Below are 57,671 nucleotides of genomic sequence, written 5' to 3'. Positions count from 1 at the left end.
CGGCCTTACTCAAAGAATTTGCTTCGGCTATACATGTAAAGGGTTAGTGCTGTCATCCTGAGCGAAGTCGAAGGATTTCATGTTTTTTCTCTTTGTCACCCCGGCTGTAATGCCGGGGTCGCCTTTTTATGTAACGATTCAAAAGAATCTTGTTCTTATAAAAAGGCCTTGATCTATAAAAAATAATTATGAATCTAATCGAAAGAAAGTATTAGTCAAAACGGCTAATTCCATCTACATTTGTGCCCGAAAAAAAGAGCTCTTGAAAAAGTCAAAAAAACAATCTTAAGGAGATTGAACATATGAAGTTCAAGTTCGTTGCCGTATTGGCTCTTTTTGTAACCGCAATTGCATTTACTGCATGCGAAAAAGTCGAAAACTGCCATTACGATGAATCCGCCAAGACGCTCAAATGCCAAGGCCAGACCTATTCCACCGTCGAAACGGGTGGCCGCGTGTGGATGGCTGAAAACGCCAACCTTCTGAATTTTGATTCCAGTTACTGCTACGGCAATAACCTCGACAACTGCAAAAAGTATGGCCGCCTCTATGACTGGAAATCCGCCAATGACGCATGCCCCACAGGCTGGGAACTCCCGAAACAGGCAGACTTTGAAAAGGCTGACCTCAAGGCGCTCAACATTGGCAAGGATGGCTTCCGCTATTACGATGGCAAGTTTGCCGACGAAAACGTGAGTGCAAGCTTCTGGACTGCTGATGCATTCGACGAATCCCGCGCCGTGATGGTCCGCGTACAGGACAAAGTAACGTACGAACATTACAACAAGACCATCGCCGCCTCCGTCCGTTGCGTCAAGGCGAAATAACTACAGCGCCCGCAATGCGCTAAAACACAATCCTCTTAGCTGAATCATAACAAGAAGGTCCTGTGGCATCCCGCCGCAAGGCCTTTTTTGCGTGTATTTCGCTTAAAATCGCACGATATTCGCGATTTAGCTCGCCTTTTTCATCTATAAATACATATATTCAAAATGTGAATGCCGTGCGGGTTGTACGGCGTTGTTTAGAGGTTTGCAATGCAAAAAATAGTGATTGTCACTCATGTGCTTAGGGCGCTCGGTTTTATCTTGGTGCTGCTTTCGCTTTTTGGTCACGAGATTATTTTGAACATTTTCCCCGGTCTTGAGGGCAGATCTATCAACCCGATTTTCTATTCGGGCATTGTCGTGTATTTGGTCGGTGCCGTCATTTACTTTTTCATCAACAAGAAAGAGAAGGCGGACCGTCGCCGTCGAGAAATAGAAGAATCCTACAAGGCGGCTGGTCTCGGTGATTCCGATGATGATGCGTCTAGCGAAGATGCAACTAGCGATTCCGACGAAAATTCTAACAAGTGATTGCGTGTATGAGTGATTTGATGATTGAAATTGAACACCTGCACAAGACGTACCGCAGTGGCTTTACGATGAAGCCGAAGCTTGCGCTCAAGGACGTGAGCTTCAAAGTCGAAGCGGGCAAGGTGTATGGATTTATTGGGCCTAACGGCGCTGGCAAGTCTACAACGATTAAGGTTTTGACGGGGCTTTTGAATTTTGATTCGGGCAAGGTGCTTGTGAACGGCATCAGCCCGCGTGATGTGAAGAGCCGTCAGTATATTGGTTATTCTCCGGAACAGCCGTATTTTTACGATTACCTCTCGGGTCGTGAACTTTTGCGTTTTTACGGAAAGCTCGTGGGCCTCAAGGGTGCGGAACTCGAATCCCGCATTGGCTGGGCGCTTGAACTTTTGCACGCGAACAAGGACTGGATCGACCGCCGCTTGCGTTCGTATTCCAAAGGCATGATGCAGCGCGTCGGCATTGCACAGGCGATTCTTGGAAAGCCGAAGCTTTTGATTCTCGACGAACCGATGAGCGGTCTTGACCCGATGGGGCGCCGTGACGTGCGCGAGGCTATCCAGCAGCTCAACCGCGATGGTGTGACGATTTTCTATTCGAGCCATTTATTGAGCGACGTGGAAAGCATCAGCCACCGCGTGGCGATGATTGTCGATGGCAAGATTGTCCGCGAAGGAACTGTCGATGAAATCACGGAATCCTGCGGTGTGGAATATCATGTGCGGACGCGCCAGGCTATTTTGGAAGCGGACTTGCCTCGCGGTGTTTCTGCAACGGGTCACCCGCAAGAATACATCTGCGCCGACGATGTCGCCCGCGACCGTTTGCTCGGCTTCTGCCTCTCGAACGGGATTGCCGTAGAAAAGATGGACCACAAGCGTCCGAGTCTCGAAGATATTTTGACGGAGGAAATTGCCCGTGCAGACGCTTAAGCATATCGGCATTATTGCCCTCAATACGTTCCGCGAATCCATTCGCGACAAGATTCTTTATAACATTGGCTTTTTGGCGATTGCACTTACGCTTTTTAGCATTGTGCTTGGCGAGTGGTCGGTGTTTGACCGCGCTTACGTCATCAAGTCCACGACGCTTTCGGTGATGAGCCTTTCGGGCCTTTTGATTTCCATCTTCGTGGGCATTAGCCTTGTGCAAAAGGAAATCCAGCGGCGCACGGTGCTCACGCTTTTGTCAAAGCCCATCAGCCGTGCCGCTTTTATCGTGGGCAAGTACTTTGGGCTTTTGGCGGTTGTCGCTGTGCATCTCGTGCTCCTCACGGGAATCTATTATGCGATTCTGTGGATTACAAATTCTAGCCCGACGGTGAGCCTCCTGACGGCAATCTATCTCATCTTCTGCGAGATGGCGGTCGTAATTGCGGTCGCACTCCTATTCAGCAGCTTCAGTAGCACGGTGCTCTCGGCTCTCTTTACGCTTGGCGTCTATTTTGCGGGTCACTTGAGCGACCAACTCTTGGAACAGGTCAGGTTTGCAAGCCGCATGGGCGAATTGCAGGGCGCCTCTTCTGCCATTCTTGAAAAGGCGGCGGTCGTGATTCACGCTGTTTTCCCTGGACTTTATCGCTTTAACGTGACGAACTATGTGGTGCATGGTGTGGCACTCCCGGACATGTATGTGTTCTGGAACAGTGTGTATGCACTCGGTTATATCGGTGTGTTTTTGGCCATCGCAAGTTGGTGGTTTAGTCGGAGGGATTTCTTATGAGGAATCAGTACATGGCAAAGGTTCTTGTGCACAACAAGGTTGTGTCCGAGGACCAGGTCAAGGCTCACTGGGGCGAAATCTCCGACTCGATGGATATCGGTCAGGTTCTTGTTCGTGCGGGAATCTTGAAACAGTCCATGTACGATAAGGTTCTCGCATTTGTGAAGAACCTCGAAGCGAAAAGCGCGAAGCCTGCTGAAAAGCCTGTTGAAAAGCCCGCGGCACCTGCGTCTGCCGCAGCTCCCGCGCATTCCGCATCTGCGCCAGCGCAACCTTCGTCTCCGACGCATTCTGCGCCTCCTGTGCAGCCCGCTCCAGCAGTTTCTGCCGCGCCTGCTCCGCAGCCGGCGGAAGAACCAGCCATAAAGATTGAAGGCAACAGCAGCCTTTACGGTGAAGCCTCTTCTTCGACGGTCGTTATCGAAAAGGTCGAAGGTCTCGAAACGACGAGCATGGCAAGCGTGCAGGTTCCGGTCGAAAGCGAAACGCCCGCCGAAGAAACTGCGACCGAAGAACTTCCGTCGCAGTTCGCCGTTGCTACCGGCGAAGGCGAAGCTGTCGAATCTCCTGATGTTTTGCACCCGATTACACCGCTTGCAAAAATTATTGCTTACGCTCGCAAGTTTAACGTCACGGACGTTTACCTTTACGCCGACCGCCAGATTACCATGCGCCAGTCCGGCAAGCTCTTTATTGCGTCTGAGAAAGTGCTTGAAAAAACGCACTTGATGGACCGCCTGACCGAAGCCGCTGAAGGCTTTGCAGACGGCTACAAGATTGTGGTCGGTCGCAATTTCAGTAAGACAATGGGCCTCCCCGGTGCCGGTCGTGCCCGCATTTCTGTGACGTGGAACGATGTCACGCCGAGCATTTCTATCCGCATCATTCCGATGGAATCGGCTGCACTTGAAAATCTTTACTTGCCCGAATTCAGCATGCAGTTTGCGACGCTCAATAGCGGGCTTGTGCTCATTGCGGGCCCGTCGTCGAGCGGCCGCTCCACGACGATGACCGCCTTTGCCGAGTGCATTGCTGCGAATCGTCAGGTGTTCATCCAGACTGTCGAAAAGCCGATTGAACGCTTGCTCCAGAATCCGAACGGCTCCATTGCCCAACGCGAAGTGGGTTTGCATGTGCGCTCCGGTGCCGCAGGCATCGAACTCGCCATCCGCACCGGCGCCGATGTGATTCTCTTTGACCATCTCGAAACGATGGAAGAACTTTCCCTGCTCATGCAGGCTTCGAACGCGGGTGCTCTCGTGTTTGCTGTCGCAAGCGGCAATAATATCAACGCGCTTCTTTCGCGCCTCCTCATGTCCGTGCCGAGCGAGAACCGAGCCGCCTTTGCGTGCTCTCTTGCTGAACAGCTCAAGGGCGTTATCGTGCAGCACTTGATTCCTGCAGTGCAAAATCAGGGACTTGTGCTGGCGACTGAAGCAATGAAGGTCACGTCGACGATTGCGGGCATGATCCGCAAGTGCGATGTGTCGCAGATTCTGTCTGCGATTAGCAACCAGAAAGATCAAGGCATTACGCTCGACGATTCTTTGCAGATGTGCGTAGAATCCGGTTACATCGAAGGCAATGAAGCCTGGAAACGTGCAAACGACAGCCGCCGTTTTGCGTCTTACCGCAAGGTTTAGCGAGGTTCATCATGGCATCAGAAATTGAATCTCTTTTGGAATACGCCTTGAATATCGGGGCGAGCGAATTGATTGTGACCGAGGGAGCTCCTTCGGCGGTCCGCTTTGCAGGCCGCGTCTGTGCGGTCCCCGAATCTACAGCACTCCCGTTTGGTTCTCTGCTTGAGTTTTTAGGCGCGCTCGATGGCGAGTCGGGTACGTTTGTCGGTGGCCCTTGGGTGAACTCCAAGTGGCGCGTAAAGTACTTCCGCGAAGCGCTTGGCAATGCGGCAATTTTCCGCCCGCTCATGGCCGAATGCCCGGAATTTACAGCGCTTGGCGCACCCGCCTCGCTTGATAGCTTGCTCGGTCTCAGTTCCGGTCTCGTGATTTTTGCAGGGCCAGCGTGCTCTGGAAAAACGGTCTCGGCGACGTCTTATGTTTCGGCTTTGTGTAGTTCTGGCATTTTGCGGTTCTGCGATTTGGATGAAAGCCGTGAACTGCCTGTGAAAACGGGTGAAAGCTTAAAGCTTGTGAATACGGTCGGCTCGACCTCCGAAAAGCTGGAACAGGGCCTCCGTAGCGGAACGGACCTTTTCTGGCTTGGCGATTTTGACGGCTCGTCGTTGATTTCCATTTTGCGTGCCGCAGAATCGGGCGCCTTGGTGGTCATGAACGTGACGGCGGGTAACGCCGTTGGCGTTGTCGATGCTCTCCTTTCCGCTGCCACTCCCGAAAATCGAGACCTTGTCCGTACGATGCTTGCGGCCGCTCTCAAGGCGGTTGTCGTGCAGAGACTCTTGCCCGCAGCTGCAGAAGGTGGTGGAGCCGTTTCTGCTTGGGAAATCCTTTTTAACACGCAAAACGTGGCTGCTTACATTCGCAGCGGTGAACAGTTCAAACTTCCGTCCGTGATGGCGTCCTCTGCTTCCGAAGGCATGCTTTTGATGGATGATTGCTTGGCGGAACTGGTTCGCTCTAACTATGTGACAGCCGCAGAGGCAGGTCGGTATGTTTCCAACCCCGCTCGGCTGGCTTAAAAAAACGCTCCTTTTGACGGCGGCGATCGCCTCTGTTTACGTGGCGCCTGTAGAGGCGGCACATTCCGCTGATGAAACGCTTTTGAGCGCTATGCAGCTTGTTCCCGATTCGCTGCAGGCCAAGAAGACCAAGTCTGTGCTTTATCTCGGCGGTGGCGAGCGTTCGCCATGGTTCCATTTGGGCGCTTTGTACGCTTTGGAAGAATACAAGATTCCCGTGGATTCCATTGTCGCCACTTCGTGGGGCGCCTGGATGGGTGCACTTTGGTCGCTCGGTGTCTCGATTGACGATATCCAGCGCTTGATGATGGATTCTACGATCGCCGAATTTGTTGGCGTGAATACGATTCATGATAAAACGGAACACGATGCTTTTAGCCTCCCAATTTCTGTGGAGGGGATTCCGTCGCTTCGTCAAAGGTTCTCGTTCTATGCGGATACGGCAGGGAATGTCTATCGCAGCATGCATGCGCTTGTGCCCGATACCGCCTCTATTGAGCGCTCTCTTTCGCGCCTTCGCTTTGAAGAATCATTATACCGCCAGCGTGGTACTTACCGTATTCCCTTTACGCTTTCCACTTGCGATAGCCTCATTGAAAATCCGTCATACGCTGATATCGTAGCATCGCTTCCGATTGCAGGGAACGAAAAGTCTGGTGAACTTTGTCCGTACCTTGCACTTCCGTTGTCCAAGAATCCGCAAGAGGCATCGCTGATTGTTGTTTCCGACCCGGTGCGTTTTGAACTTGATGGAAACGTGGAAACGCGAACGCTTAAGAAGAACATCTTGTCGAAGTTGGTCGATCAGGGCATTTTTGTGAGGCCGCATTCTATTCGGGATACATCCCGCAAGTCCATGATTCAGGCTGGCTTCACGGCGGTGGAACATGGTCTGCGTGAAATCATCCCTGTGGTCGATGGGCGTCGCGAATATTCCGAAAAGCAAAAGTCCGATGCGTGGTTTGAATTTAACCCGGTTTTTGATAGTCTTTCGGCGGAGCTCCATTCGTCTGTGGCGTCTTATTGGAATCCCAAAGATACGGGTTTTGTGGCTCCGAAAAATTTTGCCTATGCCATTGCCTCTAAAGTGCCGTATGACACCGTTTCGTTCAATATGCAGCCCGATGGGGACTTGCTGATTGATGTGGGCGTGCATCCGACTGTCGATGTGGCGGCTGGCGGCTTTGGCTCTAACGTGATTGGTGCAAATGCCTATGGTGAGATTTCTCTGAATTACGTGAACCAGATGGAAATAAATTTGAAGTTGGCAGGCTTTTACGGCATGTCTTCTTATGGATTCCGTCCGCGTTTGGAATTGTCGAATTTGATCAGTCACCGTTGGAAGTTCAGCTTTGGTTATGACTTGATGGATTTGCGCTTTTTGAAGACTTTCGAAAAAGACAATATCCCTGAAGAAAATCGCATTGAATACGAAAAGCGCAATGACCTTTTTTTGTCGGCAAGGTATGCATTCGACGATATGCAATCCGTTGAGGTCAAGTTCCTGTTTGGCAATCGCGAATTCGAACTTGCCCCAAGTGCTGTGCCAGAAGTCGATTTCTTTGATGATGAATATGTCAACACAAGCAGCAATTATGAGACGACTCCTGTAACGCAGAGCGTTCACTATTCCTTGTTGAGTGGCGTCGATGACGACTGGTTTGCGTCTAAGGGCTTTGCTGCAAATGCTTATTTGGGCTTGAACTTGATTGGTGTCGGGTTCCACCAGAGAGGTCCGATTTACGGCACTTATTCTTTTGACGGTCGGTATTCCTATTCTCCGACATCGAATACTTCTGTAACGGTTGGTGCGGCGATGGGCTTTGATGCTTACCGCGATGGACATTTTAAGTTCCCGAAGAACTTTGATAATACGGCTATGGAAGACCGTTATCGCCTGCATGTGGCGGCAACGCCGTGGTCCGAGGATTGGCAGGACCCTGAGCTTGCAACGCATGGCTATGCGATGCTTCGTCTAAATGGTGGCGTACACCGTTACGGTTTTGGAGCTTGGCTTTCGTTCGCCTATATCCATGATTTCGAAGACAAGGCGACTGCAAAGCTGAATTCTAATAAGTTTGTTTTTGAACCGGCGCTCCGCTATAAGTATCGTTCATTTACGGTTTATGCTGGGTTAAACCGTATTGTGGATACGGACAATTTTAGCGATGTCAAACGCTTTAAAGAATACCGATACTTTATACGAATCGGTGATTACAATCTTTTTTAGACGAAAGAACGTCCGCTAAAGCGGACGGCAGACGAGAGACTAGAGAGGGATGATTTATGATTTCTTTATTCTCTCGTCTTTCGTCTCTCGTCTAATTATTTTTTCTCGCCGCGGTTCTTAGCGGCGACATCTTTATACTTGTTGTGGTCGGCGAGGTTCGTGCTAAAGAAATGCGTGTGCGAACCGTCGTCTTTTGCAACAAAGTAAAGTGCTTCGGTCTTGTCGGGGAAGAGCGTTGCTTCGATTGCCTTGCGTCCCGGATTGGAAATCGGTCCCGGCATGAGTCCCGGGAATTTGCGGGTGTTGTAGGGGCTGTCGCTATTCAACTGGCTCTTGTAGATAGGTCCGGTCAAGTTTTTGAAGATGAACCGCACGGTCGGGTCTGCTCCGAGAGGCATGCCGATGCGGAGCCTGTTATGGAAAACTCCAGCGATGAGCGGACGTTCATCCGGGATGCCCGTTTCTTCTTCGACCACGCTGGCGAGCGTCAACACGCGGTGCCAGTTGCCAAGCGTTTCCCACTTGGAGCCTTTACGCTGTTTCATTTCGTCGCGGACTTTGAAGTTGGCGGCGACCATCTGTCGCAGTATGGACTCTTCGTCGGAGTTGATGGCAAACGGGTAGGTGTCCGGCAAGAGGTAGCCTTCAAGCGAGTTCCCTTCGATGCCGAGCGAGTGGGCGAACTTCGGGTCCTGGACTAGTTTGTTCCAACGGGAGGTGTCGAGGTTCGGGAAGCTCTTTTTGATGTAGGCGGGGATCTCCCAGGAGGCTCTACCTTCGGGGATGGTCACCTTGCGGACGGCGCTTTTGCCACTTTGAAACAGTTCGGCGAGTTCATCGAGCGTCTGGTGGGCGGGGACCTCGTACCAGCCTGCTTTGAGGGACGGTTTGTTAATTTTGCACCACAAAGTGTACGCCAGGTCGTCTGTCCAGACCCCTTTTTCTTGTAAAATTTGTAAAACTTTTGTTGGGGAACTGCCCTTTGGAATCTCCAAAATGACGGTATTTTCGTTGAGTGAAACGGCGCTCAACCGTTGATTTACGTGGAAATACGCGAAACCGGCGGTTAGAACGAGGATAATAGCGATAATTGAAAAAATCTTCTTCATTGCGTAAAAATTTAAAAGAAAATGCAACGGATTGGCAAAATAAAAGGTATATTCGTATTGCATTGTTGAATATTTCCCTTGTTTTGAGGATTCGCTATGAAAATGATGAAAAAAATTATGTTTGTCGCCTTCGCTTTGTTGGTTGCCTCTTCCTTTGCAGCCAAGAAGGTTAAGTCCAAGCTGGGCGATGTGGAACTCACCAAAGAAAAAGATGGTGGCTCCGTTGTTTGCACGGCTAGCTTCAATGACGAAATGACCGTGTTGAAAGAAGGTGATACCGAAGTCCTCGTGAAGGGCGCCTGCGGTCAGGGCTGGGTTCCGAAGTCCAAGGTTGAATACGTTGCCCAGAAGGCTGGCGACAAGTCCATGAAGTTGGAAGACGTGGACATTGTGGGCTGGCTCGATAACCCGAGCGCCGTGTTCGTGTTGGAAAACGACGACATCGACTTCGACGGTGTGAACATCGATCGTGACTTCAAGGAATACTTGCAGCACACGATGGACCGTGAACAGACTGAAATGCGCAACGGCGAAAACTAGTTGTTGAACGTTCAAGAATGTTGGACCCGCGGCTTAACGCTGCGGGCTTTTTTATGCTTTGGGTTTCTTCCTACTAAAATTGCATGTATTTAAATATTTGCATAAATTACCCCAAAGTCTCTTAAAAATGCTATCTTTGCGCCCATGAGTTATTTGAAGGGCTTAAAAGACGGTTCCCCGATTGGGCTTGGTTACTTTGCCGTTTCGTTCTCTTTTGGTATCGCAGGCTCGAAGATCTTTTCGTGGCCGCTTGTGACACTTATATCCATGACGAACTTGACCTCGGCTGGTCAGTTTGCTGGGCTCCAGATCATGGCGGATGCTGCCGGCACGTTTATTGAGATGGCGCTTGCAACGTTTTTTATCAACCTCCGCTATTCGCTGATGGCAATTTCACTTTCCCAGAAGGTTTCGCCGGATTTTGGTACGGTGAAGCGCCTTTTGCTCGCGACGGGCATCACGGACGAGATTTTTGCGGTGGCGATGTCGCAGAAGCGTGTGACGCCGATATACTTCCTTGGGCTTTCGACGCTCCCTTACATTGGCTGGTCGCTTGGAACGTTGGTCGGTGCGATTTGCGGTGAAATTCTCCCGGCAATGGTGACTAATGCCCTTGGCGTTGCGCTTTATGGCATGTTTGTCGCGATTGTTGTACCGCAGATGAAGGTGCATGGCCCAACGGTTTTTGCGGTCGTGATTGCTGTGGCGCTCAGTTGCGCATTCAAGTTCTTCCCGCCGCTGAGCGGCGTGTCAGTCGGTTTTGCAATTATCATTTGCGCACTTGTGGCGTCCTTTATTGCGGCATGGCTCTTCCCGATGCAAAACGTCAATGCAGATGACGAGGTTGCCAAATGAATATCGACATGCAGACCTACCTGATTTACTTGCTCGTGATGGCTGGCGTGACGCTATTCTTGCGTGCGGTACCGTTCATTTTGCTCCGTAAAAAGCTCAAGAGCGTGTTCTGGAGCTCGTTCCTCGCTTACGTGCCCTATACCGTGCTCAGCGCTATGACCGTGCCTGCAATCTTCTTTGCGACGGATAGCCGCTTGACGGGCGCCTGTGCGCTCCTTGCTGCAGTGGTCGCTTCGCTCTTCGGTGGTGGACTCGTGACTGTTGCTGCTGTCTCTTGCCTCACTGTGCTCGGCGTCGACGGACTCATGCTGGTGCTGTAGTTTGACCAATGGCTATTGACCATTGACTAATGACCAGTAACCACACGCCTTTTATTATTTAAAAAATCTCCAAAACACAAGTTTCTACAGCCACTAAATTGTATATTCTTGCGTGTAATTTACCGTTTTTCGTTATTTTGGAGCTGAAATGGATATTGGAGCCCTTCATTTTCAAAATCCCGAAGCCTTTTGGCTGTTGTTGTTTGTTCCGCTGTTGATTGCGCTTTATGTTTACCGCCAGCAGCGTCGCAAGAGTACAATCAAGTTCCCGGCACTAGCGCTTGCAAAGAAGGCTGTGCCGAGCCGTCGTGTGAAGTTTAGGCATATCGTCCCTGCGCTCCGTTTGGCAGCCCTCATTTGCTTTGTGGTGGCACTTGCTCGCCCGCAGAACGCGATGGAAGTCGAATACACTTCGACGGATGGTGTCGATATCATGCTTGCGCTTGACGTCTCGGGGTCTATGGGGACGCTCGACATGCTTACCCGTACCGAACAGGCAAAGCTTGGTGTGATGAACGCCGAACGCATCTTGAAAAAAGGTGAATATTGGAAATACAGCCGCCTTGGTTACGCGCAGGACGTGATTGCCGAATTCATTGGCAAACGCCATAGCGACCGAATAGGGCTTTCGGCTTTTGGCGCTCGTTCGTTTACGCAGTGCCCGCTTACAATGGATTACGGTTCCCTGCTCGAAATCTTGAAGGCTAGTGATGACCTCGCTCGCGATACGCTTGTGAATAACAGGACCGCTATTGGCGATGGCTTGATGAACGCCCTCGCAAGGCTCAAGATGTCCGATGCCAAGTCCCGTGTCGTGATTCTTTTGACCGATGGTCGTGATAACGCTAGTGTCGTCCCGCCGTTGCGTGCCGCCGAAGTGGCGAAGTCCCTGGGTGTGAAGGTCTATACTGTCGGTGTCGGCAAAAAGTCCGGCAAGATCCTTTCGTTCCAGCAGAACCCGTGGACGGGTGAAATCTCCTGGGGCGAACGCGACATTACGCCCGAAGAAGGCATCGACGAAGACGTGCTCAAGGCGATTGCTTCAAAGACGGGTGGTCGTTTCTACCGAGCCGAAAACAAGGCTGAGCTCGAAAAGATTTACTCTGAAATCGATGAACTCGAAAAGACGGAAATCGAAACGATTGCTTACGCCCGCTATGCCGAAAAATTCTACCCGTGGCTTTTGGTCGGGGCGCTCCTTATTCTGCTTGAACTCGTCCTCGCGAACACCAGATTCGTGAGAATCCCGTAGTTTGACATTCACCGCTTCACTCGTCATGGGGCTTGCCCCCATCCAGTAAAGTCTAGTTTCAAGAAATGACTGGATTCTGCTCCTTCGAACCTAAGAATTGTAAAGCAACAAGTTGCTAACAATTCTATATCGTCCTAACGGACTCGGAATGACGTGCTTGTTTTAATCCTTCGGTGCCGGAGTTTCGGGCTTGTAGCAGTTCTTCTTGGCTTCGGCGAAAATCTGAGAAATATTGCTTGTGGAAATGTTTGAAATTTCAGCGTAATGCAGGCTGAACGAAATTTTCCACGTGGTCATCATGTCGGATTGCATGCTGTCGCGGTCGCATTCGCGCACGAGCTTTTGGCAGAATGATTCGATTTCAGAAACTTCATCGCGTTCCATGACAATTGCGAACTGGTTGTCGCCGGTCCTTGCCAAAAAGGCGTTTTGCCCTCTGCATTGGCGCTTGAAGAACGATGCTAAGTCTGCGATGACGCGGTCGGACATTTCGTAACCGAAGTTGCGGATGATATCCTTGAAAAAGTCTACTTCCATGACGAGGATGAACAGGCGCTTGCTTGAATCCTGGTGCTGTGTGATGTACTGGAGATAGTCGATCAGTCGAATCTTGTTGTTCACGCCCGTGAGCGGGTCCGAGGTGATTCTGTACTTCAGCAATGTGACGTAAACGTGCAGGAGCGTGAGTGCGAAAATTGGGTCGGTTAGCGGGATGTTCGGGACAAAATATTGGATAATGCAGGATCCGCTAGGAACTAGAGCGATAAATGAGAGGTAAAAGGCTTCTTTCCGGTTCGTGGAGTTTCTTTGGGCGATGGCGTGCTGGATGCCGAGAACCATGGTGGCGATGATGTAAATGAAGTTCAGCCCGATGAGGAATGGCAAAAGGCGCCTGAACTGGAGCGACGTCGTATGGCAGTCGTTGGTAAATCCGTAAATGCTGATGCCGATGCAGATGAATATGCCGATAATACTCGGAGTCGAAAACAGCGGGAACAGGTGCTTGTAAGAGTAAACGCTTTTGCGGATGCGGAGGAAGATGAAGGAGAACCACAGCTGGGCAAGCAACAACGAAGAACTCAAGCTCAATGCGTACATGACGGCGTAAATGACGCAAATCTTTTGGTTGCTTGTGTATAGGTCGCTTTGCACGTGAACCGAGTACAGCATTTTGGTTACTGTGCTCAACACGATGTAAATGATGGTGTCGATGATGGTAAAGCCGAGAATGCGTTCTTCGAGATGCCTGAGAATACTATCCTTGAACTGCAGCAGTGTAATGATGAGTACCGCAATACAGATGATGTTGATTTCTATCAAGCCTATGTAAGACATTCTCGCAACCTGAACCTTGACTTGAAATATAATTATTTGAAAGCTTTTCGTATGAAGACATTATGAAAAAGAATTTTGAACTTAGTCAATGGTTGTTGGTCAATGGTCGATCGTTTTTAGAATTGCACCGTAGGCATCTGATTAAAGACTAATAACTAATGACTAATGACCGATATTTAACTTTTTCCCTTGCACTTTTGTATATTCTTGGTGCTTGTTGATACAAGATGTTTTACCGGAGTAGATAATGAGATTTGCCGAACCGAACTTTTTGTGGGGCCTTTTTACTCTGCCTCTATTTGCGCTTCTGTTTGTGTATGCTTACCATCGCCGTAAAAAATTGGCGGCACGCTTTGTGTCGCTCCCTATGCTTTCGAAGCTCTCGACGAGCGTTTCGCCGTGGAGGCGCCTGACTAAAGTTTTGCTGTTGCTCCTTGCCATAGCTTTCTTGTTTGTCGCTCTTGCCCGTCCGCAGTGGGGGCGCAAGATGGAACATGTGGAACGCCGTGGTCAGGATCTTGTGCTGTTGCAGGATATTTCGCTTTCGATGCTTGCCGAAGATGTGAAGCCGAACCGCTTGGTGCGTAGCCGTCACGAAATTTCGGCTTTCTTGGAATCGCTTACGGGAGACCGCGTGGGTCTTGTGGCGTTCAGTGGTGAAGCTCAGGTCATGGTGCCTTTGACGCTTGATTACGGTACGGTGCAGATGGTGCTCCGCGAACTGAATCCGGGTTGGCTCATGCCGGGCACGAACCTCGAAAGTGCTATCCGCAAGGGTATGACTTTGTTCAAAAACTCCGGTGGCGCAAGTCAGCATTCCGTGATGATTCTCATGAGCGATGGTGAAGAACTTGAAGCCGCTGCTGTGAATGCAGCAAAAGAAGCTGCAGAACTCGGCATCAAAATTTATACGATTGGTATTGGTTCCCGCGAAGGCGTTCCTATACCGCTCAAAAGCAAGAATGGCAGTAGTGTCTACAAGAAGGACATGCAAGGCAATATCGTGACCACCCGCCTCGAAGAAGGGACGCTTCAGGAGATTGCTAGTGTGACGGGTGCGCTCTACTTCTACGCAAGCCCGGGCGAGTTCCAGTTGCAAAAAGTCTTGACTGAAATTGCAACGCTTGAAAAGAAGGACCAAAGCAGTGACCGCATGGAAAATTACCAGGACCGTTACCAGATTTTCCTTGGACTTGCTGCCCTCCTGTTCTTGATCGAGGCTGTTATTTCGGAACGCGGCCGTCGCCGCAAACAGCTCAATGGAAGATTTAGCTAGTTGTTGGTCAATGGTCGTTGGTCATTAGTTTTTCACAAAAAAGGCCCGGCGCGCTCGCGTCGGGTCTTTTTCATAGGAGGGATTGAAGAAGCCTTCCTGGTGGGGCTTGTGTCTCGACTGGAGAACTGTGCGGAAGCCGGAGGTGGGCTTGCTACGCTTGTTGTGGCCACTAGGAAGGCTCAAGTATTAATATATGTCTATTTACGGAAAGGGGATAGATAAACCTTAAAATAGTTGGTCTATTTTGGAATGTTCCCGATTAGTTTACTATTTTCTACTTGATGAAAACGAATTATATGATTCCTGCCGCTGCTATTGCGGCTTTAGTGGCGATGACGTCTTGTTCCATGATGCCTAAAAAGACATCTCATGTTAAACATGTGCCGGATATGTATGCCGTTGCTGCGGAAAGTTCCAGTTCTTTTGTGCAACCGAGCAATTTGCCTGAGCATTATAGCAAGATTGAATTCCCGGAATATAAGTACGTGGCACCGTATCCCAAAGATTTCCGTGTGCAAATCGCCGAGGGCATTACGGGCTACATTGTGAGCGACAGTTCGCTCCCGCTGGTGGATTTTACGGTCTATTTTGAAGAAAACAACTTGCCACAGGTCCTCAAGGACGAAGCCGCTTTTGAAATGGTGGGATCCATGATCCGTCGTGGTTCTGGTGGCGGAATTTCTCCGCATGTGCTCGAAGACTCTCTGGAATTTGTAAGCGCCTCGATTTCCACGAGCGTTGGTACGTTCCTCTCGGCTTTTGATATCAATTGCCTTTCGAAAGACTTCCCGTCGATGCTTGAACTGGCAAAGAAAGTACTCACGGACCCGTCTTTTGACAAGAATCAGCTTGAAATCGTGAAGGCGAATTATGTTACGGCTTATGAACGCCGTTTTGAAACGCCTGCCAAGGTGCTTTCTGCCCTCAAGTCCAAGGTAAACTACGCTCCGAACCCGAGACTTTGGGATGCCAATTCTGCAGAATACAAGGCAGTGACCGCTGCCGATGTGAAGCGTCTTGCTAAGGGCGTGTTCTCCTCAAAGCGTATCGTCTTTGCTCTTGCCGGTGACGTGGACAAGGAATCTGCGGTAAAGACTCTCAAGAAGTTCTTTGCCGATTGGAAGGTCGAAGCAGCATCTGCAGAAAAACCGAAGCCGGTTCCGCTTACTTTTGCCCGCAAGCCTGGCGTCTATGTGGTCGACAAGGATATCACGCAGGCGAATATCACTATGAACCAGCCGTTCGTGAAGCGTCCGCATCCGGATTATTACCCGACGGCGGTAGCTAGCTTTATCCTTGGCGGTGGTAGCTTTAGCTCCAGACTCATGAACCGCGTCCGTAGCGACGAAGGCCTTGCCTATAGTGTCTATAGCACGGTGGGTAACGACTACCGCGATACCGCTATGACGACAATTGCCCTCCAGACTAAGGTGGAAACGGTGGACTTTGCGATGAAGCTCATCTTTGAAGAAGTGGAAAAGCTAGCAAAGGACGGCCCGACTCCTGAAGAACTTTCTCAGGCGAAAAAGTCCCTGGTTGAAAGCTTGCCGAGCCTCTTTGATTCGCCTTCCTCAACGGCTTCTATCTTTGCAAAGGGCGAATTACTTGGCAAATCGGATAATCATTATTTAGATTATGTGACAGAAATCAATGCTGTGACGGCTGAACAGGTCCAGGCAATGATTGCTAAGTATTTTGATAAGAGCAAGATGACGATTTCGATTGTCGGTCCTGTTGCCATGTTCGATTCCCTGAAACCGTTCACGGTAATTCCTTTGGACAGTCTTGAGTTCCGTTAAACCTTAAAGGGAGGTACTTATGCAGTGTAAGGGTTTGCGATTCTCTTTATTGAGTATGTGCATTGGCTTAGTGCTCGTTTGGGGCACGTCAATGTCTTACGCAACGAAGAGTGTTTCTTCGTCCGAAGTTTCCCGCCGGCAACTTTTGATGAAAACGAAGAACAATGCCGATAACATGCGCTCGTTCTGCTCGGGAATGTATAAGTGCCTTGATATCAAGTACGAAGCCTGTACGGAAACGGATTTGAAGCCGTGGCCCAAGATTGAGTATGATAACGAGTTCTGCGGACCGTACAAGGAAATTGTCAAGCGCGGCTTTTCGACGGACATCAAGGCTCCGATGATGATGGACGTGTTTATGCGTCTCGGTCGCCAGTATAGAGCTATTTACGAAAGCGAGGGTACACTTCCGCTAGAAGTCAATGAAATTACGTTCCTGTTTGACAATATGCCGTTCACGGCAGATTTGATTAACGCTTATCTGAAATCGGATTATACGCTAGAGTATAATAGCTTGAACCGTCGCTATTTTTCGGGCAGTAACGGTCATGGACTTTCGGGGGATTTTTACTGGGCGTTGCAGGACAGTGCGGGGGCAAAGCCCATGCTTCGCAACATGTTCTTTGGATTTGGCTATGCGCAGATTTTGAAGTGGTCTCTTAAGGGAACTGCAATTGCTTATCTGGATATGGACTTGGTGGCACCGAGAAAACTTAAGTACAAACTTACTGCAGTCGTGTTCCCGAGCAATTCTGTTTTGAATTCCATTATGCAGCTGCGTGTTTTCAAGAGTGTCGTGAATTCCAAGATTGACGACGTTGTAAACGATATCAAGAAAGCGGCGTCGATGTACTATGGCGGGAACAGAAAACCGCTGAAGGAAAATGCCAAGTTGCAGACTCCTGAAAATAAGCGCCATATCGCTGAATTTGACAAAGTGGTTGCGGGTGGATCCTGGAAACTTGGCGATGCTGAACGCATAGACCGCTCGAAGATTGAACTTAGCCAGCCCAAGCCTGTCGTAAGGCCGGCTGAACCTAGAGAAAAAACGACTGAACCTGCTGAATTTAAGGCAAATACTTTTATTAAAAAGGATTTAGAAAATGAGTGAACCTAAGGATTTGGAAACTTTGCTTGCACGTGTGACGGAACGTCGTCGTGAATTGTTGACTTCTGTCGTCAACCGCCGTACGCGTCACTTTTGCATGGTGCTCGAAGACCTGTTTGACCCGCATAACATTTCCGCTGTTATCCGTACTGCAGAAGTCTTTGGCCTCCAGGATGTTCACATCATTGAAGAAGACAACGCCTACAGCGTGAACAAGTCCATTTTGAAGGGATCTTACAAGTGGATGAGCCTTTATCTGTACAAGAAGCGCATGCTCTGCATGGAAAAGCTCCGCGAGAAGGGCTACAAAATTGCAGTGGCGAGCACGAATACGACGAACTCTGTGCTTGATCTCGATTTGAGCCAACCGATGGCTTTTTACCTGGGCAGTGAATTCCACGGGAACCACCCGGACACGCTTGCCCATGCGGACTATGAATTCAAGCTCCCGCAGTACGGCATTACGGAATCGATGAACGTCTCTGTTGCTGGTGGCGTACTGATGACGTACCTCGACGTGTTCATGCAGAAGCAGGGCCGTGAAAAGTTTGCATTGCCGCAGGCGGAACGCGACGCCTTGTTGCTCGACTGGCTGGATCGCCATGTGAACGGCATCGAGACGAATAGCCCCATCGTGAGGGTAGAGGGATAATCCTCTTATTTTTCAAGATGCAGCCAATGCCAATCGCAAAATATGCTAGATTGTTTTTAGAATGAAAAAGAATACCGCTTTATACTTCTCCGTCGGACTTGTCGTTCTTTTAGCCATTTTCATTTTGATATTTGGCATGTTCTTTTTGAACGAGAAGGATCTGCGTGAAACTTTCGACGTGTACCACTTGCGCTTTACGCAGGTGAGTACGCTAGTTTTGGATGACCCGGTCAAAATCAATGGCGTGAAGCTTGGCCGTGTGGAATCCATCGAACTTTCTGGACACCGCGTTGTGGTGACGGTCAGGCTCAAGTCCAATGTGAAAATCCCGAAGGATTCCGAAATTCGTGTGCAGAACATCGGCATCATGGGTGAACGCCAGATTGGCATGATTCTCGGTGATTCCGAAGAATACTATGTGCCGGGCGATACCATCACGGGCCAGTTCGATGCGGGCATTGCCGAAGCGCTTGGCCTTGCCGGTGAAGTTTGCGATTCGACGAAGGTGCTCTTGGAAGCGGTAAAGACTGCCTTGAACGGAACGATTGCAAACCCGGAATTCCAGGACCGTTTCAAGACACTTTTGGTGAAGGCCGAAAATCTTGAAGACCGCTTGATGTCGCTTGTGTCAACGACCGACCCGCAGCTCAAAAAGAGCCTTGCAAACCTGAACAAGGTGACGCTCAAGGTAAACGAACTTGTCGATGGCGTCAAGGAACCGATCAACGGTCTTTTTGCTGGAACGGACAAGGTCATGGGGAATGCAAACCACTTGATCTCCGAACTGGAAGGCGTGACCAAGCATTTGGATGGACTTATTGCCAAGGTGCAGTCCAAGATGGATTCGAAAGACAATACCGTCGGGATTTTGCTGAACGACAGACAGCTTCACGACGACCTTGTCAAAACAGTGCGCTCTGCGGACAGCTTGTTCAAGATTATCTTGCAGGATGGTCTTGATATTAATGTGGATTTCTTCTGAGGAATTGATGATTACAAAGTTACTTACTGTTTCCAACAAACTGGGCATTCACGCCCGTCCGGCCGGAATGATTGTTGATATCACGGGGCAGGCTAAGAGTGATGTGTCCATCGTGTTTGATGGTTCGAAGGCCAATGCGAAGAGCATCCTTAATGTGATGATGCTTGCCATCCCTGCGGGTTCCGAAGTCAAGTTCGAAATCGATGGCGAGGATGAAGAGCTCGTCGTTCAGCAGTTGGAAAAGCTTTTTGATGACCACTTCAACGAAGAACCCTGCTGATTTTGTGGCCAAGACTGCCAATGAGCCGAAGTCCCAGAGGATAGAGCTTGTTGGTGTTCCGTCGTCTCCGGGCTTTGCCATGGGGACGGTGTTCCCTGTTGCAAACCGCGAATTTTCGGTGGTCGATGAGACTCTCCCCGAGAGCAGGCTTGCTACAGAAGAACAGATGTTCTTGAAGGCGATTAGTAAGACCTCCAAGGAAATCGCCCAGATTAAAGAAATTTCAGAATCCAGAGCTGGCATCAAGGACAGCCTGATTTTTGCAACGCACCTGATGATCTTGCAGGATCCGGGACTCGTGAATGGAGTCCTCGACAAAATCAGGAAAAAGCACAAGAACGCGAAGTGGGCGGTGCATGTTGTATTTAGCGCCTACATCGAAAAGTTCGAAAAAATTGATTCGCCTGCCATGCGTGACAAGGCGGCAGACCTCAGGGACTTATACAACCGCCTGATGTCTGCGATGGATGACTCCGGACCGGTATTGGAGGACGTGTCTCATGAAGATGGCGTTGTCCTCGTGGCCCATGAGTTTGTTCCAAGCTTCTTGATGACTTTGAAGCCCGGACAAGTTAACGCTATCGTGATGGATACGGGTGGCCGTACAAGCCATGTCGCTATTTTGTCTAGAGCGTTGCAGATCCCGGCTGTATCTGGCCTTAGGAATGTGGCTGCCCTTGTCAAAAGTGGCGATACGATTATCGTTGACGGTGCTGATGGTAAGGTCATCATCAATCCGAATGAAGACGATATTCGCAAGTTCCATGAACGCCAGGAAATGTTCGAACGCCAGCGCCGTGAACTTTTCACGATGCGCCAGCTGGAACCGATGACTCGCGATGGCAAGTATATTGTGTTGCACGCGAACATTGAAATCCCGACGGAAGCGGACAAGGTCACGGACTTTGGCGCTACCGGTATCGGTCTTTACCGTTCAGAATTCCTGTTCTTTAGAAAAGGCACTCCGACCGAAAAGGAACAGCAAAGCGCCTATAGGCATATCCTTGAAAAGATGGCGCCGCACCCGGTTGTAATCCGTACGCTTGATGCGGGCGGTGACAAGCTTGTTTCTGGGGTTTCTGCGGTGAATGAATCGAACCCGTTTATGGGTTGGCGCTCTATCCGCGTGTGCCTGGATCGCGAAGATGTGTTTATTACGCAGTTGCGCGCTTTGTTGCTTGCAAATACGAAGGGCAATTTGCGCATTTTGCTCCCGATGATTTCGAGCATGACGGAACTCAGGCGTGCAAAGGCGTGCATTGCGAAAGCCCGCAAGCAGCTCGAAGATGAAGGGCATAAGCTCCCGGTCGTTAAAATTGGCTCGATGATTGAAGTCCCTGCCGCTGTGATGATTGTGGACAAACTTGCTAAGGAAGTCGATTTCTTTAGCTTGGGTACTAACGACTTGATCCAGTTTACGCTTGCGGTTGACCGTACGAACGAACTTATTACCGACATGTTCCAGCCGCACCATCCGGCAGTGCTCAGCATGATTTACCAGACTGTGGTGGCTGCGCACCGTGAAGGAATCCCTGTGGCGGTTTGCGGTGAAATGTGTACGGACCCGATGAGTGTGCTTTTGTTGGTTGGACTCGGTGTCGATGAACTTTCGATGACGCCGTGGAGCGTGATGACGACGAAGAAGATTATCCGCTCGATCAACTTTGAAGATGTTCGTGATGCGGCTTTGACTGTCTTGCAAATGGATGATGCCGAGAGTGTAAATGAGTTTTTGCATAAAAAGTATGCACAAACCATTATGGAACTTGGTATATCTGGATTTGTGGGACAAGTCGAAAAATAAAAATTGTTGGTTTGCTGATGAAATTATTTTGTTCTTTATTGTTTGCGTGTACAGCCGCCTTGTATGCTCAGGTGGATGGTTCGGTATATTCCACCTACAAGTCTCCGTTCGCGGATCAGGAAATGATTGCTCCGGACCAGTTCCAGGATGTGGTTATTCGTGCTGCCCGTGCGAAGAAAACAATGAACGATATTTCAGTTCCGCAGAACCATCGCGATTTTGCCCGCGCTGCCTATTACTATTACAGTGGCCAGTGGGACAGTGCCTATGCTGCCTATAATTCCTTGCGTAAGCGTGAACCGGAATTGCTTGGACCTGTTGTGCTCCGCATGGCGAAGGCAAACTTCAAGCAGGAAAAGTATGCCAAGATGCGCGAAACGCTCCGACTCGAAAAGAGCCTGGAAAACGACAGGGCTTGGCGTGATGCGGCGGACCGCTTGAGAATTGAAGCGACAATGGCGGATTATTCGCTGAATGATGTTGCTCGTGCGGACTCCTTGATGGTCTACCTCAATGGAAATCCGGATGGCGACGATGTGGATCCGCTGAAGTACCGTTACGCCCAATATTTGGAAGATTCTTACCAGCTGAAACAGGCAAAGCGCATGTACATGAAGCTCCTCACGAGCCGTACATCGTATAAGGATTCCGCTTACGCTTCTGTGCGCCGCTTGAGGGAAGTGCTGGGGGCGCCTGAATCACTTGCCGAAAAGGTCGCTTATGCCAAGCTTGCCTGCACCAAGGACGAGATGAAGAACTGCATCGACCTGCTCGATTCTATCCAGATTCTGGATGCGCAGCAGGCGCAGAAAAATCCTGCTTCGGTGGTGGTGCTTGATGACCCGGCTTATGCACGTTTGAAAAAGAGCACGCTAGATTTGAACACGCGCATTATGCTGTGGGAAAAGCGTGCGGCGGCACTCCGTTCTCTGAACCGTAATGAAGATGCGATTGAACAGTACCGCAACTTGATTGAAAATGTGGAGGCTCGTCCTTCCTGGATTCAGGCCATTCTTAAGCTTTACCGCAAGGAAGCGGCTGGGCTCTTTGACGAAGAAATCCACACTTACGATTCGCTTTTGCAGGATGTGAGCCAGTTTAGCACTGAAAACGCTAATAACCTCTGGTTACGCGGCTTTGAATTTGAACAGAAGCTGATGTATGACAAGGCGATTGACTGCTACAAGAAACTCATCCACAAGCGATTCAAGAGCAATCTGAAACGCCAGTGGGCGAGATTCCGCATTGGCTACTGCTACTTCAAGCGCGGCATGTGGGTTGAAGCGGCGGCATATTTCCGCGATGCGACGAAGGATCCTTTCCTCTGGAGCGGTAGTGCTTCGAGAATGTTCCTTGGCGATACTTACAAGAAGATGGGCGAGGATTCGCTTGCCCGTGAAGCTTATCTCGACTGCATCAAGGACTTCCCGCTTTCGTATTATGCACACCGCAGCCGCATGAAGCTTTTGGACAATCATTTGTTGCCTGCGGACAAGATTCCGTATGCTCATGGCGTGCCGATGTCCCATACGGCGACGATCGAATGGATCCGCTCGGTGAATAAGCTCGGAAAGCCGGACGCCTCGTACAGCAAGGAACGTTACGAACGCATCAAGAAGCTCTTCTTGTATGGTTTTGAAGAAGAAGCGTTTAGGCTGTATGACGAAGTCAAGAAGAAAAACTTCAAGCGCATGGATTTCTTGTACGAATACGGAAAGCTGTTCTACGAGATGGGCGAAACGGCTGCCGGTTACAGGCTTGCACGCCAGTTCCAGGCGAAGATGGATAGGCGCCTGTTCATGACGCCGCCGATAGATGTTTTGCATTATTTGTTCCCGGTTCCGTATGCTGACCCTGTGGTTTACTATTCGGGCACGAGCATCGATCCGTTCTTTGTGTATAGCGTGATGCGTCAGGAATCCATTTTCGATTTCCAGATTACATCGCCTGCGGGCGCCTGCGGCCTTTTGCAGATTATGCCTGCGACGGGTAAGATGCTTGCCGACAAGGAAGAAATTTCTGGCTTTAATCCGAAACGCTTGTACAATGCCTACATGAACATCCGCTTGGGGATCCGCTATTTGGTGGACCTCAAGGATGAGTACAAGAACGACTACATGTATGTGCTTTGCAACTACAATGCAGGTCCCAAGCCGACGAAGCGCTGGCAGTCTGAAAGCGAAGGCCTCCCGTGGGATTTGCGTGTCGAAGAAATCAGCTACTGGGAAACCCGCGACTACGTCAAGCGCGTCATGGGAAATTACTGGATCTACAAAGAAATCTATGACGGGATTTAGCGAATGCTATTCCTACTCTTAACCATTGGTCCTGCGTTTTTATTTGCTTGTGGAAACATCCTGGAAAAGTCCGGGGTGTCCACTGTTGGCAAGCGCACGGGTGGAACATCGAAGCCCTGGGAATTTTTCAAGGGCGTTATCACGAATAAGTTTTGGTGGCTCGGCATTGCATGTTCCGGGCTTGCAACGCTTGGCTATTACATTGCCATGGCTCAGTATGACTTGAGTCAGGTGCAGCCGATGATGGTCTTGAATCCGGTGCTGACGGCGTTGATGGGATTTTGCATCCTCAAGGAAGTCTTGACCAAGCGTATTGTGGTGGCGATTTGCTTTGTCGTGGCGGGCCTCCTTTATTCCGTTGAAAATCTCGGGGAATCGACGGCGGTACAGAACATCGGGACGCTTTGGCTGTATGCGGGTGGACTTAGCTTCGCGACCCTCATTGCGCACCTCTGGGTGAAAGACCGCGAAATGGTGGACTCGCTTATCATGGGCGTTGGCTTTGGACTTTCTGCTGCTTTTTACAAGAGCTTGGCGATGGACTTTGACCTCGACCATATCGAGTTCTCGTCGGTGGTAAACCTGCTCATGGATTTTAGGACGCTTGGCTATGTGGCGACCTACAGCATTGCGTTCTTGTATTCGCAGGTGTCTTTCTCTCGTGGGCGTGCGTTGTTCATTATCCCGTTCAGTGCTGCGGTCGGTGCCGCAGTACCTACGCTTGCGGGGGCTCTCGTTTTTTACGAAGCATTCCCGATGGGCAAGGTGATTTCTGTGTCGCTCGTGCTGATTGGCGCATGCCTCTTTATTGTCCGTAGACCGAGAAGAAAAAAGGTTGTTCCTTCGGAACCCGAAATTAAGAAGTAGTTTTTTTCTTATATTCCGAGCCTAGCATTCCAAATACTCAAGCATAATATATATTCCACATTATGGTGTGTTGGAATGATTTTTCAGCTCAGGTCTACAGGACCTTTGGGTCTCTTCTTTTTGTAGCGCTGGTTTTGTCGGCATGTACTGACGATAACCCTAGTTCGTTGATTTTAGATATGGAAAGCAGCTCTTCGGCAAGTGGTGATGCGGGTGGCACGAAACTTCCGTTTGTTGGCGGCCCTGTGATGTTCACCGAGGTCGACCCGGTTAACGTTGATTTCAAGGACCACGAAGGCGATGACGCCGGTTGGGTAGAACTTTTTAATACATCCGCAGATACGGTAAACTTATCTGAAATGTACTTGACGGACTCGCAGGAAGAACCCTTCAAGTGGAAATTGGGCGATGTGAAAATGGCGCCGAACTCGTTTTTGGTCATTTTCCTCTCGGGAAAGAACTATCCCGATTACGTAATGCCGCATGATTCTATTGATATGATTGGGTCTGGTTGCTGGACTTGGACGGATGCTGAGAGCGATCCTCCGGGCTGCAGCTATGCCGACCCGTTGCCGGGATACGATGAAAAATGCTTTAGTGAAAATGGACAGAGTCGCATTGGTACGGTGATGAAACTGGGTGAAAACGAGGAACTTGGTTGGTCGTCCATTTCGTTTTTCGTAGGAACGGGGAGTAGTGACCCTTCGGATGTGTTGGATATTTCGGCGGCAAATGAAATTTTGATACAGGCGTACATTACAAAGGGCCGCAATGTTTCGGTTCGCTTGGCACAGCCCGATATTGATGACTGGAAAGGTTACGAGATGGTTCTTGAAGGAACTGGAGATTCTTCGACGGTTTACCGTATGGCGCTCCCTACAGGAACAACATTCCCTGATTTGGCGAATATTTATGGGACGCGATTGAGCCCCGAGGCAAGTGAATCTCAAGAAGTAACCCTTAAGGTTTTCAGCTACATTGCGCGGAACCGCGGCCATGAACCACACGCAGGCTTCAAGCTTTCGAAAAAGGGTGGCTCGCTTTATTTGGTAAATGCCGATGCTTCAATTGTGGATTCTGTGTCGTATCCGGAATTGCCTCTCGGGAAAACATGGAATTATGGGGGAAGTTGGGGATATGCCGACCCTTCACCATATGGTTATAGTAGTTCGCTGACATTTACTCGCGAAGAGAATATCGACACTTTACTGTTTCCGCCTTCGGGATTTTATGCGGAACCATTTATTCTAAATCTTGAAAGCACGAATAATGCCGTTTGCGAAACTGGTGGAAAAATGCCATCAGAAAAGACTCCTTTCCAGAAGAATATTTTAATCGACAAGACGACGGTAATACGCTGTGCAAAAATTGCTCCGCAAAGTCTCCCGAGCGATGTGGTGACACGTACTTATATTTTTGAGGCTGCGTCTACAGTGCCCGCGGTATTTCTCACGACTGACCCGAATTCACTTTTTGATCCGGATACTGGTATTTATATGGAAGGTCCAAATGCTCAGAGCAAGGAACCTCACTACGGAGCTAATTACTGGCTCGATAAGGAAATCCCTGTGACGGTGGAGTTGATGGAGCCGGGAACGAGTTCGCCTGCGTTTGCGAAAAATGCTGGACTCAAAATTTTTGGTAATTACAGCAGGCAAAATGATAAAAAGTCGGTAGCGATTACGTTCCGTGAAAAGTATGGTGATTCTCACCTGAAGTATCCGCTGTTTCCTGAATTCCCGGAGCTAAACAAGTTCAAGGTGTTCTTGCTGCGCAACAACGGGAGCAACTACGGAAATGACTACATACGCGACCGCTTGGCAAGTTCCGTGAGCGAAGGGCTTGGCGTCGATTATCAGCGCGGACGATTTGCCGTTGTGTATTATAACGGAGAATACTTCGGCATCCACAGCATCCGTGAACGCTCAACGGCAGACTATTTTGAAACGCATTACGGACTTGATCCGGATAAAATAGATTTACTCAAGGCGGATAATGCTGTTTCTGCGGGCTCGGCTGTTGATTATGTGGCGTTGATGGATTGGCTGGAATCCAACCATCTAGATAAAGAAGAGAACTATGCTTATATCGCATCGCAAATAGATGTCGACAATTTCATCAATTACATGCATACGGAGCTCTTTGCAAATAACCGCGACTGGCCCGCGAATAATCTCAAGAAGTGGCGTAATACAAGTTCCAAGACTCCGTGGAAATGGTTCCTGTATGATCTTGATTTTGGATTTGGTAATGATTATAGTAAGTATAAGAATAACATATTTGAATTTGCGACGGCAGAAGATGGTGAATCGTGGCCAAATGGACCTGAATCAACTTTGTTGCTCCGACGTTTGCTCGAAAATGAAGGCTTCAAGGCGGCGTTTATCAACCGAATGGCGGTACTCTTGCAGATGAATTTTGAAAGTTCGCGGGTGCTTGCTCGCATTGAAAAAATGATGGCTGAAATTCAGTCGGAGATTTCTCGTGATCAAAAACGCTGGGGGCTGAGCGCTTCGAAAATGACAAAACAGCTCAACGCCATCAAGAATTTTGCGATGAACCGCCCTAATGTCGTTTATGGTGAATTGCAGGAATTTTTTGCACTAGGCGAAACGGCTGCTGTAAGCTTGTCTGTAAGTGGCTCTGGGCGGATCCTTGTGCATAATCTTCCTGTTGATGTGTCGAAAATGACTGTGAATTTCTTTACGGGCTTCCCGGTGACGCTCAGTGCGGAGCCTCTTATGGGAAGTACTTTTGCAGGTTGGAGTGATGGCGAATCTAGCCCCACACGGGTGATTTTGCCGGAATGCGTCAGTGAAGTTACGGCCATCTTCAAATAAATAGGAACGGAATATTTTTTATCGTTCGCAGACCCAGAAGAAAAAAGGTTGTTCCTTCGGAACCCGAAGTAAAAAAGTAAGTTTCGAGTGAGTTTTTAGCAAGCTTATTCCCGAAATTTTGCGTCAAAAATAGTCTTTAAAAAAGCTTTGGACACCTCAGACCGCGTATATATTTAGATGCGGATATTTGAGGTGTTTGGTGAGAGATAAATTTTCCCTGTTTCTGTGGCTACTCGGAACTTTTGCTTTTTTTGCATCATGTTCTGATTCGAATCCGATCGCTACGGATTCAGAAAATATTTCAAATAAAACTCAGCCTGTTATGAAACTCCCTTTAGCGGAGCGTTCTCCTGTTGTCTTTTCTGAAATCAATACCGTTAACCTAGTGTACAAAGATTACGAAGGTGGCGATGCGGGCTGGGTGGAACTTTTCAATCGATCTGCGGATACGGTGGACTTGTCTGGAAAGTATTTGACGGATGATTCTGAAGAGCCGTTTAAGTGGATGTTTGGCGACGTGAAAATTTCCCCAGATGAATTCATTATTGTATTCATGTCTGGAAAAAATTTAACCGTGACGAGAAACGGTGGGCTTGAACCGCATGCAGGTTTTAAGCTCGATAAGGATGGCGGAAACCTTTACCTTGTCAATGGCGATGGTCAAATTCTTGATTATGTCGAGTATCCGAAATTGCCGCCTGAAATGTCATGGTCGCTTGGAACATTGAGTGATGGTGTTTCGTTGGACTTTGGTTATAGCGAGCCTTCTCCTTATGGAGAAACGGTAGGAACTGTTGTGCCGACACGTTCGCCTTCGGTGGATTCTTTGGTGGAACTTCCTCCGTCGGGATTTTATGCAGAACCGTTTGTGGTATCGTTTCCGAAGAGTGCTACAGTGCGTTGTGCTGTGGGTGGGGCTCTCCCTACGGCGGAAAGCCCGGTGACGACTGCTTTGAGAATTGACACTACAAAGACTATCCGTTGCGCTTCTTTTGTCGCGGGGGCGCTGAGTGGAGAAGAACTTGTGCGTACTTATGTTTTTGAGAGTGCGCCAACCATTCCTGCGGTGTTCTTGACGACTGATCCGAAATCTCTTTTTGACCCTGACTCTGGACTTTTTATGAAGGGAAATTTTCCCGATGGGAAAGTACCTGAAAAAGGTGCGAATTATTGGCAAGACAAGGAAATCCCTGTAGTTGTAGAATTGATGGAAAAGGACGCTGCCGCTCCTTCGTTTGTGAAACTAGCTGGGCTTCAGGTTTATGGTAATTACAGCCGCATCAAAAAGGAAAAGTCTGTCGCTATAACGTTCCGCGAAAAGTATGGCGATAAGCGCTTGGATTATGCGCTGTTCCCGGATTACCCTGAACTGCACAAATACAAGAGTTTTATTTTGCGCAATTTTGGCAATAATTTTGGAATGGATTACGTCCGCGACAGGCTTGGAAGTTCTATAGGTGATGATCTTGGACTTGATAGCCGTCATGGACGTTATGCGGTTGTTTACTACAATGGCGAATACTATGGCATTCAGGACCTTCGTGAACGATCGAATGAATATTATTTTGAAACGCGTTATGGAATGAATCCGGACGATATCGACTTGCTTGATGCGGAAAATGCAGTGTCTGCGGGCTCTGCGGTTGATTATGAGGCTCTGATAGATTGGCTGGAATCGCATAGCCTTGCTGATGATGAAAATTATGCGTATGTAGCATCGCAAATAGATGTTGATAATTACCTCAATTATGTGCATACGGAACTGTATGTAGACAATCGCGACTGGCCGGCAAATAATCTCAAAAAATGGCGAAATTCAAAATTGCAGACAAAATGGAAATGGTTCCTTTTCGATTTGGATTTTGGATTTGATAGCGGACTTAGTCTGTATGCAAACAATGTATTTGAATATGCTACGGCAGAAGATGGAAATTCCTGGCCGAATGGTCCGGAATACACGTTCCTGTTGCGTAAGCTGCTGGAAAATCCTGGGTTTAAATCTGCTTTTATAAATCGTCTGGCGGTACTGTTCCAAAAGAATTTTGAAAGCTCAAAGTTGCTTGCATGTGTAAAAAAGATGATGGCTGAAATCCAGGCCGAAATTCCTCGCGATCAGAAACGCTGGGAGCATAATGCTTTTGAAATGGAAACGGAACTGGAAAATGTTGAAGAATTTGTTAGAACTCGTGCGGCGGTAATGACGAAGGAACTCCAGGAATTCTTTGGATTAGGGGATGTGGCGTCTGTCACTTTAGCGGTGGAAGGCTCGGGAAGGATTCTTGTGCACGATTTCCCTGTAGATGAGGTAGAAATGTCTGTGAATTTCTTTGAAGATTCTCCGGTAACGCTCTATGCGGAGCCGCATTCTGGAAGTACTTTTGTAGGGTGGAGTGATGGCGAGACGGCTCCTTTGCGTATGATACAGCCACAATACGTAAGCGAGCTCACTGCTGTCTTCAAATAAGCCTTTGTGCCTTCTAAACGGCTTATAAATTACGCACATTTTGAGTACAGTTGTTATTTACACATGTTGTAATTGCTATTTTGTAACATCATGAGTTTCGAAACTAAAATTGTTTGCATTGGTGCTGGCTACGTCGGTGGCCCCACCATGACCGTTATTGCCGATAAGTGCCCCGATGTTAAGGTTACCGTAGTTGATATCAACCAGTCGCGTATTGATGCCTGGAATAGCGAAAATCTCCCGATTTTTGAACCAGGTCTGGATGACGTTGTAAAGCGCGCCCGTGGTCGTAACTTGTTCTTTAGCACGGATATTCCTGCTGCTATCAAGGAAGCGGATATCATCTTTGTGTCGGTGAATACCCCGACGAAGACGTTTGGCCATGGCGCCGGTAAGGCTTCTGACCTGCAGTATTGGGAAAAGACCGCCCGCAACATTTTGGAAATTGCCGACGAAGGCAAGATTATCGTCGAAAAGTCGACGCTCCCGGTCCGCACCGCTGCGGCCATGGAACGCATCCTGAATTCCAACGATAAGGGACTCCACTTCGAAGTGCTCTCTAACCCGGAATTCTTGGCCGAAGGTACCGCCATTAACGACCTTTTTGAACCGGACCGTGTGCTTATCGGCTCCCACCAGACCGAATCTGGTCTTGCTGCTTGCCAGAAGCTCGTGGACGTGTATGCCCACTGGGTGCCGCGTGACCGCATCCTTACGACGAACCTCTGGAGTTCCGAACTCACGAAGCTTACGGCGAACGCCTTCCTCGCTCAGCGCATCAGTTCTATCAACTCGATTAGCGCTCTTTGCGAACGTACTGGCGCGGATGTCGATGAAGTGGCTTACGTGATGGGCAAGGACCGCCGCATTGGCTCCAAGTTCCTCAAGGCTTCTATCGGCTTTGGCGGTTCCTGCTTTAAGAAAGATATTTTGAACCTCGTGTACCTGTGCGGTTACTATGGACTCCCCGAAGTGGCTGCCTATTGGGAAAGCGTCGTGAAGATTAATGAGTGGCAGACGCACCGCGTGGTGGACCGTATGCTCGAGACGATGTTCAACACGATTGCGAGCAAGAAGATTGCCGTGTTCGGTTTTGCGTTCAAGGCAAATACGGGGGATACCCGTGAAAGCCCGGCGAACCTCGTTGTACGCGACTTGCTCGCCGAACATGCACTGCCTGTCGTGACTGACCCGAAGGCTATCCCGGACGCAAAGCGCGACCTCAAGGATGTGATTGAACAGGTAACGTTTGAAGAAGATCCGTACAAGGCTGCCGAAGGTGCACACGCTGTTGTCGTCTGTACTGAATGGAAGTGCTTTGCTGAACTCGACTGGAAACGCATTTACAGCTCGATGGCAAAGCCTGCCTTTGTATTTGATGGTCGTAATATTTTGGATGCCGATGCTCTTCGCAAGATTGGGTTTGAAGTGACGAGTATCGGTAAGGGTAAGGCGGAGTAGTTTTTTTAAGAGAAAATGGGTTATGGCTTCTATTAGTGTTTTTGGACTGGGTTATGTGGGTTGCGTTGGAATCGCCTGTCTTGCGAAACTTGGACACCGGGTTGTTGGCTACGATGTTGATGAAAACAAGGTTCGCCGGATCGCCAATGGGCTTCCGACAATCGTAGAACGAGATATCGATGAAGTTATGCAGGATGGCTTTAAGGCGGGACTGATCTCGGCGACGTCGTCTGCGGTTGAAGCGGTTTCAAAGACTGATATTTCGTTTTTGTGCGTGGGTACTCCTAATGCTCCAGATGGCCGTTTGGACACGACGTATTTGATGTCTGCAGTTCGTGCAATTGCTGAAGCTATCCGTTCAAAGTCGACGTTCCACATTGTGGTTATCCGCAGTACGGTTCCTCCTGGAACGAACGCTCTTGCAACTGCCTTGATTGAAAAGATTTCGGGCAAGCGTGAAGGAATCAACTTTGCCGTGGCCTCGAACCCGGAATTCCTCCGTGAAGGTATGGCTGTTGCCGATTACCTGAACCCGCCGTTGACCGTGATTGGTTGCAATAGCCGCCGAGCCTTGGATAGCCTCAAGGGAATTTATGAATCGCTTGGCAGTGAAATTGTCGAAGTGGAACCTAAGGTGGCGGAGATTATAAAATTTGTCAATAACTCCTACCATGCACTGAAGGTCACGTTCGGTAACGAAATCGGCGCTATCTGCAAAAAGCTCGATATCGATAGCCATAGCGTCATGAACTTGTTCTGCATGGATACGCAGCTGAACATTTCTCCGTATTACTTCAAGCCGGGCTTTGCTTATGGCGGATCTTGCTTGCCGAAGGATTTGCGTGGTCTGAATTTCTTGGCGGAATCGAACCAGGTTGAAGTTCCTGTGCTTTCTTCGATTGAATGCAGCAACAATAGGCACATTGAACGTGTGCTGGAACGCGTGCAGCAGATTGGCGTGCGTTCTGTGGGCATTATCGGCTTGACGTTTAAGGCGGGTACGGATGACTTGCGCAACTCGGCTGCGATTCGTTTGGCTGAAGGCGTGCTTGGTAAGGGGTGCTCTTTGAGCATTTATGACCGCTATTTGAATATCGCTCGCGAAAAGGAAACAAACCTGCGTGAACTTAATAAGCGCATCCCGCACTTGCTCCCGCTTTTGGTGCAAAAAGTTGAAGATGTCGTGAAGTCCACTTCGCTTGTCATTATTACTGTTCGAAATCCGGAAATTCCGGAACTTATTCGCAAGAACCCCGAAATACATTTTTTGGACTTGGTGCGCGTGAAGGATTCGTCCGTAGAAACGCTGCCTAATTACGAAGGTTTTTGCTGGTAATTTTTATGGATCAGTCTTTGAAGGAACTTTCTGGCAAGAAAGTTTGCATTGTTGTTGAAAATCTTCCGGTGCCTTTTGACCGCCGCGTATGGCAAGAAGCGACTTCTTTGCATGAAGCGGGCGCTGAGGTGACGGTCATTTGTCCCCAGACAAAAAAGTATCCTCTGGAATACGAGGAACTCGAGGGCATCAAGATTTATCGCCATCCTTTGCCGGAAGCGAACAGGACGCTTGATTATTTCAAGGAATATTTCTGTGCCCTTTATCATGAGACTCGTCTCTTGTTCAAGGTGTTTAGAAAGCAGGGCGTGCAGGATGTGATCCATGCTTGCAATCCGCCGGACTTGATTTTCATTGCGGCATTCTTGTTTTTTACGTTTACGCGTTGCAAGTTCCTCTTTGACCACCACGACATCAACCCGGAACTCTGGATTGCAAAGTTTGGCAAGAAAGGGCTTGGCTATCGCGCGATGATTCTTGTGGAGCGCCTCACGTACTTCTTTGCAAAGCATGCCATTGTCACGAATGAATCGTACAAGGAAATTGCGATGCGTCGCGGCAAAAAGCGCGAAGAGGATGTGACGATTGTTCGCAGCGGTCCGAACCTCTCGAAGTTGAAGATTGGTCCTGCTAAGCCGGAAGTCAAAAAAGGCTTCAAGTATCTGGTGGGCTATATCGGCGTGATGGGCAAGCAGGAAGGTATCGATCTTTTGCTCAAGTCTGTCGATTACATCGTGAACAAGAAAGGTCGTAAGGATATCCGCTTCTGCATCATGGGCGGTGGACCTTCCTTGGATGAACTTCGCGAATTGAACAAGTCGATGAACTTGACCGATTATGTGGAGTTCCCGGGTCGCGTGAGCGATGAATTTTTGGCAGATGTGATGAATACGGCTGATGTGTGCGTCAATCCGGATTTACCTTCTGAGATGAATGACAAGTCTACCATGAACAAGATCATGGAATACATGGCGTTTGGAAAGCCGATTGTGCAGTTTACGCTTAAGGAAGGCAAGTTCTCGGCTCAGGAAGCTTCGCTTTACGCAAAGAATACCGATACGGGCGACTTTGCCGATAAGATCCTGTGGCTCTTGGACAACCCTGAAAAGGCGGCGGAAATGGGCGCCTTTGGTCGCAAGCGTGTGCAAAACGAACTCAGCTGGGATTACGAAAAGCCGAAGCTGATTAGCGCGTACAAGAAGTTGCTTGGACTGTAAAAAGGGAACTGTTTTCTTGTGAAACTGTCCTGGTACATCAAGAGATTAAAGACTTTCTCTGCGGGTGAATTTATCTACCGCATTCGTCAGCGCGTGCGTACGCATGTTTTGGATAAACGCCTGATGGACGTGTCTATAGCTTCGGTGGCATTGCCGAAATCTGCTGTCATTGACGATGATGCGTCTCATTTGAATTATCCGATTTTTGATAAGACTATTGACGTGTTCAAGCCTATCCATTGGCATTTGGACTTGTCGACAGGACGGGAATTTCCGAAATCCTTTGCGCATAAAATTGATATCCGTAGCGATAAGTATGGTAGCGCCAAGCATGTGTGGGAAGTGAACCGCATGCAGTTTATGTTGCACATCGCGATGCTTTATAAAAAGAGCGGTGATGCAAAGTATTTGGATCTGTTCTGCTATCATTTGACGAGCTGGAAAAATGAAAACCCGTACATGGTCGGGGTCAACTGGTACAGCAATATTGAAGTCAACTTGCGATTGATTTGCTGGTATTATTGCTGGCAAGTTTTTGATGTTGAAAATCTTCGTGCATCGAATGCGGATTTTGCGAAATTTGTCGATTCTATCTGGTTGCCGCTCATTTTTGAACATGCGGAATATTCGTACAACCATCCGTCGCTTTGTTCTTCGGCAAACAACCATTTGATTTCGGAATATGCAGGCTTGTTTGTTGCTGCCTGCAAATGGGACATCCCGCATCGCGAAGCTCGTTTAAAGTATGCAAAGGCGGGACTCGAACGCGAAATTCTTTTGCAGAATTCTGCAGAAGGTGTAAATCGCGAAGAAGCGGCGGAATATATCCAGTTCATCGACGACTTTTTCTTGATTGCTGCTGTGGCTGGGCACCATGCCGGTAATGAATTCTCGGATGCGTACAATGAACGCTTGCATGCGATGGCGCGTTACATGAATGCATTCTTGGATGGCAACTTTAATTACCCGATGTACGGCGATGGCGATGACGGCTTTGTGCTCCGCCCTGATGCAGGTGGACATTTCAACAACTTCAAGTCATTGCTTGTTTCGTTTGCAACGTATTTTGAAGATGGATCGCTAAAGCGTGCAAATGTTGTTTGGGACGAGAAAAATGAGTTGCTGTTTGGTGATGCAGGTCGTAAAACATTTGAATTGCTGAATGTTGCCGATGAGCGCGAAACTCTTGATGGTAATCATTTTTATCCGGAAAGTGGGCATTTTATTTTCCGTAAGGCTGTGGAGCCTTGTAACGCCGAAAAACGTTTCGATGGTTTTACTGGCGTGCGTGAGACGTATTTGCATTTCGATGCGGCTCCGCTCGGCTTTTTAAGCATTGCAGCTCATGCTCATGCCGATGCGCTTAGCTTTATTCTGCATGTCGATGGAATGCCTGTGATAGTTGATCCGGGAACGTTCACGTACCACACGCATAAGGATTTGCGCCGTTATTTTGTGAGTACTTTGGCTCACAATACGGTTTGCGTGAACGGCAAAAATCAGGCGCAGCAGGCGGGACCCACATTGTGGCTTGCACACTACCATTGCAAAACGCTGAATGTCGGCGAAAACTTTGTTGAAGCAACGCACGATGGCTACCACAAGGATGGCGTAGAACATGTCCGTAAAGTCGAATACAATCGAGAAAAGGACGAGTTCACGATTACAGATACATTGCATGGATTCTCTCCGTTCACGGTCGAAATTCCGTTCCATCTGCATCCGACCGCTAAGGTGCAGCTCGATGGCGCCTTGGCAACGGTCGATGTGTCGGGCGCTCGCCGTGTTGTGATGGCTCTTGACAGAAAGCTTTCTTATTCCATTCGCGAAGATGGCTGGTATTCGGAACACTTTGGCGAAAAAGTGCCGACAAAGTTCCTGTATGCAAAAATGGAATGCAAGGAATCTGTGGAGTTCGTTACCACGATAAGCATACGGTAATCGTTATTTTTCTAGATTTCATGTATGCTTGAAAAGGTTTGTCATATTGGCCCTGGCTTTGCTGTGCAGGGTGGAATTAGTTCAGTTCTTGTTTGCTATAAAAAACTTTTCAATTTGCCTGAAGGGAATTTTATAGAATCATATAACGGCTCATTTGTCCGTTCCCTTCCGGTCTTGCTGAAAGTCTGCTTGAAGCTCCTGTTTTTCCCGTCGAAAAAATTTGCGTTTTACCAAATCCATACGTCTAGTTACGGCAGCTTTTACAGAAAGTATCTTATAAGCCGTTGCTTGCGTTTTCGGGGGAAAAAATATACAGCCCATATTCATGGCAGCCAATTCGACAAGTTTTGCGACGAGGCATCTCCTTTGCTCAAATGGATGCTGAAAGATTATTTTCGTCATGCCGAAAGAGTTCTGATTCTTTCATCGGAAATGAAGGGTATCGTGCAGAGTGTGGATCCGTCTATTGAAAAGTTTACGACGATTCCAAATCCTGGTGCTGATATTGCTGATGCTCCGGTTGATCTTGAAGCGCATGAATTACCCGTCAAGATTATTTTTTCGGGTCGCTTTGGAAAGCGTAAGGGCGTGTACGATTTGATTGAAGCTTTTTCGAAAGCGAATTTCTCGGTTCCTGTAAAGCTGTCTTTGTTTGGTGATGGAGAGGTGGATCAGGTGCGTGCCGCAGTCAAGGAATCCCCGAAATGCAGTGATATCAGCGTGTCTTCCTGGGTCGTTCATTCGGAGTATGTGAAGATGCTCCCTAAATACGATTTGCTGGTGCTTCCGTCGTATGCAGAACGTTTTAGCATGAGTCTGGTCGAAGCTTTGGGCTTTGGCTTGCCTGCAATTTCGACATTTGTCGGTGGAACTGCAGAAGTGGTCAAGGACGGAGAATGTGGCATTCTTTGTGAACCGGGTGATATTCAGGCTTTGACGCGTGCATTGGAAAAATTGGTAAACGACAAGGCGCTCCGCGTGAGCATGGGTCGTGCTGGCTGGGAAAGGGCTCAGGACGCTTTTTCCCCTAAAGTCGTTTATGATAAGCTTGAAAAGTGTTATAAGGAACTATAAACATGTCTCGATGGATTAAGAATTTTATTCTTCGTATGCTATGCTTTTTCGTTTCGGTATTTTACCGAATGAACCGGAAAAAAATTTTTTTTAGAGCATATAATGGTTTGCGTTACGCGTGCAATCCGAGAGCGATTTCCGAGAAAATGCATGAAATGGATCCGGACATGGAAATTGTCTGGAGTTTGAACGATGTGAATGATGTTGCGGAAATTCCTGATTATGTGCGAATTGTAAAGAAAAAATCTTTCGCAGAATATAGAGAATTGTTTACATCTAAATTTTGGGTGCTGAATGCGGGTATTATGATCCCGTGCAAGCGAAAAGGACAAATCTACATGGATACGTGGCATGGAGATCGTGCCTTTAAAAATGTCGATAAAACATCAGATGGAAGTTCGCTTCTTTCGGAGGCGTATAAGTGTGCAGATGTTATTTTGTCAGGTTCCGATTATGGTGATGAAATTATTCGGCGCTCTTTGAATCCTTATGCTGAAATATTGCGCTGTGGCTCTCCTCGAAATGATGTGTTCTTCCAAGATTATACCCATAAGGCAGACTCTGTTCGCAAGGCTTTGAATTTGGAGGGTTTTGACAAAATTCTTACATATGCTCCTACTTTTCGAGGAAATGGCGTTGCCGCCGATATGTTAGACTTTTCGTATTTGGCTGATGAACTTGAAAAGAGAGATGGAAAAAAGTGGGGAATACTGATTCGTCAACACCACAAGGTGAAAATGTTGCCTGAATGGAAAACGGATTCCCGAATTGTAGATGCATCCAAGTATCCTGAAATGCAGGATTTGTTGCTGATTTCCGATGTGGTAATTTCGGATTATTCATCCTTGGTTGGCGATTATGTTTTGTTGAATAGACCTGTGGTGTTGTATGTGCCCGATCTAGATGATTATAAATCTAGTCGCGGTTTGAATTTTGATGTCGAAAAAAGTCCTTTCAAGTATGCAAAGAATGCAAAAGACTTGTTCCAGACGATCATTGATTTTAACGAATCGGATGCCCCTGAAAATTGCAAACAGATTCTGGATTTCTATGGACATGTCTGTGAAACTGGACATGCCTCTGAACAAGCTTGTCAATGGATTCTTGATAGAGTATGAGTGAATCGATATCATTCATTCTTCCAGTTTATAATGCTGAAAAGCATTTGGCTCAATGCATTGAATCGGTTTTGAGTCTTAAGGATTCAATTGAATGGGAACTTGTTATTGTTGATGACGGGTCGAAAGATTCGAGCGCTGCTATTTGTGACCAGTTTGCAAAAATGGATTCGCATGTCCGTGTATTGCATGTCGAAAACGGTGGCGTGAGTAGAGCCCGCAATTTAGGGCTGCAGAATGCTCAAAAAGAAGTTGTTACTTTTATCGATGCGGATGACTGGATTGATGCTACTGCTTTTGTAAAAGCGTTTCATGCTTATGTTTTGTTTGATGCTGAATTGGGGTATGTTCCGTTCTTTAGCGTTGAAAACGGAAGGAGTAGAATTGTTCCGTTGTCTGTTGGTGAAGATCGGCTCCTTTCGTTGGATGATAAGGATTATATTCTCAAAAAGAGACTTGGCGCAGGCATTGACTTTTACGGTTATGTATGGCGTTGCTTTTTTTCTAGAAAGCTCGTTGAAAAAATTGAATTCAATACATCGCTCAAATACAATGAGGATGTCCTGTTTTGCCTTGAAACACTTTATAAAGCAAAAAAAGTGGCTGTTATTAACCTAGCTTATTATTACTATAGGGTGAACCCGGAGCAACATTCTATTAGCAAGGGGACGTATTCCTTGGAAAACCGTATTGCCGGGTGGAATAAAATCAAGGAATGGGCGGCCGCAAATCATGTAGATTTTGATTTTGCCCTGATGCGTAGGCATTGCCCTATTTATGCGAGAATGTTTGCCTTGATTGCTATGAACCATCGCGGTTTTAAGCGTGCAAAGGCTTTATGGAAAGTCCACTGTCAGATTCCAAAGTCTGAAATCCGTCAATGGAAAATGTCGTACTGGGGAAAGTCATTTGCTCCGTACGTCTTGAGCCAAAGATTTCATTTGGGGATTCTTGGTTATTTCTTCCTTTTGCTCCGATTCTTCTGAAATCTGAATGTTCCCTGCGAGTAGACCTATGATAAGGTAGGTGTATGCAGATGCATTGCCCATATTCCCAGACAGTATAAAGAATAGCGTCATGGCGAATATTTCAAGTGCTCCTGATATGGCAACCATGTTCTCGTTTCGACGCCTGAAGAAGTAAACGAAAATCCAGATGGAAAGTGTGAAGTATAGGAATAGTCCTACAAAACCGTAATTGATCAGTTTTGGAAAGAGGATGGATTCCATTCCTAAAATATCTTCGTTTCGAATTCGGTCTCCATAGGCGTCTGTTTCAAAAATATGTTTGGTCAGGTATCCGACTCCGTTTCCGAATAGAGGGCTTTCTGCAATTTGAACGATTGAAAATAGAAGTTGCTGTTCACGGAGCTGTAATGAACTACCTCGGGTTTCTTGGGAAAAATTATCAATGACTTTTTGTATGCCGAAGTATGCCGCGATGACGAGGGCGAATATCATGAACAACTTTATAAGAATATGCCATTTGCGGGTAAACCAAAATGCAAGTGCGACTGCAGAACAAAGCATTCCCGTTCGGCTTCCGCTAAGTAACAGGTTGGCAAGATAAATGCCGACGAATGCAAGTTTCCACGACTTGTTGATGTCGATTTTATTTAGCATTGGGAAGAATACTAGGATTATTCCGCAAAGGAGCGTGCCGTAAGCCGTTGGATAAGTTGTGGTAAGTAACGTTCTTGTGCGCCATGCATCACTTGCGTTGATATTTGTTGCAAGGTTGTAAAAGCCGTCGTAATAGGGGAACGCGGAACAGATGTACTTGAATGGATAGTTGGCGTTGAACAGTCCTTCGAAAACGCCAAGCACCCCTAATATGAATATGATCGGAAATAACTGCTGTAGAGTCTTTATGACGTCTATTCTACGACCGATAATGAACGCGGCCAACAGGTAGCCATACAGTTCTATGATGTAGCGGGCGAGAACGTAATATTCCTTGATGTCAAATTTATTGTTTGAATAGACTGTGCAAATAAATGAAATGATTACTAATGAGAGCGGAATTTTAAAAGGAAATTTTTTTAGGGATTCAATGAAAAAATTATAGTTCTTTAAAATTTCGACAAGAAAGAACGAGTATAGAAGAATATGCTGGGGTGAAAGCTTTGGGGAATCGATAATCCAAATGCACGATGGAAAAAGAAGCGTGCCTATGAACAATGCGCAAAAACGGGCTTCAGCATCTTTGTAGAGCAGTACAAAAAAACAGGATGCGAAAATGGCATAGACAAGAAAATCAATCATAGCGTGCTGAAAATATAAAAAAGTTTCAAATTGCTCAAAACGGGTCTTTGAAAAACTATTATTTTTTATCTATCAAAAAAGGAAGGTGTAAAATGAAACTATCGACTATTTTCTTTGTAATAGCAGGACTCCTTTGTGGTCAGGCTTTTGCTGAAAAAGTTACTTATGCGACTTGGAATATCCGCTACGCCAATGCGAAGGATTCTGCTAATGGGGATGGCTGGGGCAAGCGCGCTCCAAGAATTGCCGAGGTAATCCAGTTCTATGATTTCGATATCATTTCTATGCAGGAACCGGATAAGAACCAGGTGGCAGATTTGGCTGCCTTGCTACCGGATTATGATTATGTCCAAGCCGATTCCACTTATTTCCATCCGATCTTTTTCAAGAAGTCCCTTTTTAAAAAAGTTGATTCGGGAATGTTCTGGTATTCAGAATCTGGCGAACGTGGTTCCATTGGTTGGGGTGCAAGCCAAATTCGTTATTGCTCGTGGGCTAAATTGATGCCGAAACAAGGGAAGAATAAAAAGCCTTTGTTCATTTTCAACGGACATTGGGACCATAAAAGTTGGGATGCTCGAAAGGAATCTGCAAAGCTGACGGTGAGAAAGATTAAGGACATTGCGGGGACAGGCTTGGCAATCTTTTCTGGAGATACTAATGTTGAAACGGATAAGGAACCTTACAATACGATGCAGAGGTCTTCAATTCTCATGGATTCCAGAAAGGCTTCAAAAATCGTCTATGCTCCAAATAATTCTTTCAACAACTTTGACCCGAATACTTATGGCAAATGGCAAATTGACCACGTATTTGTAAGCCCGACATTTAATGTGATGAAATATGGAATCTTGAATGAACGTTACTATGATGGTAAAAAGTGGCGCTATCATTCAGACCATTTGCCGATTATGGTCAATCTTGAGTATAAATAAACTATTTAACTTTTGACTTGACCTTGTTCATTACGGCCTGTTGAATGTCGGAAAAATCCATGTCCTTGTATATGTTTTTCGATGTCATCAGTCCGTAGTTGGCAATCTTTTCACGAAGTCTGTATTTAAAAAGTCTAAATCCTTTGTGGCGAAAACCAAGTTTGGTGTTTCGCCATTCTGTTTTATCGTAGAAAAATAGCCAAACAGACTTTAATGGATTGACGCATTCACGGTGCCAAGGCTTTCTAAAACCTGTATAGTGTATTAGGCTCGGGTTGGATAGCGCTGTCTGCAATTCCTCGAAATGGCTTCTGCTAATGAACTGGTCTTTTAGCGGTTCGAAAAAATGTTCTTGTAGATTGTAGCAAATCGGGAGTTCTGCAATTTGCCCATGAAGTATGACATTTAAGGCGTCTTGATCGTGATACTGGCAAATGTCTTGATTGTTGGCAATGTAATGGAGCGCTTTGTTTTGAATGTCATTGTCGCGCCACCATTTTAGATTGATGAGCATGATTCCGGCATTGAAGTAGTCGCTGTCCTTGGGGAGCGACAGACGGTTCAGAATACGGATGTCGTTGCAGCGCATGTCTGGGACGGCGGCTGCGGCGTGGCTTGCAAGCGGAGTTTCCCAAAGTTCCTGGATAGAGCCTGTGCAAATGACATCACCATCGATGTAAAGGACTTTGTCTAGGTCTTGTGGGAGAATTGAGGGTAAAAATAGGCGGATGTAAGTTGCCAAAGAAACATGTTCTCCGGGACGAATCGGGCAATCTTTCAAACAGGATTCGTCAAGGCTGTAAAAGCTGATGCTTGAATTGGCGTTCCCGAGATGCCTAGATAGCTGGTCCTTAAATTTTTGGTCCAGTTTTGTAGAAACGATATTGTAATGAATCTCGAGATTTGGATTAGTAAGACCAATAGATGTCATGAGGACTGATGTCGGCATGACATAGTTTTCATCTGTGCAAAGAACTATTTCTACCATGATTAGTCTTTAGGGGATTTGATTTCTTCCTTGATTTCCGTGGTGCTGACACCTTCGGTTCTTGGAAGATAGAGAACTTCGCAGTAATCTTTTAGAAAATCGAATTTTCCTGTCCAGTCGCTTCCCATGACGAATAGGTCGCAGTGGTATTTTTGGACATCGCTTATTTTTTGTTCCCAGTTGTCTTCTCGGATGACCTTTGTAACCATGCGGAGGGATTCTACGATTTCTTTGCGATTTTCAAACGGAACGATGCATTTTTTACCCTTCAGGGTGTTGAATTCGTCCGAAGAAACTGCTACGTATAGTTCGTCTGCCAAATTGGCGATTCTTTTGAGGAGACGCAAGTGGCCTATATGGAATAGGTCGTATGTACCGTAGGTAATTGCTCGTTTGTATTTTTTCTCGCTCATAATTCAAAAATAAAAATCTTAAGGAACGGTCCAGTAGCGTTCTTGTTTATTTCCACGGACTTTTGACAGGAAAAATGCGAAATTATCCTTAATGCGCATTTTTTTATACTTTAGCCGAGCTACTAATCCCTCGTCAATCTTTTTTGGATTTTCAGTATAAACATAGTAATTCAGGTTCTTTAAAGAATACTGCTTGTACTTGACCCATACAGTCCAAAGTCTTTCGGCGAGGAATCCGTAAATCCTCTTCTGGTAGCTATCGTATTTTTCGATGTCGATGATTTTTTCTGCTTTGAATAAAATTCCAAAAAGCCATTTGCAGTAATCGTCGAATTCGTTCCACGGCATGATGAACATGTTGCAGTCGTAAAAGTAGTTGCAGCCGAGAAATACATCGTTGAACGCGTTTAAAAATTCTGGGTAGTCGTTTCGGACGATATCATGAATGACGCGTAAATCGGAGCTGTAGTGGGCATGTTCGTAGCCGCTTGCGACTGAGGTCTTGAGGTACGCCCTGGGGGTTGTGATGACCTTGTTGGCAGAAAGCCAGGACTCGATTCTAGATGTGTCGAGCTTGTACTCGGAAATGCCTTTTACATCTTTTGGTATGCCACTGCTTGTGAGGCGAGTCTCATTAAACGCGAAAAAACGACGATAATGGTTTAGTCCGATATATTCTAGGTTTGGATAAATAGACTTGATATTTTTCCACGCCCAATAAATTGCGGTCAGCTCACAAAAACTGCGGTTCTTGTTGCTGATATTGTCACAAGGCTCTCCGTTCAATTGATCGTCGCGTTGGATTCCAAGGTTTGCCTCTGAAATGGCTGCTCCGACATGAATCGGTAAGAATATACCGTCTTGCGGCAATTCGCTTGGTTTGTGGCAACAGACGAGAATCTTTATTTTGGAATCTTCGAGCATGGCTGAAATTTAGAATTTTTCAATGTTCAGGACTTGCTCGATAATCGGGGCCATGTCGTAATACTTGTATTGCGCAAGACGACCTCCAAAGATAACACCCTTTTCTTGATCGGCTAGTTTGCGGTATTCTTCGGCGAGCTTGTTGTTGCGCTCATCATTGACGGGGTAGTAAGGTTCCATGCCGTCTTTGTATTCGGTGGAGTATTCTTCTGAGACAACCGTTTTCGGAACGCTGTAGACATCGGCGCCGAACATTTCAAAATGCTTGTGCTCGATGATACGTGTATACGGCTGGTCATGCGAAGTGTAGTTGACGACGGCGTTTCCTTGGAAGTTTGGCGTGTCTTCTGTGCGCATTTTGAAACTGACTGTGCGCCAGTCGAGCTTGCCGAGCTTATAGCCGAAAAATTCATCAATGGCGCCTGTGTAGACAAGCTTGTCTGCTATTTCGTGCCAGTTGTCTTTATATTCAGCAAAGAAATCGACGCCGGTGCGCGTCTTGATTCCGGTGAGCAATCCGTCAATGAGCTTGTTGTAACCGCCGATAGGAATGCCCTGGTACTTGTCGTTAAAGTAGTTGTTGTCGAATACGAGACGCACCGGGAGGCGCTTGATGATGAACGCCGGTAAGTCCTTGCAATTACGGCCCCACTGCTTTTCGGTGTATTCCTTGATGAGCTTTTCGAAGATGTCCTTGCCGACGAGCGTGAGCGCCTGTTCTTCGAGGTTTGCTGGCTCGCGACCATTCAATGCGGCAATGGCTTCGGCTTTTTGCTCTTCGATTTTTGCCTTTGCCTCTGCCGGCGTTGTGACGCCCCACATCTGGTAGAACGTGTTCATGTTGAACGGCAGATTATAAAGCTTGCCTTTATAGTTCGCAACAGGGCTGTTCGTGTAGCGATTGAATTCCACGATGGAATTGACGAAGTCCCATACTTGCTTGTTGCTAGTATGGAAAATATGGGCTCCGTACTTGTGGACATTGATACCTTCAATGTTTTCGCAATAGACATTTCCACCAAGTTGTGCGCGCTTATCTATGACGAGACATTTTTTTCCGGCACGGGTGGCGCGGTATGCAAATGTGGCGCCGAAAAGGCCTGAACCGACAATGAGGTAATCGAATTCTTTCATAATTAAAAAAGTTTTTTTATTTTGTTTCGAATTTTAGACTTTATTAATGAACATTTCCTGACTAGAAAAGATATTATTTTATATGCTTTTTTACCCTTGTCATACCAGGACCGAAGAATAACAATTAAAGGGTCCTCAAAAAATAAAACATCGCTTCCTGATATTAAACAAGTCAATGGCGCAATTCCTTTACTTGGATCGTCAAAAAGTTTTTCTATTTGAGGCGTTATTTCCCCATGTTGTTTGACTTGCAGGAGAATTTTTTTTTCATTTAACAAAAAAGGGGGCATTTTGCCGTTGTTTTCGCTGGTGCATAAATAGTGAATTATTTTTGCATCTTTAAAATGGCGTAATCCATGTTTGAATTCACAGTTCCAACAGTCGGGCAAAGTTTTAATTTGATGTCCCAATTCGTAATTTGTCTTGGCTAGACTTGGTTGATCCATGGATACCCTTTTTAGAGTCCCATCTTGATAATTTTTATTCCATCTTGTAAAAAAATTGTGGGTTGCTGGAATGTCTCGAACAAATATTACTCCGCTGTTGAAGTATTCGGTTTCGTTTTCTATAGGCCATTCTAGCTTTGTTCCATGTTTTAGGCACATGGACCTGTATGGATTGTCTTTAAATGGTACATGTGTATCCCAACATGCTGCCATATCTACATCAATTTCATCAATTTCATCTAATGGTTTTACAATGATTGTGTCGCAATCAATGAATAAAAAATCGCCTTGTACATAGTTCCGAACATTAGTCTTTAATAGACGACTTCTTTTTTGCGCGGAAATAGATGGATCTAATTCGATAACGATTATTTCATCCGCGATAGCTGATTCTTTTTTTCTCGTTCCTGTTAAGGATTCGCTTGTTTTTGAATCTGTTAAGAGCGTAATATGGACATCTGGCATATGATGCTTTGCTGAAAGCATTGATACATATGCTTGCTCTAGGTAGATGTCGTCTTCTGAGCTTACAAGAACATAAACAATTTTTGTTTTCATTCGTGCACATCCCATATTCAAATATTTATCTTGAAAAAACTTTGGCATTTTTCGATAAAATAATCATTTCTGTTGTTTTCAACATTGTCATTGCTTAACGCAAAGTCGTTGATTTTATCGCTAATGATTGGATATGGTGAAGGGTGTTTGTTTGGTGCCCAGCAGACTTTTATTCCTTCTCTGTTCTCAATAAACATTAACCAGACGTCATCCGCGTTAAGGCAGTGATTTTGAATATTTTCAATCTTGAAATAATCGCTATGGGTATTGAAAATATGCGGGGGATATAATACACCTCCTACTCCGGTAGCCATAAGATCGGAAGAGGGGGTTGCTATTTTTTTATATTCTAAATCCCACAGCCTGTAAGGGGCTATTGTTCCATCAAGCAAATGTGTTGTTTTATGAACTCGTCTTGCGGAAATACAGTTGGGATATTTTTTAAAGTTTCTGTAAAGAGATTCGATACAGTCTTTTGAATACAACGCGTCATCATCCACCGTGATTATGATGGCATTGGAAAATTCCTGCATTGCATAGAAATATTTGTTATGCGGCTTGATGTTTTCGCAGATAGTGCGAATTTCGAGACCTTTATCCCGCATGTCTAATATTTTTTTAGGAACATCTTGCAATGAAACAGTCTTGTCTAAATACAAGACGATTTTGTCTGCTTGTAGTGTCTGGTTGAAAATCGACTTTAAGCAAAGATGAAGTGTGCTGAATCGGGCGGGATAGCTTGTGAGGGAAACGACGATAGGGGTTTCTCTATGAGAGGGTGCTAGTTTTTTTGTTGGTTGAAACTTAACCCAAAAATTTGCTCTTTGGATGCGCTTTTCTTCACCAGTTATGTATTTTTTCCATCTGCGCTTAAAAATATCTGCAATGTAACTCAATGGACTGAGGCAGAATGCTTTGGCGCTTAATTTTAGGTAATCGTTTCTCTTACCTTGCTTTTTGGCAGCCTTGATCCCGTTCCTGAAATCTTGATAGAGTGTTTTATTGCGCTCTTTGATTACAGATTTGTTTGGCTTGAAAAATTCTGTAATTTCTTTATTATACCGCTCATTTGTGTACGCCCATTTTATTTTGTTCGATTCAGTGACTCCACTGCCACGACGGTAAACTGATGAAATTATGGGGTTGAAATGAACTTTTCCTTTTTGGGCAAGGAATGCCCACATCATGGTGTCAAAAGATGAAACTTCTTGCTGACTTAGTTCTTTAATGTATGTATTGCGGTACACTACTGAAGCTGTTGGAAATCTTCGGCGGATGAGCAAATCGTCAAGGCTTACATCGTGTTCGGGTTCTGTTGAAAAAGGCTTTATAATGTTCGTTTCGGTAAAAAGAACATTGGCGTTTTCAGTGGACAATATGTAGTCTGGATGTGATTCGAGAAAGTCTACTTGCCTTTGCAGTTTGTTTGGATCCGTCCAGTAGTCATCGCCTTCGCATTCGGCAAAGTATTTTCCTTTGGCAGAAGGATAAATGAATTTACTCCAAATATCCTTAATCTTAGAGTATTGATTTTCTTTCTGTAGAATTGCCTTAATCAGGTTGGGGTGCTTTTGGGCGTATTGTGCGATAATTTCCGTAGTCCCGTCAGTAGATGCATCGTCGTGAATGATGATTTCTATAGGAAAATTGACTTTCTGCATAAGAAAGCCTTCAATGGTTTGCGCAATGAAATTTTTTTGATTATATGTTGCGCAAAGGATGCTGACGAGAGGTTGGGTGTTCATGATGATTCTTTTTGTATAATATATTTTGATGCTTATTGCAGAAGATCTAATAAATGCTTTGCATCTTGTCGTTTGCGGATGATTTTGTATCCGTCTGGTGTCAATTCTACAATGGCACAGCGCGGATTGATAAAGAATGGTGTCAAATTGTTTTGGTAGGCGCCACTGCCCTTGTAAATTAGGAAGTCTCCTTTTTGGTAATGAGAGAGCTTTACCTGTTCGGAAATTCTGTCCACTTCCATACATGTGGAACCGACAATGTCGACGGTAATTTCATTTTGAGCCTCGTTGGGGCTGCACTCTTCAAAAGGATAATTTACTTTTCCTGCAGGAGGTCTTACTTGATAGATGCTTGCGTCTACAATAATGAAATCTTTGTTGTTTATTTGTTTGCGCTGGTATATTTGCGTGGCGATGTCGAAAACATTTGTAACAACAGATGCCCCAGGCTCTATGACAATGTAGGGTCTTAGTTTCTGAAAGTCGCTATTGCTCAAAAGGACATTGCAAATGCCTTGGGCATAATCTTGATAGGTGGGCTTTTTTGAAATGTCAACTTCTTTGGGGGCTGCACCAAAGAAGCCTCCACCCAAGTCGATATATTTAATGTGATTGAGTTGGTGAATGGATATGACTTCCATCAACCGAGACGCTATGATTTTGTAGTTGTCTACAACGCGATTTGTTGATGATGTATGACCGTGGAGCGAGATGATTTCTATGTCTGCGCTTTTTAGTTTTGAAATAGCGTCTTTTAAAGCTTTCGCGGTAAAGCCAAAACGACTTTCTTTTAATCCTCCTTGAACTGCCGAAGCTCCGTTTTCAGTATTGATTTCCATGTTTATACGTAAACCAACACGAATAGGTTGATTGGGTGACTCTTCCTTTATTTTGAGAACTGAGTCTACTTCATACATGCAGTCAAGATGAATAATGCTACCGTTGATGATAGCTTTCCTTAATAGAGGCTCGTCTTTTATGGGACCGTTCAAGACGATATGCTCGCCCTGAAAACCCATCAATAGTGCCAAATCGTATTCTATTTCTGAAACAACCTCTGCGTAAGCACCTAGTTCTTTGACGATTTCCAGTAAGAATGGCGTGTAATTCGTTTTAAATGAATAGGACAGAATGAATCGATCGTATTGCGATAGAAAGGCTTGGCGGAAATTTTTTATGTTGTCCTTGAATCGGCTCGGATGTGCTATGTAGAAAGGAGAGCCGACTTCATTGGCGATGTTTTTTATTGTATTAAACATTTTTTTATTTTAAGTTGATGTGATAGTAGTTTCCGAAGTTTTCTGTTATTTCGGTCATTTTTTCGAATGAAGGGAATTTTAGGAGACATACGCCGATTCGATCGGAAAGCACGGTTAGCTTGTTTATGGTGTCGCCTGCTTTTTTGAAAATTATTTTCTTGAAAATGTATTTGTTGAGTTCTTCAGAAATCTCTATGCTGTCTAGCATGCCGTCTTTTTCTGAATAGAACAGGGTGTACGCAAAATAGCCATTGGGGGATTCGTTGGTTATACCAAGCGCTTCGCCTAACGCCAGTTTTACAGAGATTTCCTCTAGGCTGATTCCATACGCCATATTCATCATCTGGTATATGAAATTGCCACTATGTCTTGTGTTGACTTCGATAAAATAAATCTTTCCTGAAGAAGATACTCTAAATTCGAGATTTAAAGCAGCGGATTTAATTCCGGTGGAGGACACGAGTTTCTGTATTTCGCGCTTGACCTGTGCTAATGTGTCGTCTAAAAGCACTCCATTGCCGAAGATTGTTGCGCATGGCAGGATCTTGTTGCAAGATGGATAAAGGTATCGCCCTAAAAATGCTAGCTTGACCACCCCATTTTCTACGATGCAGTCCCCATTTATTTGGAGTGTTCCGTCAATGTATTCTTCGATGACAACATTTCCGCTTCTAGATTCCTCAAAGGCGAGATTTACTGCTTCTTGCAACTTTGCTATGTCCGAAACTTTCGTAATGCCTTTGTTTCCGCCAGAGTCTGTTGGCTTTACGATAACTGGAAACGTTAAGGAGTCGATGTTTGCAGGAATGGTGTTGCCCTTAAGCAAAATGAACTTGGGATAAGACGAAAAACCGTTGTTTTTAAGGTATTGCCTAAAGTTGTCTTTATAGGATAACGTGTCTTTGATAGACTCTGTAATTCCAGGCAGGTGGAATTTCTCAATGACGTGGCTTCCTGCATAAGAGCCGTGTGCCGATGCAAAATAGACTACGCCATCTACGGGGTTCTTTTCGATGTATGCATCTATGGCGTCCAAGTCGTAGGTGCTGATTAGTATGGATTCGTCGGCTTCTTTGTGCCCTGGATTTTCGGCTTTATTATCACATGTTACGACATGAAATCCGCATGACTTTGCATATTTTATTGCTGGCAGCGTTGATAAATTCGCATCAAAGAAAATAATTCGTTTTTTCATTTTAATCCAAAAGCCGTTTTAACGTTTGTCTATTTCGAAGAGTGTATTATTTATGATTTCTAATGACTTCGATAACTCTGTCGATTCCATTTTCGTCAAGAGTTGCAAACATCGGAAGGCAAAGCACCTGGGACGCGAGTTTGTGGGCTATGGGAAGGTTTGAAGGATTGGCGGAGTCCAGTCCCTTGTATGCCGAGAACGTGCTGATGAGCGGGTAGAAATAGCGACGTCCATAGATGTCGTTTTCCTTGAGTTTCTCGTACAATGCGTCACGACTAAGACCGTATTCTTTTTCGTTGATGAAAATGGGGAAGTAGGCATAGTTGTGGCGGACACCTTCGATATCCGAGAGGAATCGGATGCCATCGATTTCTTTCAGGGCTTCTCTATACTTGTTGGCTATTGCCTTGCGTTTTTCAATTGCGGCATCGACTTGTTTCAGGTTCAGTAATCCGTATGCAGCACGGACTTCGTCCATCTTGCTGTTTATGCCGGGGGCGACAACTGTCGTCTCGTCGGCAAAGCCGAAGTTCTTAAGATAGTCTATGCGGTTCTTGGTGGCTTCGTCATGGCAAATTAGGGCGCCGCCTTCTATGGTGTTGTAGACCTTGGTGGCGTGGAAACTGAGCGTGCTGATGTCGCCTGCTTTCAGGACCGATTCTCCATTGATGCGTACACCAAAGGCGTGGGCCGCATCATAGATTATCTTTAAGCCATAAATGTCTGCGATTTCCTGGATGCGCTTTATGTTGCAAGGCGTGCCGTAGACGTGTACCGGCATGATGGCTGTTGTATGCGGCGTGATTGCCGCTTCGATTTTTTCTGGATCGATATTGCCCGTAGCTTCATCGACATCTACAAATACGGGCTTAAGGCCGTTCCACCAGATAGAGTGCGTCGTGGCGACAAAGCTGTAAGGTGTCGTAATCACTTCGCCTGTGATGCGCATCGCTTGTAGTGCGGTGATCAAAGGTAGCGTGCCATTTGTAAAAAGGCTTATGTATTTGACTCCGAGATAGTCTGCTAGAGCTTCTTCTAGTTCCTGATGGTAGTGCCCGTTGTTTGTAAGCCATTTGCGGTTCCAGATGTCTTTTAACATCGGAATAAAGTCGTCAAGAGATGGCAGAAGCGGTGATGTGACAGTTATTAAATCTTTAGGCATATTGTGAATTAGATATAATTCTGAAATTTTACCTAATGCAATATAGTTTTTTAACGGTTGGCCCGAAAAAAGCAAAAGCACAAAAGCAGTAAAAAAGCGATTGTAAAAAGAAATCGTAGAGAAGTTTTTTATATTAGGGGTGTAAATTTTAAGGGACTATTGTTTCATGAATAAAAAGAAACTGATGCTGCTTGGCGGAATCCGTTATTTGCTCCCTGTCATAAAGGCTGCTCATGAACAGGGATATTACGTTATTACGGCTGACTATAAGGAAGGTAATATTGCGCATAAGTATTCTGACGAATACGTGAATGTCAGTGTTTTGGATAAAGAAGCCGTTCTTAAGGTCGCTCAAGAAAAGAATATTGACGGCATTATGTCTTTTGGCGTTGATCCTGGGGTCGTTACGGCTGCCTATGTCCAGGATAAAATGGGCTTGCCAGCATTTGGTCCTTATGAGTCTGTAGAGATCCTACAGAATAAAGACAAATTCCGCGCTTTTCTTACGGCTAATGGCTTTAATGTTCCGAGAGCAAGGGGCTTTTCCTCGATGGAGGAGGCTTTGAGCGATTTAGATTGGTATCAGTATCCGGTAATTGTAAAACCGACAGACTCGGCTGGGTCAAAAGGTGTTTCTAGGGTGGATTCTGAAGACCAACTGAAGCCCGCGCTTCAGTATGCTTTCGATCATGCTTTTAAAGGCAACATTATTGTAGAAGAGTTTATTGAAAAACAGGGCTGTTCTTCGGATTCAGATTGTTTTTCATATAACGGAAAAATGTTGGTTACATCTTTTTCTGCGCAGCGTTTTGATGTCAATGCCGTGAATCCTTATGTTCCTGCCGCTTTTAGCTGGCCGTCGACATTTACGAGCGAAGAGGAAGAGTATTTAAAGTCGGAAATTCAGCGCTTGATAACTCTTCTTGGCATGCGGACGAGCATCTACAATATCGAAACTCGCGTAGGCACAAATGGAAAGCCATACATCATGGAAGTGTCTCCTCGTGGCGGTGGCAACAGATTGGCTGAAATGCTCCGATATGCTACTGGTGTCGACTTGATCACTGCGTGTACGCGAGCAGCGGTTGGGGATCCTATTAGCGATATTCAGGAAAAACCTTACGATGGCTGTTGGGCTGAAGTTGTTTTACATTCGAAAAAGAATGGCGTTTTTAAGGATCTTCAAATTAAAGAATCTTTGCCTGCAAAAGTCGTTGAACGAGATTTGTGGGTAAAGCCGGGCGATGTTGTTAGCGGATTTGAAGGCGCGAACAATGCTGTTGGAATGTTAATTCTTGCGTTTAAAACAAACGATGAATTACTTGATGCCCTGGAAAAACAGGATTCTTGGCTAGAAGTCGTTGTTGAATAATTCCTACGATTTCTTTAACAGACTCAGGATTTCCTTGAATACATCCTTGTTGAAAAGGTAATTTGTCGTAAGGTAGTATAGTATCCCGACGGTAAGCCCGACCCCTATTTGAAGACCATATTCATCTTGAGGCATAAAATTGTTTATGACAAGGATGATTGCTGCCATTGCAGTGGAGTTGAACAATGTCGGGAAAAGGAACTTCAACTGTTCCCCAATTCCTGCGTTTATGAATTTCTTGGAGTAGTAGGTGTTTATGAATAATCCAAGAATGGAATCTACGATTTGCCCAATGCACATGGCTGTAATGCCAATAGGAAGCGTTATAAGGAGTATTGCTAAACCGATGACTTTTTTGATGACTTCCAGTTTGAGGAACAAGTCGGATCGTCCGAGAACCTGTAGTATGTTCAGGTTTATTGCGTGAACCGGATACCACATCATGGCGATGCATAGAATTTGCAAAAGGGGAATCATCTCCTTCCAACGCTCCGTCAGAAGAAGCAATGTCATTGGCTTTGACAATGCAAGAAGTCCTAGCATGAGCGGGAAAATAATCAGTGCAGAGTAATTAATGAATTTTAGAAAGCTGTTTCTCATGCGCTGGGGATCATTCTGCAGGGCGCTTAATACGGGGAAAGATACTCGATGTAAAATGCGCATGATGTTTTGCGATGGAAACTGGGAAAAATGATCTGCTTTTGCAAATGCTCCTAATTGTGCAGGCGTATAGAATTTTCCGATGACAAGTGGATAAAGGTTGTTGTAGACGGTGTCCAGAAGTCCTGAAATCAGTAGCTTTGAACCGTAAGAGAAAAGGTTCTTGAAGGATTCTTTGTCGAAAAAACACTGTGGATGCCAGCGAACCGTAAGCCAATAAAGAAATGCGTTGAATGTGGAGCAAAATAGGGCTTGAATGACAAGTGACCAAACTCCATATCCATTGTATGCAAATCCAATCCCTACAATTCCAGAGATGATTGCTGAGGCTAATGATATTTTGGCTTGCTTTTTAAAGTCGATTTTAATGGTTAGATTGGTAACTTGCACCGTTGAAAACGATTGCACGATGAGTCTTAATGCTAGAACTCTTAATACGAGGGTAAGTTCCGGCATGTTATAGAAGCTTGCTATAAATGGAGCTGTAAAGAATAGTATGGCGTAGCATACAAGGGACATGCCGATGTTGAAGAAAAACATCGTCGCCATGTCCTTTTCGGTGCGGTCTATTTTGCGGATGATTGCGTTTGCAAAGCCACTATCGATAAATGTCTGGCAAATGGCCAAAAAGATGGTTAGCATCGCGATGACGCCGTAGTCCGCAGGGGTCAATAGACGTGCAAGTACGATGCCAAATAAAAACTGAATGCCCTGTGTAGAAAATCTTTCTACAGCACTCCAAAACATCCCTTTGGCTGTTTTCTTTTTAAGGTCGGATGCCATGGCAAAATGTAATGCTAGTATTTTCCGTATTTGTAACCATAGCCATCGCTGTGGCCGTGCTCGTACTTGTTGATGACAAAGCTTGCGTGGGCATTGCTGTTACCCTTCAGGAGCTGAGTCATGCCGTCCTTGATGGCGTCGATACTGTGTTTGTTATATTCGATGACCATGACAATCTGGGATACGACTCGGCAAGCCAGAGCAGCATCTGTCACAAGCATGATTGGCGGCGTATCTACGATGATGAGGTCATAGGATTTTTCAAGTTCGCTGATCATGGATGCATAGTGCTTGGAACCGAGCAGTTCAGAGGGGTTCGGGGGTACTGTACCGCATTGCATGATGAACAGGTTGTCGACTTCAGTGTTATGGATGACTTCGTCCACAGTGGCTTCACCGAGGAGAATCTGGGAGAGCCCTTTACCACGCTTGATGCCGAATTCCTTGTGCAGACGACCTTTGCGGAGGTCGGCATCGATAAGCAGAACCTTTTTGCCGAGCCCTGCGTATAATGCGGCGAGGTTTACTGAGATGAAGCTCTTGCCGACACCCGGAATAAGACCGCTGACGCCGATGGTTGGGCTGGAGCCTTCTTCCATGCTGAATTCGAGAGAGCTCCGGAGCGCACGAATCGATTCCACAGCGACATCGTCTGGCTCGACAACTGCAAGGGGGCGTGTTCCCTTGGTGCCGTTGGGGTTGCCTTTCGGCACCTTGGCATAGACGCTGAATCCTGTTTCGCGTTCGATAAAGTTTGCATCACGTACGCCGTTGCTGAACTTGCTACGAAGCGTTACGAATGTCGCGCCCGTGAGTAAGCCCAGAAACAGCATTGCGAAGATGATCATGGATTTCTTCGGCTTCATGGGGCGAGAAACTTCTTCGGCAAAGTCGATGATACGGACCGATCCGACTTCGCCAGCGGATACGAGCTTTAGCTGCTGGATGTTGTTGAGCATCGTCGTGTACATGTGCTTGCTCATGTCCACTTCGTTTGTGAGTTTCAAAACTTCCTGTTGCGTGTTCGGAAGTCGCTTTGTTGCGGCCGTGTTGTTGGCGAGTTCACGCTTTAGGTTGTTTTCTTGTTCTTCAAGAGTCTTGATTGTCGGGTGTTCCGGTTGGAATAAACGGATTGCACTTTGTTTTTTTTGCTGCAAGTCCAGCAACTTTTGTTGCAACACATTGCGCTTTTCCAAAATAATTTGGGTTTCGGCGCCGATATCTACGGAGCCAACTTTGTTGCGGTAAGTATTGAATTTAAGGAGCGAACTATCCATCTGTTCTTTGACTGCCGGAAGTTGCTTTTCCAAAAATTCCAACGTTTTTTGAGCTTCGGCATTGCGCTGTTCAACGTTTTGCCTTAGGTAAGATGTTGCAATTTCGTTCAGGATTTGGGTGGCGCGGTCCGGATAGATGTCCTGGTAGCTAAATTCCAAAATGCCAGTCTTTTTGCCTTTTTCCTTGATTTCAAAAGCCTTCTTGAATGCTGCGATGGCGTCCAGGCGATTAAGTTCCTGAAGTTCGAATTTTTGACCTGCGGTAGCTTCCATTCGATGGACGCAGAATACGGCTGTATCGCCTGCGTATGGGAAATGGTATGTGTTGCCGACACTTCCCGAAAGTACCAATTTATTGTTGTGGTCGTACAGGTTGAAAGTCGTGCTGTCAGTTGCTTCTGCAATCCAAGGTACGATTTTTTCGTTTTTGGGAATGAGCGTCCAAGGCACTTCGAAACGGCTGATTTCCATGCGACCTTCGCGGTGCAATAGGCGATCAAGGCTGTTTACTGGGGTTGCTGTGTATTGTAAGTGCATCTTTTCAACAGCTTCGCCAATGATATGACGGCTCTTGATAAGTTCGATTTCCGTTTCTGCAGGGCTGGAACTCGCGAACAGGCTAGGAAGTCCGCCCATCATGCCTACGCTCTTGTTGCTCTTTGATTCAATTTGGAGCAGCGCGTCTACTTTATAGACGGGGCGTATCCAAAATGCGATGAATACGCCGATGATTCCGGCGACAAAAATACACGGAACCATGATTTTCCAATTTTTTGCCAGGTCTTTTAATAAGTCCCAAAGATCCGTTTCTTCTTTCTTTGCTGATGCCATAGAGTATACCTTAAATATCCAATTTAGTATACTAAGTTAGAAAAATAAAGGATTCGAGATGATGCATATTCTGCGCAATGACAATTTTTTACCTGTTTTTCTGTAATGATTGCGTTTAGACTTATTCTTTCCGCTTGGCGCGGCATTTCTCCACAAGGCGCATGTATTCTGCACAGGTCATACCTGTTTGTTTTTCTAGTTCAGAGCCGCATTTCTCTAAATCGTACATGTTGTATTCTGTACATGCAATTCCCTCTTCTATTTCCTCTTGGGTAGCGATTCTAAACCCGTCAAGATCGCAAACGTACTTGTTGTTATTTTTTCCCGAAATGAGAATGCCCCACCAATTATCACATAGCTTGGGTGCTAATTCGATGTCGATATCCGAGGCGATATACCATTCCGTGGGAAAATAATCTTCACCTTCAGAATAAGGATATCTGCAAATGTACGGTCTTTTTTTTATGCTGTCTATTGATGTCACGTATGAATACATAATGTAGAGTTCATAACCTAAATAATCGCTAGAAACTTCTGCCTTAAAGACGGGGCCTTCTTTTATTGTACCGAAGCGGGACTCAGTACATCCACCGAAGCCTAATGCGCATTCTGATGCGTCACCTATACGCCAACCATTACCTATTTTCTGCACACCAAGATAGTATCGATTCGTTCCATCGTGTACATAGCAGCGTTTTTTGCAGATGTTCTCCAAATAATCAATGTTTTCTTGTTTGCAATTTATACATTTTTTCTTTACGGGTTCTATGCTTCCCCAATGGGCATCGCCTTCTTTGCTGTTTGCGTAATAGCTGGAATCATTGCATAGATGGTTGTAGTAGCTGACGCCTAATGCACTCCAATAAAATTTCTTATCATAATCTTTTTGGCAAATGTAAAAGTTTGGATGATAATCAGAATCGGCGTATCCAAAATTTCCTACATTTTTTTCGTTACACCCTCCAAGAGATGCTTCAGGGATTGTTGCCACTCGCCATTTTTGGTTGTCGAAAATATAGACAACATCCGTTACGTTGCCTTTGCGGATGGCACCTTCTGTCGTATCTTTCCAGTTTTGAATATCGTCTGTGATCGTTTCGGCTTTTTTGCTAGAACTGCTGGAGGACTTGTTTTTTACACTGGAACTACTAGAGAATTTGGTGCTTTTGTTGGCTTTGCTGCTGGAACTGCTGAAAATTTCGGCTTCTTCGTTGGAATCGCCTGCAGAACTGCCGGAGTCATCCCCGCAGGAAACGAGCAAAAACGAAAGGATAAAAACAAGAAGGGCTGTGTTTTTCATGGTTTATTCCTATTGGTAAATTTGACTCTTGCTATTTTCTATTCATTTGTACGACATTTCTCTACAATACTCTTGAGTTCAGTACAGGTTTTACCATATTCTTTTTCCGTTTCAGTGTTGCATGAAATACCGTTAAGTATTATGCATGATGAACAAGCAATTCCCGTTTCTATTTCCTCTTGCGTGGCGTATCTAAACCCGGATTCATCGCAAACGTATTTATTATTCTTTCCCGAAATGATTTCTCCCTTGCAATTTCCGCTATCGCCCATGTACATAGTACATGCAAAACCCGCATCAATTTCTACTGGGGTCGCTAACCTAAGCGTTTCGTTTTCGCAAACGTATGTATTTTTCTTTCCGACAACAATTTGACCGTCGATATCCAAAGTGCATATAGTTGGGATTGCATCAAGATCAAAATCTGAGGCTGCATCCCATTGATAGGATGGATGTGGTTTGATATAGGATGTCTCATAATTGTATCCGATGTATCGGATTCGACAGATGTATGTTGTTTTATTGG

At 46.3% G+C, this 57,671-nt stretch carries 48 protein-coding genes (2 of these 48 running past the window's edge); 32 read left to right on the top strand and 16 right to left on the bottom strand.

The annotated features are described in order from the left end of the window. From BUC30_RS04535 to BUC30_RS04500, 8 genes are all read left to right on the top strand, one after another. Nucleotides 1-47, top strand: partial view of a phosphoglycerol geranylgeranyltransferase gene (locus tag BUC30_RS04535; protein ID WP_073423722.1) — the 3' end only. Its footprint begins 709 nt before the window's first position; the window shows 47 of its 756 coding nt (coding positions 710-756); its start codon lies off the left edge, out of view; its stop codon occupies nucleotides 45-47. Nucleotides 48-302: 255 nt separating this feature from the next. Further along, the gene (locus BUC30_RS04530) at nucleotides 303-827 is read left to right on the top strand and encodes an FISUMP domain-containing protein (RefSeq protein ID WP_073423721.1); all 525 of its coding nucleotides are present in this window, start codon (nucleotides 303-305) and stop codon (nucleotides 825-827) included. Between the two features lie 210 nt (nucleotides 828-1,037). Further along, nucleotides 1,038-1,358, top strand: a complete 321-nt coding sequence (locus BUC30_RS04525) for a hypothetical protein (protein WP_073423720.1) — start codon at nucleotides 1,038-1,040, stop codon at nucleotides 1,356-1,358. A gap of 20 nt (nucleotides 1,359-1,378) precedes the next feature. Continuing rightward, the gene (locus BUC30_RS04520; protein WP_073423719.1) at nucleotides 1,379-2,290 is read left to right on the top strand and encodes an ABC transporter ATP-binding protein; all 912 of its coding nucleotides are present in this window, start codon (nucleotides 1,379-1,381) and stop codon (nucleotides 2,288-2,290) included. Continuing rightward, a complete protein-coding gene (locus BUC30_RS04515; RefSeq protein ID WP_073423929.1) occupies nucleotides 2,277-3,080 on the top strand; it encodes an ABC transporter permease in 804 nt (267 codons plus the stop codon). Before BUC30_RS04520 ends, BUC30_RS04515 begins: the two co-directional genes overlap by 14 nt. A gap of 11 nt (nucleotides 3,081-3,091) precedes the next feature. Next, entirely contained in the window at nucleotides 3,092-4,723 is a 1,632-nt protein-coding gene (locus tag BUC30_RS04510; RefSeq protein WP_170861498.1) for a type IV pilus twitching motility protein PilT, read from the top strand. Between the two features lie 11 nt (nucleotides 4,724-4,734). Further along, nucleotides 4,735-5,742, top strand: a complete 1,008-nt coding sequence (locus BUC30_RS04505; protein ID WP_073423717.1) for an ATPase, T2SS/T4P/T4SS family — start codon at nucleotides 4,735-4,737, stop codon at nucleotides 5,740-5,742. Further along, nucleotides 5,714-7,972, top strand: coding sequence for a patatin-like phospholipase family protein (locus BUC30_RS04500; RefSeq protein WP_073423716.1), 2,259 nt, complete (start codon nucleotides 5,714-5,716; stop codon nucleotides 7,970-7,972). The genes BUC30_RS04505 and BUC30_RS04500 overlap by 29 nt, the downstream gene beginning before the upstream one ends. A 95-nt stretch (nucleotides 7,973-8,067) precedes the next feature. Here BUC30_RS04500 and mltG read toward each other — a convergent pair whose 3' ends face one another. Continuing rightward, nucleotides 8,068-9,081 (bottom strand): endolytic transglycosylase MltG, encoded by a 1,014-nt coding sequence (gene mltG, locus BUC30_RS04495; protein WP_244536479.1) that lies wholly within the window; start codon nucleotides 9,079-9,081, stop codon nucleotides 8,068-8,070. A 102-nt stretch (nucleotides 9,082-9,183) separates the two neighbouring features. On the opposite strand from mltG, the gene BUC30_RS04490 reads away from it, so the two are divergent. From BUC30_RS04490 to BUC30_RS04475, 4 genes are all read left to right on the top strand, one after another. After that, complete coding sequence (locus BUC30_RS04490) at nucleotides 9,184-9,621, top strand: hypothetical protein (protein ID WP_244536478.1); 438 nt, start codon at nucleotides 9,184-9,186, stop codon at nucleotides 9,619-9,621. A gap of 144 nt (nucleotides 9,622-9,765) precedes the next feature. Beyond that, on the top strand, nucleotides 9,766-10,476 hold the full coding sequence (locus BUC30_RS04485) for an AzlC family ABC transporter permease (RefSeq protein WP_073423713.1): 711 nt from the start codon (nucleotides 9,766-9,768) through the stop codon (nucleotides 10,474-10,476). After that, entirely contained in the window at nucleotides 10,473-10,796 is a 324-nt protein-coding gene (locus BUC30_RS04480) for an AzlD domain-containing protein (RefSeq protein WP_083555496.1), read from the top strand. Before BUC30_RS04485 ends, BUC30_RS04480 begins: the two co-directional genes overlap by 4 nt. Nucleotides 10,797-10,944: 148 nt before the next feature. Next, nucleotides 10,945-12,048, top strand: coding sequence for a vWA domain-containing protein (locus BUC30_RS04475; protein WP_073423712.1), 1,104 nt, complete (start codon nucleotides 10,945-10,947; stop codon nucleotides 12,046-12,048). A gap of 162 nt (nucleotides 12,049-12,210) precedes the next feature. Here BUC30_RS04475 and BUC30_RS04470 read toward each other — a convergent pair whose 3' ends face one another. Next, complete coding sequence (locus tag BUC30_RS04470; RefSeq protein ID WP_073423711.1) at nucleotides 12,211-13,383, bottom strand: GGDEF domain-containing protein; 1,173 nt, start codon at nucleotides 13,381-13,383, stop codon at nucleotides 12,211-12,213. Nucleotides 13,384-13,630: 247 nt separating this feature from the next. Here BUC30_RS04470 and BUC30_RS04465 point away from each other — a divergent pair, with 247 nt between their 5' ends. The 18 genes from BUC30_RS04465 (at nucleotide 13,631) to BUC30_RS04375 (ending at nucleotide 38,885) form a co-directional block, all read left to right on the top strand. Further along, nucleotides 13,631-14,659: a vWA domain-containing protein gene (locus tag BUC30_RS04465; RefSeq protein WP_073423710.1), complete on the top strand. Its 1,029-nt coding sequence runs from the start codon at nucleotides 13,631-13,633 to the stop codon at nucleotides 14,657-14,659. A 281-nt stretch (nucleotides 14,660-14,940) separates the two neighbouring features. Beyond that, entirely contained in the window at nucleotides 14,941-16,458 is a 1,518-nt protein-coding gene (locus BUC30_RS04455; RefSeq protein WP_073423708.1) for a M16 family metallopeptidase, read from the top strand. A 91-nt stretch (nucleotides 16,459-16,549) separates the two neighbouring features. Beyond that, the gene (locus BUC30_RS04450) at nucleotides 16,550-17,569 is read left to right on the top strand and encodes a hypothetical protein (RefSeq protein WP_244536477.1); all 1,020 of its coding nucleotides are present in this window, start codon (nucleotides 16,550-16,552) and stop codon (nucleotides 17,567-17,569) included. Further along, a complete protein-coding gene (locus BUC30_RS04445) occupies nucleotides 17,562-18,218 on the top strand; it encodes a TrmH family RNA methyltransferase (RefSeq protein ID WP_073423706.1) in 657 nt (218 codons plus the stop codon). The genes BUC30_RS04450 and BUC30_RS04445 overlap by 8 nt, the downstream gene beginning before the upstream one ends. A 61-nt stretch (nucleotides 18,219-18,279) precedes the next feature. After that, nucleotides 18,280-19,200: an MlaD family protein gene (locus BUC30_RS04440; RefSeq protein ID WP_073423705.1), complete on the top strand. Its 921-nt coding sequence runs from the start codon at nucleotides 18,280-18,282 to the stop codon at nucleotides 19,198-19,200. Nucleotides 19,201-19,207: 7 nt separating this feature from the next. After that, complete coding sequence (locus BUC30_RS04435; protein WP_073423927.1) at nucleotides 19,208-19,480, top strand: HPr family phosphocarrier protein; 273 nt, start codon at nucleotides 19,208-19,210, stop codon at nucleotides 19,478-19,480. Continuing rightward, a complete protein-coding gene (ptsP, locus tag BUC30_RS04430) occupies nucleotides 19,452-21,284 on the top strand; it encodes a phosphoenolpyruvate--protein phosphotransferase (protein ID WP_073423704.1) in 1,833 nt (610 codons plus the stop codon). The genes BUC30_RS04435 and ptsP overlap by 29 nt, the downstream gene beginning before the upstream one ends. Before the next feature lie 17 nt (nucleotides 21,285-21,301). Then, the gene (locus BUC30_RS04425) at nucleotides 21,302-23,581 is read left to right on the top strand and encodes a lytic transglycosylase domain-containing protein (RefSeq protein WP_073423703.1); all 2,280 of its coding nucleotides are present in this window, start codon (nucleotides 21,302-21,304) and stop codon (nucleotides 23,579-23,581) included. A 3-nt stretch (nucleotides 23,582-23,584) separates the two neighbouring features. Beyond that, nucleotides 23,585-24,448 (top strand): EamA family transporter, encoded by an 864-nt coding sequence (locus BUC30_RS04420; protein WP_073423702.1) that lies wholly within the window; start codon nucleotides 23,585-23,587, stop codon nucleotides 24,446-24,448. A 179-nt stretch (nucleotides 24,449-24,627) separates the two neighbouring features. Beyond that, the gene (locus BUC30_RS04415; RefSeq protein WP_244536476.1) at nucleotides 24,628-27,288 is read left to right on the top strand and encodes a CotH kinase family protein; all 2,661 of its coding nucleotides are present in this window, start codon (nucleotides 24,628-24,630) and stop codon (nucleotides 27,286-27,288) included. Between the two features lie 322 nt (nucleotides 27,289-27,610). Next, a complete protein-coding gene (locus BUC30_RS04410) occupies nucleotides 27,611-29,752 on the top strand; it encodes a CotH kinase family protein (protein ID WP_073423700.1) in 2,142 nt (713 codons plus the stop codon). Between the two features lie 90 nt (nucleotides 29,753-29,842). Beyond that, nucleotides 29,843-31,213 carry a nucleotide sugar dehydrogenase gene (locus BUC30_RS04405; protein ID WP_073423699.1) on the top strand — a complete coding sequence of 457 codons (1,371 nt, stop codon included), beginning with the start codon at nucleotides 29,843-29,845 and terminating at the stop codon, nucleotides 31,211-31,213. 22 nt (nucleotides 31,214-31,235) lie between these two features. Further along, the gene (locus BUC30_RS04400; protein WP_073423698.1) at nucleotides 31,236-32,549 is read left to right on the top strand and encodes a nucleotide sugar dehydrogenase; all 1,314 of its coding nucleotides are present in this window, start codon (nucleotides 31,236-31,238) and stop codon (nucleotides 32,547-32,549) included. A 5-nt stretch (nucleotides 32,550-32,554) separates the two neighbouring features. Beyond that, a complete protein-coding gene (locus tag BUC30_RS04395; protein ID WP_073423697.1) occupies nucleotides 32,555-33,766 on the top strand; it encodes a glycosyltransferase family 4 protein in 1,212 nt (403 codons plus the stop codon). Nucleotides 33,767-33,784: 18 nt separating this feature from the next. Then, nucleotides 33,785-35,707 (top strand): alginate lyase family protein, encoded by a 1,923-nt coding sequence (locus BUC30_RS04390; RefSeq protein ID WP_073423696.1) that lies wholly within the window; start codon nucleotides 33,785-33,787, stop codon nucleotides 35,705-35,707. 24 nt (nucleotides 35,708-35,731) lie between these two features. Further along, a complete protein-coding gene (locus BUC30_RS04385) occupies nucleotides 35,732-36,781 on the top strand; it encodes a glycosyltransferase family 4 protein (protein ID WP_073423695.1) in 1,050 nt (349 codons plus the stop codon). A 2-nt stretch (nucleotides 36,782-36,783) separates the two neighbouring features. Further along, on the top strand, nucleotides 36,784-37,899 hold the full coding sequence (locus BUC30_RS04380; RefSeq protein ID WP_073423694.1) for a CDP-glycerol glycerophosphotransferase family protein: 1,116 nt from the start codon (nucleotides 36,784-36,786) through the stop codon (nucleotides 37,897-37,899). Next, nucleotides 37,896-38,885: a glycosyltransferase family 2 protein gene (locus tag BUC30_RS04375; RefSeq protein ID WP_073423693.1), complete on the top strand. Its 990-nt coding sequence runs from the start codon at nucleotides 37,896-37,898 to the stop codon at nucleotides 38,883-38,885. The genes BUC30_RS04380 and BUC30_RS04375 overlap by 4 nt, the downstream gene beginning before the upstream one ends. Here BUC30_RS04375 and BUC30_RS04370 read toward each other — a convergent pair. Beyond that, nucleotides 38,805-40,163, bottom strand: a complete 1,359-nt coding sequence (locus BUC30_RS04370) for an O-antigen ligase family protein (RefSeq protein ID WP_073423692.1) — start codon at nucleotides 40,161-40,163, stop codon at nucleotides 38,805-38,807. The two genes, BUC30_RS04375 and BUC30_RS04370, sit on opposite strands and share 81 nt — an antisense overlap. Nucleotides 40,164-40,255: 92 nt before the next feature. On the opposite strand from BUC30_RS04370, the gene BUC30_RS04365 reads away from it, so the two are divergent. After that, nucleotides 40,256-41,098, top strand: a complete 843-nt coding sequence (locus BUC30_RS04365) for an endonuclease/exonuclease/phosphatase family protein (protein ID WP_073423691.1) — start codon at nucleotides 40,256-40,258, stop codon at nucleotides 41,096-41,098. Nucleotide 41,099: 1 nt separating this feature from the next. Here the strand turns inward: BUC30_RS04365 and BUC30_RS04360 are convergent, their stop codons facing one another. From BUC30_RS04360 to BUC30_RS04315, 9 genes are read right to left on the bottom strand one after another with little or no spacing between them, the layout of a single operon-like run. Continuing rightward, nucleotides 41,100-42,086 (bottom strand): glycosyltransferase family 8 protein, encoded by a 987-nt coding sequence (locus BUC30_RS04360; protein ID WP_073423690.1) that lies wholly within the window; start codon nucleotides 42,084-42,086, stop codon nucleotides 41,100-41,102. A gap of 2 nt (nucleotides 42,087-42,088) precedes the next feature. Beyond that, nucleotides 42,089-42,499, bottom strand: coding sequence for an FAD synthase family protein (locus tag BUC30_RS04355; RefSeq protein ID WP_073423689.1), 411 nt, complete (start codon nucleotides 42,497-42,499; stop codon nucleotides 42,089-42,091). A gap of 18 nt (nucleotides 42,500-42,517) precedes the next feature. Beyond that, nucleotides 42,518-43,423, bottom strand: coding sequence for a DUF4422 domain-containing protein (locus tag BUC30_RS04350; RefSeq protein WP_073423688.1), 906 nt, complete (start codon nucleotides 43,421-43,423; stop codon nucleotides 42,518-42,520). 9 nt (nucleotides 43,424-43,432) lie between these two features. Next, the gene (glf, locus tag BUC30_RS04345) at nucleotides 43,433-44,557 is read right to left on the bottom strand and encodes a UDP-galactopyranose mutase (RefSeq protein ID WP_073423687.1); all 1,125 of its coding nucleotides are present in this window, start codon (nucleotides 44,555-44,557) and stop codon (nucleotides 43,433-43,435) included. A 2-nt stretch (nucleotides 44,558-44,559) separates the two neighbouring features. Next, nucleotides 44,560-45,561, bottom strand: coding sequence for a glycosyltransferase (locus BUC30_RS04340; protein WP_073423686.1), 1,002 nt, complete (start codon nucleotides 45,559-45,561; stop codon nucleotides 44,560-44,562). A 17-nt stretch (nucleotides 45,562-45,578) separates the two neighbouring features. Further along, the gene (locus tag BUC30_RS15750) at nucleotides 45,579-47,306 is read right to left on the bottom strand and encodes a glycosyltransferase family 2 protein (RefSeq protein ID WP_139260783.1); all 1,728 of its coding nucleotides are present in this window, start codon (nucleotides 47,304-47,306) and stop codon (nucleotides 45,579-45,581) included. A 32-nt stretch (nucleotides 47,307-47,338) separates the two neighbouring features. Beyond that, the gene (locus BUC30_RS04325; RefSeq protein ID WP_073423685.1) at nucleotides 47,339-48,565 is read right to left on the bottom strand and encodes a type III PLP-dependent enzyme domain-containing protein; all 1,227 of its coding nucleotides are present in this window, start codon (nucleotides 48,563-48,565) and stop codon (nucleotides 47,339-47,341) included. Between the two features lie 4 nt (nucleotides 48,566-48,569). Next, nucleotides 48,570-49,760 (bottom strand): ATP-grasp domain-containing protein, encoded by a 1,191-nt coding sequence (locus tag BUC30_RS04320; protein WP_073423684.1) that lies wholly within the window; start codon nucleotides 49,758-49,760, stop codon nucleotides 48,570-48,572. A 46-nt stretch (nucleotides 49,761-49,806) separates the two neighbouring features. Then, complete coding sequence (locus tag BUC30_RS04315; protein ID WP_073423683.1) at nucleotides 49,807-50,922, bottom strand: DegT/DnrJ/EryC1/StrS family aminotransferase; 1,116 nt, start codon at nucleotides 50,920-50,922, stop codon at nucleotides 49,807-49,809. Nucleotides 50,923-51,088: 166 nt separating this feature from the next. On the opposite strand from BUC30_RS04315, the gene BUC30_RS04310 reads away from it, so the two are divergent. Next, a complete protein-coding gene (locus BUC30_RS04310; protein WP_073423682.1) occupies nucleotides 51,089-52,294 on the top strand; it encodes an ATP-grasp domain-containing protein in 1,206 nt (401 codons plus the stop codon). A gap of 3 nt (nucleotides 52,295-52,297) precedes the next feature. On the opposite strand, the gene BUC30_RS04305 is transcribed toward BUC30_RS04310, so the two are convergent. The 4 genes from BUC30_RS04305 to BUC30_RS04290 form a co-directional block, all read right to left on the bottom strand. Next, nucleotides 52,298-53,737: a lipopolysaccharide biosynthesis protein gene (locus tag BUC30_RS04305; protein WP_073423681.1), complete on the bottom strand. Its 1,440-nt coding sequence runs from the start codon at nucleotides 53,735-53,737 to the stop codon at nucleotides 52,298-52,300. Nucleotides 53,738-53,751: 14 nt separating this feature from the next. Continuing rightward, nucleotides 53,752-55,845 (bottom strand): polysaccharide biosynthesis tyrosine autokinase, encoded by a 2,094-nt coding sequence (locus BUC30_RS04300; protein WP_073423680.1) that lies wholly within the window; start codon nucleotides 55,843-55,845, stop codon nucleotides 53,752-53,754. A gap of 121 nt (nucleotides 55,846-55,966) precedes the next feature. Continuing rightward, nucleotides 55,967-57,145 carry a hypothetical protein gene (locus tag BUC30_RS04295; protein WP_073423679.1) on the bottom strand — a complete coding sequence of 393 codons (1,179 nt, stop codon included), beginning with the start codon at nucleotides 57,143-57,145 and terminating at the stop codon, nucleotides 55,967-55,969. A 38-nt stretch (nucleotides 57,146-57,183) separates the two neighbouring features. After that, on the bottom strand, nucleotides 57,184-57,671 hold the 3' end of the coding sequence (locus BUC30_RS04290) for a hypothetical protein (protein ID WP_073423678.1). The gene runs 1,432 nt beyond the window's last position; only the last 488 of its 1,920 coding nucleotides appear in the window; its start codon lies beyond the right edge, outside the window; its stop codon occupies nucleotides 57,184-57,186.

The sequence above is a fragment of the Fibrobacter sp. UWB7 genome (genome assembly GCF_900142945.1).
Lineage (GTDB): Bacteria > Fibrobacterota > Fibrobacteria > Fibrobacterales > Fibrobacteraceae > Fibrobacter.
The sequence above is the reverse complement of the archived record's forward strand: the minus strand, read 5'-3'. Positions and strand labels throughout refer to the sequence as shown.

Bases quoted from the DNA above. Each gene is read 5' to 3' on its own strand.
- BUC30_RS04530 (WP_073423721.1), top strand. From the start codon at position 303: ATGAAGTTCAAGTTCGTTGCCGTATTGGCTCTTTTTGTAACCGCAATT.
- BUC30_RS04525 (WP_073423720.1), top strand. From the start codon at position 1,038: ATGCAAAAAATAGTGATTGTCACTCATGTGCTTAGGGCGCTCGGTTTT.
- BUC30_RS04520 (WP_073423719.1), top strand. From the start codon at position 1,379: ATGATTGAAATTGAACACCTGCACAAGACGTACCGCAGTGGCTTTACG.
- BUC30_RS04510 (WP_170861498.1), top strand. From the start codon at position 3,092: ATGGCAAAGGTTCTTGTGCACAACAAGGTTGTGTCCGAGGACCAGGTC.
- BUC30_RS04505 (WP_073423717.1), top strand. From the start codon at position 4,735: ATGGCATCAGAAATTGAATCTCTTTTGGAATACGCCTTGAATATCGGG.
- BUC30_RS04500 (WP_073423716.1), top strand. From the start codon at position 5,714: ATGTTTCCAACCCCGCTCGGCTGGCTTAAAAAAACGCTCCTTTTGACG.
- mltG (WP_244536479.1), bottom strand. From the start codon at position 9,081: ATGAAGAAGATTTTTTCAATTATCGCTATTATCCTCGTTCTAACCGCC.
- BUC30_RS04490 (WP_244536478.1), top strand. From the start codon at position 9,184: ATGATGAAAAAAATTATGTTTGTCGCCTTCGCTTTGTTGGTTGCCTCT.
- BUC30_RS04485 (WP_073423713.1), top strand. From the start codon at position 9,766: ATGAGTTATTTGAAGGGCTTAAAAGACGGTTCCCCGATTGGGCTTGGT.
- BUC30_RS04480 (WP_083555496.1), top strand. From the start codon at position 10,473: ATGAATATCGACATGCAGACCTACCTGATTTACTTGCTCGTGATGGCT.
- BUC30_RS04475 (WP_073423712.1), top strand. From the start codon at position 10,945: ATGGATATTGGAGCCCTTCATTTTCAAAATCCCGAAGCCTTTTGGCTG.
- BUC30_RS04470 (WP_073423711.1), bottom strand. From the start codon at position 13,383: ATGTCTTACATAGGCTTGATAGAAATCAACATCATCTGTATTGCGGTA.
- BUC30_RS04465 (WP_073423710.1), top strand. From the start codon at position 13,631: ATGAGATTTGCCGAACCGAACTTTTTGTGGGGCCTTTTTACTCTGCCT.
- BUC30_RS04455 (WP_073423708.1), top strand. From the start codon at position 14,941: ATGAAAACGAATTATATGATTCCTGCCGCTGCTATTGCGGCTTTAGTG.
- BUC30_RS04450 (WP_244536477.1), top strand. From the start codon at position 16,550: ATGTCTTACGCAACGAAGAGTGTTTCTTCGTCCGAAGTTTCCCGCCGG.
- BUC30_RS04445 (WP_073423706.1), top strand. From the start codon at position 17,562: ATGAGTGAACCTAAGGATTTGGAAACTTTGCTTGCACGTGTGACGGAA.
- BUC30_RS04440 (WP_073423705.1), top strand. From the start codon at position 18,280: ATGAAAAAGAATACCGCTTTATACTTCTCCGTCGGACTTGTCGTTCTT.
- BUC30_RS04435 (WP_073423927.1), top strand. From the start codon at position 19,208: ATGATTACAAAGTTACTTACTGTTTCCAACAAACTGGGCATTCACGCC.
- ptsP (WP_073423704.1), top strand. From the start codon at position 19,452: ATGACCACTTCAACGAAGAACCCTGCTGATTTTGTGGCCAAGACTGCC.
- BUC30_RS04425 (WP_073423703.1), top strand. From the start codon at position 21,302: ATGAAATTATTTTGTTCTTTATTGTTTGCGTGTACAGCCGCCTTGTAT.
- BUC30_RS04420 (WP_073423702.1), top strand. From the start codon at position 23,585: ATGCTATTCCTACTCTTAACCATTGGTCCTGCGTTTTTATTTGCTTGT.
- BUC30_RS04415 (WP_244536476.1), top strand. From the start codon at position 24,628: ATGGAAAGCAGCTCTTCGGCAAGTGGTGATGCGGGTGGCACGAAACTT.
- BUC30_RS04410 (WP_073423700.1), top strand. From the start codon at position 27,611: ATGAAACTCCCTTTAGCGGAGCGTTCTCCTGTTGTCTTTTCTGAAATC.
- BUC30_RS04405 (WP_073423699.1), top strand. From the start codon at position 29,843: ATGAGTTTCGAAACTAAAATTGTTTGCATTGGTGCTGGCTACGTCGGT.
- BUC30_RS04400 (WP_073423698.1), top strand. From the start codon at position 31,236: ATGGCTTCTATTAGTGTTTTTGGACTGGGTTATGTGGGTTGCGTTGGA.
- BUC30_RS04395 (WP_073423697.1), top strand. From the start codon at position 32,555: ATGGATCAGTCTTTGAAGGAACTTTCTGGCAAGAAAGTTTGCATTGTT.
- BUC30_RS04385 (WP_073423695.1), top strand. From the start codon at position 35,732: ATGCTTGAAAAGGTTTGTCATATTGGCCCTGGCTTTGCTGTGCAGGGT.
- BUC30_RS04380 (WP_073423694.1), top strand. From the start codon at position 36,784: ATGTCTCGATGGATTAAGAATTTTATTCTTCGTATGCTATGCTTTTTC.
- BUC30_RS04375 (WP_073423693.1), top strand. From the start codon at position 37,896: ATGAGTGAATCGATATCATTCATTCTTCCAGTTTATAATGCTGAAAAG.
- BUC30_RS04370 (WP_073423692.1), bottom strand. From the start codon at position 40,163: ATGATTGATTTTCTTGTCTATGCCATTTTCGCATCCTGTTTTTTTGTA.
- BUC30_RS04365 (WP_073423691.1), top strand. From the start codon at position 40,256: ATGAAACTATCGACTATTTTCTTTGTAATAGCAGGACTCCTTTGTGGT.
- BUC30_RS04360 (WP_073423690.1), bottom strand. From the start codon at position 42,086: ATGGTAGAAATAGTTCTTTGCACAGATGAAAACTATGTCATGCCGACA.
- BUC30_RS04355 (WP_073423689.1), bottom strand. From the start codon at position 42,499: ATGAGCGAGAAAAAATACAAACGAGCAATTACCTACGGTACATACGAC.
- BUC30_RS04350 (WP_073423688.1), bottom strand. From the start codon at position 43,423: ATGCTCGAAGATTCCAAAATAAAGATTCTCGTCTGTTGCCACAAACCA.
- glf (WP_073423687.1), bottom strand. From the start codon at position 44,557: ATGAAAGAATTCGATTACCTCATTGTCGGTTCAGGCCTTTTCGGCGCC.
- BUC30_RS04340 (WP_073423686.1), bottom strand. From the start codon at position 45,561: ATGAAAACAAAAATTGTTTATGTTCTTGTAAGCTCAGAAGACGACATC.
- BUC30_RS15750 (WP_139260783.1), bottom strand. From the start codon at position 47,306: ATGAACACCCAACCTCTCGTCAGCATCCTTTGCGCAACATATAATCAA.
- BUC30_RS04325 (WP_073423685.1), bottom strand. From the start codon at position 48,565: ATGTTTAATACAATAAAAAACATCGCCAATGAAGTCGGCTCTCCTTTC.
- BUC30_RS04320 (WP_073423684.1), bottom strand. From the start codon at position 49,760: ATGAAAAAACGAATTATTTTCTTTGATGCGAATTTATCAACGCTGCCA.
- BUC30_RS04315 (WP_073423683.1), bottom strand. From the start codon at position 50,922: ATGCCTAAAGATTTAATAACTGTCACATCACCGCTTCTGCCATCTCTT.
- BUC30_RS04310 (WP_073423682.1), top strand. From the start codon at position 51,089: ATGAATAAAAAGAAACTGATGCTGCTTGGCGGAATCCGTTATTTGCTC.
- BUC30_RS04305 (WP_073423681.1), bottom strand. From the start codon at position 53,737: ATGGCATCCGACCTTAAAAAGAAAACAGCCAAAGGGATGTTTTGGAGT.
- BUC30_RS04300 (WP_073423680.1), bottom strand. From the start codon at position 55,845: ATGGCATCAGCAAAGAAAGAAGAAACGGATCTTTGGGACTTATTAAAA.
- BUC30_RS04295 (WP_073423679.1), bottom strand. From the start codon at position 57,145: ATGAAAAACACAGCCCTTCTTGTTTTTATCCTTTCGTTTTTGCTCGTT.